Source organism: Paenibacillus sp. ISL-20, from assembly GCF_018613005.1.
Lineage (GTDB): Bacteria > Bacillota > Bacilli > Paenibacillales > Paenibacillaceae > Paenibacillus_AQ.
This window is the reverse complement of sequence record NZ_JAGGRD010000015.1, coordinates 1-57,671: the sequence shown is the minus strand read 5'-3', so window position 1 is coordinate 57,671 and position 57,671 is coordinate 1. Positions and strand designations below refer to the sequence as shown.

Sequence of the window (57,671 nt, the reverse complement as noted above, 5' to 3'; positions counted from 1 at the left end):
ACGATCTGGCAGCCTTGCGCAATCCCGTAAGCCACCGTAGCGGCCGTTCCTTCCAGCACATCATGCGCCGGGGCGCCAAGTGCGGTCTGGATGAACCTTTTGCGGGAGGTAGCCAGCAGCACCGGAAACCCAAGCCCTACCAGCTGATCAAGGGAGGCCATCACTTTCATGTTCTCTTCATAGTCCTTGGCAAACCCGATACCCGGATCGAGCAAAATATGCTGATCCTGCACACCTGCAGCCCTCGCAATTTCGACACTTTCCAGCAAATCGCGCTTTACGTCCTCGATGAGATTGGTGTAATTCCGATCGCGGCGATTGTGCATCAGTATCACGGGGCATCCTAGCTCTGCCGCTGTCTTAGGCATATCCGCGTCATCTTTAAAGCCCCAAATATCATTGATGATATGAGCGCCCGCTCCAATAGCCTGACGCGCAACTTCCGCTTTATACGTGTCAATCGACAACGGAATATGCGGCGCATGCCGATGAATGGCTTCTATAACCGGAATAACGCGGGCGAGCTCCTCTTCAGCTCCAACCGGCTCATGGCCCGGCCGCGTCGATTCTCCGCCGATATCGATGATGTCGGCTCCCTCTTCCACCAGCTGAAGCGCGTGCTCGACCGCCCGCTCCGTGTCGTGATAACGACCTCCGTCGGAGAACGAATCCGGCGTCACATTCAATATGCCCATAATGAGCGTGGATTGACCGAGCTTTAACACAGCATTTTTGCTCAGCCGATATTCACGTTCGTAAATCGTTGTTTTCATGCCTTTTGCCCTGCTTTCCTTCTATATGCGCTCAGTAATGTACGGGTTATCGGACCGGCCAATCCTTGTCCAATGACTAGAGTCTCGCCTTCAGCCCCAATCAACGTCGTAACCGGAACAATCTCCTGCACAGAGCCGGTCGTAAATATTTCATCCGCTCCAGTGAAAAACTCCCAGCTGTAACGGCCTTCTTCGACTTCCATACCAAGATCGGCAGCCAATTCCAGCACCACGGCCCGGGTAATCCCCGGCAAAATGCCCGTGCTTACGTCAGGCGTATATAAACGACCCGCTTTGACAAAAAAGACATTGCTGACAATGCCCTCTGCCACTTCCCCGGCCGCCGTTAGCATCAGCCCCTCTGTCGGACCATCCGAATGGCTGGGATATTCGGCCAATTCCCGCTTTGCGAGTATATTGTTCATATAATGCAGAGATTTCAGCCGAACCGATGATTCCGGTGTGTTCCGCGGAAGGGACAGCTGCCGCATGGCTCTACCTTTCTCGTAGAGCATTTCGTTTGCAGCCGGCAGCTCTTTGGTGAATAAAATCTCGGTAGGCTTCAAATAATCCCCAGCAGGCAGACCGAGCAATCCCTCTCCTGCCGTTACGGTATACCGGATATAAGCATCCTGGAGACCATTGGCCTCCATCAGTTCCGATATCCAGCGGCTGACCCTCTCAGCATCCGCCCTGTGGACGATCCCGAGCTCCCGGCAGCTGTCCATGAGCCTGCTCAAGTGCCGCTCTATTAAAAAAGGCTTCCCCTCATAAGTGCGGAAGGTCTCGAATAACCCCATTCCGTACAGAAGACCGTGATCCATTACAGGTATGACAGCCTCGGCAGCTTCGACGATGCCGCCGTTCATGCCAATATACTTCATGCTTTGGTGCCAGCTGTACGCTTCAAGAAATTGCGCAGCATTTGATGGCCATGGTCCGTAATGATGGATTCCGGATGGAACTGCACCCCTTCTATGGGATATTGTTTATGCCGAAGCCCCATGATTTCGCCCTCTTCGGTCCAGGCGGTAATCTCCAGCTCATCCGGCAAAGTTTCCTTCTCAACGATCAGCGAGTGATAGCGCGTTGCGGTGAACGGAACCGGTAAGCCTTCGAAGACCGAGCCGCCCGTATGCTGGATCGCGGATGTTTTCCCGTGCATCAGGCGCTCCGCACGAATCACGTTGCCGCCAAAGACTTGCCCGATCGCCTGATGGCCGAGGCAGACGCCGAAGATCGGAATCACACCCTTGAAATGCGAAATCACATCCAGACTAATGCCGGCTTCATTCGGCGTACACGGTCCCGGAGATATCAGGATATGGTCCGGGGCCAATGCCTCGATGCCAGCGATGTCGATCTCATCATTCCGGTAAACCTTCACTTCTTCGCCGAGCTCACCCAAATATTGAACCAGGTTATACGTAAACGAATCATAATTGTCGATGACAAGTATCATATTAGTTCCCCCCTATATTCGCGGACAACACTGCCGCTTCTTCTTCACTGCATATCAGTGCAGCAATCAAAGCCTTTGCCTTGTTATGACACTCCCTGTATTCCCGGTACGGATCGGAGTCAATGACAATCCCCGCACCCGTCTGAATATAGCCGACCCCATCCTTCACGGCGAGGGTCCGAATAATAATGTTGAGCTCCATATCACCATTATAATCGATCCAGCCCATGGAGCCGGTATAGGGTCCCCGCGTCACGGGCTCCAGCTCTTCGATGATCTCCATGGTCCGGATTTTGGGTGCGCCTGTAATGGTGCCGCCGGGGAACGCTGCCGCAATGACATCATGTGCATGGTTGCCCTCTGCAATCCGCCCTTCTACTTGCGACACCAGATGCATCACGTGAGAGTACCTCTCGACAGTCATCAGCTCCGGAACATGCACCGTTCCGTATGCGGCAATGCGGCCAATGTCATTACGCTCCAAATCGACCAGCATAATATGCTCCGCCCGTTCTTTCTCGCTGCCAAGCAGTTCCGCTTCCATTGCCGCATCCTCTTCCGGATTGCTTCCCCGGCGCCGAGTTCCCGCAATCGGTCGTGCAGACACGACATCGCCATCCAGCTTCACCAGCAATTCCGGTGAGCCGCTAGCCAAGCTGAAGCCCGGCGAGGATAAATACCCCATATATGGCGACGGATTCAGGATACGCATCCACTCATAAATATCGGCAGGGTCCGCATGCAGCTGTAAATGCCGGCGGAGAGACAAATTGACCTGAAATACGTCACCCTGCCGAATATACTCTTGAATCGAGAGCACCGCCTGCTCGAACGCTTCCTGCGTAAAATCAATCTCCAGCCGATCCCAGATCTCGACATTTGGCCCTGACAGCTCCTGCGCTTTCTTCACTCGTTCCTGCCGCACACGCTCATCTTCGACACTCGAGCCGTTCCCTGAGACTGTTCCGAACATTTGATTCCATTGGGACAGCATCGATTCAGCCCTTACGACAGCCCGATCATATAACTCCTGCAATAGCTTCTCTTGATCGATTGAAAGCACCGAACCTCTGGATGCATCAACAGAAGCACCGGATGCCGTCTTTTCCTCCGAAACTTCCCCGGTCCCGAATGCCCAAGGCAGAGGGACATGCACCGAGCAGTAGATGCTGTCATCTGTATGATCATAGATCCAGATCTCTTCCATGCGCATCCACATATAATCCAGGAACCCCGGCTCATCTTTGGCTACTTTTGGGAGCTGCTCAATCGATCGGATCACATCGTAGCTTAGAAAACCGGCGCAGCCACCGCGAAAGTCCGGCCATCCCGGTACACGGGGAGCCCGCCATTCTTTCATCCACTCCTCTAACAGATGCAGCGGCTTTCCCGTTACCTGCGTCCGCGAATCGCCAGACAGCTCAATGATCTCACCATGGATTCCCTTCCCCTGCAAAATGGACACCGGCCGCAATCCAAGATACGTATAGCGTCCGCCCTTACCGCTCTCCAGCACAAAGGCATACGGCGATGCCGCTTTCCATGCATGTCTCCATGACAGGGGTAACCCTCTTGTTGCTCCTTTATATTGAACCAGATAGGGAACGACGGACCAGCCCTCTTTAGCCCATGCCTGCCACTGGGCCAGCTCCACTCTTCTCTCCATGCCGATCCTCCCTTAGTCATCAAAACCCTTACTGTTGCCTGTCAGTATACTGTATCCCGCTTCTCTTGAAAACCCTAAATAGAAGCTCGTCCAACAATAATTTTTGGAGCGGTCATCCCGTGGATTCCAATAAAGCGTTATCTTAGGGACTAGTATACGCAAAAAGCCCTCAATGCTATAAAAACACATTGAGGGCCCCTTCCTTGTCACGCATTATCTCACCCAGATGAGGTGAGACCATGCGCGCATATTTCAATATCATCTTACTCGTTACTCGAAGTTATAGAGCGGCGTGCTCAGGTAACGTTCTCCGTTACTTGGGATCACGGCTACCACCCGCTTGCCTTTACCAAGCTCTTTGGCAACCTTCAATGCCGCGTATACAGCCGCACCGGAAGAAATGCCGCCAAGAACGCCTTCTTCCTTCGCCACACGGCGGGAGGTTTCAAAGGCATCGTCATTCTCGACATGAACGATTTCATCGTAGACTTCTTGGTTCAAAATTTCAGGAATGAAGTTTGCACCAATGCCCTGGATTTTGTGAGGACCTGGTTTGCCTCCGGCAAGGATTGGCGATGCAGCAGGCTCAACTGCAATGACCTTAATATCAGGGAATTGCTCTTTCAGCACTTCGCCCGCCCCTGTAATCGTTCCGCCTGTTCCGATACCTGCCACGAACGCATCTAAGGAACCGCCGATGGATTGGATCGCTTCAACGATTTCCGGACCTGTTGTTTCACGGTGGATTTTCACGTTGGCTTGGTTATTGAATTGATCGGCCATAAAGAATCCGGCATTTTCCTGCAGAATTTCTTCCGCCTTCTTAACCGCACCGTTCATTCCTTCCGATCCCGGTGTCAGTACCAGTTCCGCGCCATAGGCACGCAGCAGGTTGCGGCGCTCCAAGCTCATGGTTTCAGGCATAACGATAACCGCTTTGTAGCCTTTGGCAGCTGCCACCATAGCTAGACCAATACCGGTATTACCGCTTGTTGCTTCAATAATGGTATCGCCCGGCTTCAAACGCCCGTCCTTCTCCGCTTCTTCCACAATGCTGATCGCGATCCGGTCTTTAACGCTTGCACCCGGGTTCTGGTATTCCAGCTTCAGATAAATCTCTGCGCTATCCTCCGGTACGATCCGGTTCAAACGGACGAGTGGAGTTCCACCGATTAATTCTGTCACATTGTTTACGACTTTTGCCATGAATGAAGCCCTCCTCTAAATATGAATCTGAATAAACTAGTAAATCCATAATGGTGTTATACATTCTAATGTCGAATCATTAAATTTGTGGTGTCTGGATGTTGAAAGAAAAGCAGAGCCAGCATATAGACTCTAATTCTTGATTATTGAGGTTGCTGATATCCGAGTAAAAAGGTAGGTTTTTATACCTTCATCTTATCAACGTTACGTGTCATTGTCAATATCCCACACCTCGAAAATCAACATTTCTAGGTGGATTTTCCTGCGCCTCCCGAACGAGGAAAAGCGATTTCGCCTCTAGGCATGCCACGCTCAGAAAGCCACCATTCCTCAGTGAATGAAACCTTTAGCAAACTTCAACGCAAAAAAAAGCTCCTGCAGCCACATCTTACTCCGCCACAGCGAGCTTTCTCTATGTTCTTCTTCTATTTACAACGTGACCGTACCAGTGCTAATCCGGGCCTCGTATTTCTCGCGAAGCTGACGCTCCAGTTCGGATAAAGACACCGACTGCTCCAGGGCCAACTGCTTACGAACCGCCTCGCGGACACTTTCCTCGCTCGGGGCCTGAGGCTCGATAATCTCCTTCACATAAACAATGACATAGGTGTCTGTGAGCGAGATCGGCCCCGCAATATCCCCGGGCTCAAGCGTTGAAGCTGCATCCAGCAGTGCCGGCGGCAAGAAGGGATCATCCTCCTCGACCAAGCCGATCTGCCCGCCGTCTTCGCGAGTATACTCATCGAGAGATACCTGAGCCGCCAGATCCGCAAAAGCTTCTCCATTCTCCAGCCGATCCATGACCCGTTCTGCCTCATCTTCCGAAGCGACCTCGATCATGGATAAATTCAACTGCTTCTTGGGGCGAAATTGGTCAGGGTACTGTTCCAGATACGAATCGATCTGCTGCTCTTCGATGTGTACGTCGGAAGTCGCAATTTTCTCAAGCAGCAGCCGATACGTCGTTTCTGTCTTTAATTCACTCTCCGTAATGCCAAGCTGTTCTTCCATTTCCGATAAGAAACGTTCCTTAGAACCGTAGCTGCGACTCATGACTTCGATTTCTGCATCGACTTCCTCCGCCACAACATCAATATCCTTCGCTTTGGCCTCCAGAGCCACGGCGTGCCGATTCAGCATGGTTATCAGCATTTCGCGGCCATAACGCTTCTTTAGCTCGTCAACCCACTCGTCTTCGGTAATCGCCCTGTCCTGGATGGATGCAACTGGTTGGGAGCCATCTTTCCAAGGTGGTGAAGCCTCTTGCGATAAATTCCCGGAAAACAGCATCCAGCCACCCATACCCAATACGCATGCTGTCAAGACAATGACGGTCGCCCACAATCCCTTCTCTTGTCTCGTCATCACGGTCGCTCATCCCAACGTTAAGATTTGGCCCGCTCTAGCACGGATTTTAGCTGTTCTCTATCGAACGTATATTTTTCATTGCAAAAATGACAAGAAACTTCGGCCTTACCATCCTCTTCGATCATCTGCTCAAGCTCTTCCTGCCCCAAGCTGATCAAAGCGCGCTCCACCCGCTCATGCGAGCAGTCACAGCTGAAGTACACGTCCATTTCCTCCAAAATGGTCACATCCGGAACTACTCGTTTCAGGATGTCTTCCAGTTCCAGTCCTTCTTCCAGCATCTCGGTGATCGGTGGAATCTTGCTCAGCGCAAGCTCAAGCTCCGTAATCTCATCCTCGGTTACGCCAGGGAGAAGCTGAACGATGAAGCCTCCAGCATTTGCCACGGAATAATCCGGTGAAACCAGCACACCCAGGCTTACCGCCGAGTTGGTCTGTTCGGATACGGCAAAATAGTATGTGAAGTCTTCAGCGAGCTCACCCGAAATAATCGGTACGCTCCCACGGTAAGGCTCCTTCAACCCGAAATCCTTGATCACATCAATATGGCCGGTGGTCCCTACAGCAGCGGCAACATCCATCTTACCCGGACGGATATTCGTCAGCTCCACATGCGGATTTTTGACATATCCGCGGACCTCGCCGTTGGCATTACTCTCCGCCGCAATCAAACCGATCGGTCCGTCGCCGCGCACTTGAATGCTAAGGCGCTCTTCTCCTTTCAGCATAGCTCCCATCATCGCTGCTGCTGACACGGTACGGCCCAAAGCGGCTGTGACGACAGGAAACGTATCATGTCTTTGGCGAAGCTCTTCAACCAAATCGGTTGTCCGAACGGCAAATGTCCGTACTTTCCCGTTTAATGCTGTTCCCCGCAGCAAACGGTCTTTTTGATTACCCATCTTGAGGCCTCCTTGTCTTTCTAGTTGTTTGTAATATCTAACGGTTTTATAGCGGTTCTAGTTACGCTCATAAATAATACGCAAGCCTTCTAATGTCAGAAGAGGAGAAATCTCTTCAATGGACTCCGTTTCGCTGGCAATCAGCTCGGCCATTCCCCCGGTAGCGATAACCTTAACATTGTCCGTACCCATCTCGGCTTTTATACGCTTGACCAGGCCATCAACCTGTCCCGCATAACCAAAAACGATGCCGGCCTGCATGGCATGTACGGTATTGCGTCCAATTACTTTTTTTGGCTTTTCAAGCTCTACGCGAGGAAGCTTGGAAGCACGCTGTACAAGAGCCTCAGTAGCAATGCCAATACCAGGCACAATCACTCCGCCAAGATAATTGCCTGCCTCATCGATGCAATCAAACGTCGTCGCCGTACCGAAATCCACCACAATCAGCGGCCCCCCGTACTGCTCGACGGCTGCTACTGCATTCACGATCCGGTCAGCGCCAACCTCGCGCGGATTCTCATACCGCAGATTCAGTCCTGTTTTGATCCCAGGTCCTACGATCAGAGGCGCCTTGCCAATATATTTATTGCACATCTCCTCGACCACACGTACAAGAGGAGGAACTACGGAAGAAACAATTACGCCTTCTATTTGGCTTACCAATATATTGGACATTTGAAACAAATTGTGAATCAATACACCGTATTCATCCACGGTGGACTGACGCGATGTACTAATTCGAAAATCATGCAGCAGCTTCTTCCCCTGATACACACCCAGTACAATATTGGTATTCCCTACATCCACAACTAGAATCAACCTTCTGTCCCTCCTTTCTTCGCATTCAGATCCAGACTGATATCGAGACTATGGAAAGAATAAGTCAGCCGTCCAACGGATATCACGTCGACCCCGGTCTCGGCAATCCCGCGCACGGTCTCCAGCGTCACGTTCCCTGATGCTTCGACGCGAACATGAGGAGCCTTGGCCTTGATTCTTCGAACAGACTCCGCCATCATGTCATGACTCATATTATCCAGCATAATAATATCTGCGCCTGCAGCCAGTGCTTCCTCCACCTGCGCCAAACTCTCGGTTTCAACTTCTATCGTCATGGTATGTGGAATATGGGCTCTTGCCCGGCTGACCGCTTGTGCGATTCCGCCTGCACCCTTAATGTGATTATCCTTAATCATAACGGCATCGTACAAACCGAAACGATGGTTCGCGCCGCCGCCAACCCGAACGGCATACTTCTCAAGCATTCGGTGGCCGGGTGTCGTTTTGCGGGTATCCACCAATCTTGTCGGCAATCCCTCAAGTACATCAACAAAAGAACGTGTTCTTGTTGCAATACCTGACAGACGCTGAAGCAAATTCAAAGCGAGGCGCTCGCCTGTCAAAATACGGTGAGTGCTTCCTTCCACTTCGGCGAGAACCGTCCCTTTTTCAACCTCGTCCCCATCCCGAACCAATGCCGTAAACGTTAGCGACGGATCAACCGTTTCGAATACCAGCTCTGCTACCGGCATACCTGCCACGATTCCAGCCTCCTTGGCATGGATAACGCCCTTGGATTCATGACCCGGCTCAATGGTGGTGAGAGTCGTAATGTCCCCCGACCCAATATCCTCCTGCAACCAAGTCCGTATACTCTGGAGAAGGCCATCGTTGTATCCGTTAAACATCATCGCTTAATTCCTCCGTCATTTCTTGATCCCGTGTATGGACAATATGTTTCTGCCATACGCTGTCATTCCGCTCCGGGAAATCCTCACGGTAGTGGGCTCCCCGGCTTTCTTCACGACCCAGCGCACCCTGCACCACGAGTAAGGATGCTGTGAGCATGTTAGCAAACTCGTATTCCTCACGCTTGGAGAGCATCGAATGGAACAATGGCAGCTGACGGCCGAGCTCTTCCGCTGCTCTTAATAGAGTATCCCGATTTCTCCGAAGTCCTGCAAAACGTACCATCACCTTCTGAAGCTTCAAGCGCTTTTCCACCATCGCCTGGGACGGAGCGTCCTTGCGACCGAGATGGAATGATACATGAAGTGGATCTCCTGAGGGTTCCGGCAGACTCTTAATGCGCTCGACAATACGACTGCCGTACACAATCGCCTCCGACAGCGAATTGCTGGCCAAACGGTTCGCCCCGTGGACACCGGTAGACGATACCTCCCCGCAAGCAAATAAACGCTTCACGCTGCTCTCGCCGTGCAGATTGGTTTTGATGCCCCCCATCATATAATGCGCAGCCGGGGAGACCGGAATCCAATCTGACGATAAATCGAGTCCATATTGCATGCAGGTTTCATAAATCGTAGGGAATCGATGTTTGACCATCTCCGGCGACTCTTGGGTAATATCCAGATAAACAAAGGTAGACCCCGTTGCTTCCATCTCACTGACAATGGCACGCGCTACAATATCCCGCGGCGCAAGCTCCAGCAAATCATGGTATTTGGGCATGAACCGTTCCCCTCGTATATTCCGAAGAACAGCACCTTCACCGCGAACCGCCTCTGATATAAGGAATCGGGGCGCCCCCGGATAACTAAGCGCTGTCGGGTGGAACTGTATAAACTCCATATCCCGAATTTCTGCGCCTGCCCGATAAGCCATGGCAACGCCATCCGCTGTGGCAACCTCCGGATTGGTCGTATACCGGTACAATTGACCGGCGCCGCCGGAACACATCACCGTCGCCTGTCCACGTACGAATACCCGTTTTCCGTCCGGCATCTGTACCAAAGCGCCATGACACTCTCCCTGCTCGGTAATCAGGTCAATGACAAAATGATCGTCCCACACCTCTACATTGTGAAGCATTTCAACCTGAATGGAAAGGGCACGCACGATTTCATACCCGGTTGCATCCCCGTTGGCATGAAGGATCCGGCGGTGACTGTGCGCGCCTTCTTGGGTCAGTGCGAGCTCGCCATTCTCCACATCAAACATCGTACCGAGCCGAATCAGCTCTTGAACACCGACCGGACCCTCGTTTACAAGCACATCCACTGCGGCAGATGAACATAGGCCCGCCCCTGCCAGGAGGGTGTCCTTCCGGTGGTAGGCCGGAGAGTCATCCTCGGCTGTTACGGCTGCAATCCCTCCCTGTGCATAACGCGTGTTGCTTTCGAGCAGCGATTTCTTCGTAATCAATAGCACATTCTGAGTCGTGCTTGCCATGATCGCCGTATATAAACCCGCAATGCCTGAACCGATCACGATGACATCCGTCTCAATGACCGGAAGATCGTTCAGCTCAAAATCAATTAAATACTGCGGTATCACGATGCCTCACCTGTCTTTTCACGAAAGAGTAGCGCATGCTACTTAACTTGTAACATGCGCTCTAATGAAGTTCTGGCTTTCTCTGCAACGACCGGCGGCACATAAATTTGCGGCTTCATCGTTTCCAACGCTTTAACCAGCTTTTTGAGGTTATTCACTTTCATATTCGGACACACCAGGAACTTCGTAGCGAAGTGGAACGATTTATCCGGGCTATCCAATCGAAGCTGATATCCGGTTCCATCCTCGGTGCCCACGATAAACTCCTTGGCAGATGAATTTTTGCAATACTCCAGGATAGCGGTGGTACTCCCTACAAAATCGCCCATCGCAACAACCTCTGGACGGCATTCCGGATGCACCACAAATTCAGCATGAGGATATTTGGCCCTCATCTCGACGACATCCTTAACCGTCAGCATGTCATGCGTGTTGCAATACCCTTCCCAGATAATGAGCTTCTTGTCGGTATGCTGCTGAACATAATGTCCCAGGTTTTTATCAGGCACCCATATGATTTCATCCGAATCCACCGACTGAATCACTTTCACGGCATTGGATGACGTACAGCAGATATCCGTTTCGGCTTTGATCTCAGCCGATGAATTGATGTATGTGACCACTTTCGCATTCGGATGCTGCGCTTTCAGCTTCCGCAGTCCGTCAACGTTCACCATATCCGCCATAGGGCAGCCGGCCCGCTCATCCGGTATAAGAACCGTCTTGCCCGGTGCCAGAATTTTAGCGCTCTCGCCCATAAAATGCACACCGCAAAATACGATGACCTCAGCATCGGTTTGTGCTGCCTTCTGCGCTAGCAGGAAGGAATCCCCCCGGAAATCAGCGACCTCTTGTATTTCGTCCCGTTGATAATAATGAGCCAAAATGATTGCGTTACGTTCCTTCTTCAATTGCATTAACCGCTCACGCAGTTCACGGTTCTGTTCTGCCTTACGCTCCAGTGCCAAAGCTTCCATGATCGACCCTCTCCCTTTATGTAATCCGGCGGTTCGCCGCTGATGACCATGTGACTTTCAGGATGGTTTCCACCTTTGTGAAAGGATGCGCATCCTTATTTAACAACTAATGTACACGTTCGTTCTGCCCCCTGTCAATGTGATAGAAAGCACAAAAAGAACCGGAAAACGAATTATCGTTCTCCGGTTCTTCAATTTTATTCGGTATTCGATGTTTTATCAGCGAATATTACGTTAAGCTGCTGTTACCGTTGTCCGATCCGCCTGGAGGATCCTTGCGCTCGGAATCTTTGCGCTCCGGCCCAGGATCATTCGAATCCATCGGGTTGTTCGGAATTTCTTCCGTGGAAGTCGGCTGCTCGCCGTCTTCTTTCCCTTGGATACGAACTTTTACGTCGCCAATATTGTCGATGATCGGTTCACCATTCTCGGTAGAACCTTCTCCTTCACCGTCGCCACTGCCGTTGCCTTCAGCTGATCCGGTCTCAATGAGATTCTTGATTTGCTCAAGCTCCAGCGTTTCCATCTCGAGGAGCGTGTTCGCAATCAGGTGAACCTCTTTAGCATGCTTATTCAGGATCTCTTTACATTTCTCATAGCAATCATTAATGAATCGCTGCATTTCCTGATCGATCTCATAAGCGATTCGATCACTATAGTTCTGCTCATGTCCGATATCACGTCCAAGGAACACTTGTCCTTGGGATGTACCGAACTGCATCGGTCCGAGCTTCTCACTCATACCGTATTCCATAACCATGCTGCGGATAATACCCGTCGCTTGCTGAAAGTCACTGTATGCTCCGGTTCCGATTTCACCGATGAACAGCTCCTCAGCAACACGGCCGCCAAGCAAACCGGTTACGCGATCCAGCAATTCCTGCTTCGTCACGAGCATCCGATCTTCCTTCGGCATCATGATGACATATCCACCGGCACGGCCACGAGGAATAATCGTTACCTTGTGCACCGTATCCGCATGCTCCAGGAAGTAACCCACAATGGTGTGACCTGCTTCATGGTAAGCTACGATACGTTTCTCGCGATCACTGATCACGCGGCTGCGTTTCTCCGTACCGACGATAACACGGTCAATCGCCTCATCCACTTCTCGCATGGAGATATCTTTACGATTGCGGCGAGCCGCAATCAAGGCAGCCTCGTTCAGGAGATTCTCCAGATCGGCGCCTGTAAAACCGGTTGTACGTTTGGCAATGATGTCAAGTTTAACATCCTTCGTCAATGGTTTGTTGCGTGCATGAACCTTCAGTACGGCTTCACGGCCCTTCACATCCGGGCGATCTACGGTAATCTGACGGTCAAAACGTCCCGGACGAAGAAGCGCCGGGTCCAAAATGTCCGGGCGGTTGGTCGCAGCAACGATGATAATGCCTTCGTTCGCTCCGAAACCGTCCATTTCAACCAGCAACTGGTTGAGTGTCTGCTCACGCTCGTCATGACCGCCGCCAAGTCCGGCGCCACGCTGACGACCCACAGCATCAATCTCATCAATGAAGATGATACATGGTGCATTCTTCTTCGCGTTCTCGAACAAGTCACGTACACGAGAAGCACCTACACCGACAAACATCTCAACAAAGTCGGAACCGGAAATACTGAAGAATGGCACTCCTGCTTCACCAGCAACGGCACGAGCCAGGAGCGTCTTACCTGTTCCCGGAGGACCGACAAGCAGAACGCCCTTCGGAATGCGAGCGCCAACCGTGTTAAACTTGCGCGGATCTTTCAAGAAGTCAACAACTTCAATAAGTTCCTGCTTCTCTTCATCTGCTCCGGCTACATCTTCAAATGTAATCCGTTTCTTCTCTTCATTATATAAGCGGGCTTTGCTCTTACCAAAGTTCATCACTTTGCCGCCGCCGCCTTGGGCCTGATTAAACAGGAAGAAGAACAGAACAAACATAATGATGAGCGGAATAAAGGATGAAAGCAATGTCAGCCAAATGCTTTGGCCTTCCATTGGCTGCACGGACAGTTTGACATTATTGCTGTCACTGGCTGCAGTCAGCTCTTGCATCGCTGCATCCGTGGCAGGAATATAGGTTGAGAAATTCTCCGATTTTTTCTCTTCGGAAATCTCCCTATACTTACCGGTCACCAGATAAGCGTAACCGTCAAATTGTACCGTCATTTCCTCTATGTTGTTAGCTTTGACTTCCTGCCGCAGTTGATTATAACTAGGGGCATCGGCTTGCTCGCCGCCATTAGTAACGAATTGTACTATGCCCACCACGACTAAAAATAGAATCAAATAAAAACCAGAATTCCGGATGAACCGACTCATCCCCTACCTCCTCTCAAGACACATAAGATATTTTACCACAGCCTGTCTGGCCATCTCAACAAAGGTCCCTGAAATGTGATAGCAGCCCATTGGCGCGGTTTAACTGCTGTAGATTTCCGGCTTCAAAATCCCGATGTAGGGGAGGTTCCGGTAATGCTCGGCATAATCGAGTCCGTATCCGACAACAAAAGCATCCGGCAGCACGAATCCGGTGTAATCGGCCTGCAAATCCACCGTACGGCGTGCCGGCTTGTCAAACAGCGTGACAACGCACACCGAGTTTGCCTTGCGGCTCTTCAGAAGCTCAATCAAATGGCTCAGCGTAAGACCGCTGTCGATAATATCCTCCACAATCAGCACATCCCTGCCTTCAACGGATGCGTCCAGATCTTTAATGATCTTCACCACGCCGGAGGATTTGGTTGATGCCCCATAACTGGATACAGCCATGAAATCCAACTCAAGAGGTACTGTTATGGATTTAACCAAGTCGGCCATAAAAATAAATGCACCTTTAAGAACGCAAATAACGAGTGGATTGCGTCCCACATATTCGGCGCTGAGTTTGGAACCAAGTTCCTTAATCTTTGCGTGAATCTCTTCTTCACTGATGAGTATTTCCTGAATGTCATTCTGCAACTTAAGTGGACCTCCTACGTTTATACTATGAAAGCGTGAAACGGGCCATTCTTCGTTTTACACTTGCCTTAAGCATCCGATAACTCCATCCGGAGAACTCGTGATGTGTGCCGCCCGCAAGCGGCGTGAACGGAACGTCGTACACCTGGAATCCACACGATGCTGCCGGAACCGTCACAAAGAATAGGAATCCGGGCACGGACAGACGGTGGGATTTTCTCATCAATGAGAATATCTTTCACCTTTTTGCTTCCGTTTAATCCCATGATCTTCATCTTGTCCCCCGGCTGTCTGTTACGCAAGGTTAAAGGAAACCTCAGCTCATCCGCATCAAAATCCGCCACAAAGGCTGATGGTCTGGAGCCGCTCCGGCTTTCGCTTCCTGTCATTGACGACAATTTCAGCATTTTTCCGATTTCCTTAACATACTGCTGCGAAACATCAGGAGAATCAAGAATGTATATGTACTGTCCCTGTTCATTCGGAGGCTTGGGCCAAAACTGGATCACTCCATACTCACGAACACAGGTAATGCCGTCACCCAGATCTAGACGCCAGTTGCTTCGCTGATCGTTAAGAATGCCATGGCGCACCGTTTCAATCTTGACAAAATCGGTGTTTTCCTTGTCTGAGGGCAGGTAATTTAATATTAGTTTAATCAAACGCCGTTGTAAAGCGACATGTAAGCCCAAAAAGGAAGGCGCGTCGAAAGCGAGCCTCCCATCGTTCTCCTGTACCATACTCCGAAATTGCTTCGCAGCTTCAAGCTCCACAAAATCATCCTCCTGCTGGACTATCTCGGCCAACTGATTGAGTGAGGAGGAGAACTGCCCATTATATCGTTCTAGAAAAGGCAATACTTCCAGGCGAATCGCATTACGGCGGTACTTCGTCTGTAGATTGCTGTGATCCACCGCATACTGGAAACCGCATTCGTGGCACAACTCTACGATATCCGCCTTGTACATACGAAGGAACGGGCGGATAAGTTCCACTTTTTTTTCCGTGCGCTTAAATTTTATTCCGGCAAGTCCGGACAAGCCGCTTCCGCGCAGAAGCCTCATGAGCACCGTCTCGGCTTGATCGTCAGCATGATGAGCCAGAGCCACGGAGCGCGCATTGTATTTATGGGCCGTTTGCAGCAGAAATTCATAACGCTTCTCTCTGGCAGCCTCCTGCCCACCCTTGCCGCTCTCTTCCATATAAGCGGGAATATCGATGAACGCCGTTTCTAATGGAAGTCCGAGCCGCTCCGCCAGTTCACGTACCATCTCCGCCTCTTCGTCCGATTCTTTCCGAAACCCATGATGCATATGGGCGCAGATCAATCGGAGCGGTGTCCGGTGCAAAGAAACTTCATGCAGCACGTGCAGGAGCGCAACGGAATCAGGCCCGCCGGAAACGGCGACCACGATGCTATCACCTTCTGACCACAGATCAAACTCTGCGGCTGTACGCTCGATATGGTTGACGAATGTCCGTAAATAATCCTGTTTCACTTCCAGGTCCCCTTTAGAGGTTGTTCAAAAAGCCCGCTTTTGATAAGAAAACCTCTATCGAGGCCACTTCAAGGATGAGCGACCGCGATGCATAGGTAGGTTTTCTTGCGATATAGAATTCCATCAGTTCCACTGATAACTCATAAATTCTATATCTAACACGAAGTGAATCAGGAAGCCACTCGGCATCGAATCTTGAATTCAGCCGGGCCTAAGCAGATGCTTTCGAAGTATGTTTCCTGCGGAAACATTTCAGGTGCTCACGTACCAAAAACGTACGCTCCTCTCCTGACGTCCCTAGCTTCATCCAACTGAAGCGTTTTGAAAAAACGCACATCGGGAGCATAAGCTTCGGTGCTGAAAACCGACCTTTTTGAACTCGCACCTTTATGAATTCCCAGTAACAAGGTAACAACTTCATGAGCGGAAGAAAAAATAAACAGCAAGGGCCATGATGACTAACGACAAACCAAACGCGTTCTTCAGCCAACGCGGAGTTCGTCCCGGATTAGGACGCAAGTTCCTGCCCGAACCTTCGTATATTCGTTTTCTCCACTCGTTCAACGCTTCCCGTGAATCCGCGAAATCCCCCGATAAAGCCTTGTTCAGCCAAACAGCGTATGGCTTGAACACGAGGTTTCTTCGCAGCACCAGCTGCAGATCTGCAACACTACGGGTCTGGGGAAGCTGACAAGACGCCTCCCGTAATGATTTCTCATCCAGCAGGCCGATACACATCACGGCAAACGAGAACAAATCATAGGTTACGTCGCCAGTCCGGCTTCCGGCATTCCAGTATCCCCGATCATACCATTCCGTGAACTGCTTTACGCTGCGTCCGAAAGGGCTAACGCCTCCGTAATCGATCAGTTCCACTCTTCCGTATGCCGAAACCATCACATTATCCGGCTTCAAATCGCCGAATGCATAACCGGATGCATGCAGAACGGACAGCTTCTCGAGCAGCTTCAGTCCGATCAATCCGATCCAGTCGGCACCGCGTTTGCGAATAAAATGATGCAGCGGACTCCCCTCAATGTAACGCATAACATAGAAGGACACTTCGCCGCTGCCGTCATGATGATCGTCCGCCTCCACGAGATACGGGTCCGGCATCTGTTCTTTTAACGCATTCAGCACATTAATTTCGGATTGAAGATCCAGAGCGTCATACCCTACTTTTAAAGCATAACGCTCGCGTACTCCTGCCCGGTGAACCAGATACACCTTGCCGTTAGCCCCTTTGCCGAGCATACGTTCCACGATGTACCGGCTGTTCCGCCACTTGCCTTTAATTACGGTTCCTGGCGGATAACCCGGGTTAGACAACGTAGTCACCGAGCATCCCTTCCTCTTGGCTGGAATGACCCTGCCATGATTGATTACCTTCTAGTGTACCATATCGGTAAAATTCAATCACCTTTAACAAGGCAGGTCCAGTCGGCGTCGCCCCTCTCATCTGCAGGCGGCTGAACATTCCCCGGGCGCCGTCAAGATCTGAGGTCCAATTCACGTCCATCACGATATCCTCGCCACTGTGTTTTCCTGGAAAATGGAATACGGACAGTTCGCTTGAGCCTGCGCGCGCTTTCAAACTCAGCATCAAATCACGTATCGCTTCCTCAACGGCAGCCAGCTTGGGTTTCATGCTTGCACTTGCATCGATTAACAGCGCGACCTGCAGGGATGACGTCTCAGCCAGCTCATCCACCACTTCCACGACCTGCGAACGCTTGTCCGGCGGAAGCTCCTCCAGCGACCCGCCCCCCAGAATATGCTGTATCTCCTTATTTACTGCTTGTTGGATCGTCTGAACCACCGTTTTCCGAGTCATCATCTGTATCGTCTGCGCCAGCTGCGGTGTGCCTACGATCCGGTGTATGCCTCCTCCCGCTTTGGCTATCTCCTGAATTTCCAATCCCCCTAGCTCGCCGATCGTCCCGTAATCAAGGACCCCCACCACGTTCACGACAATACCATCCTGGAGCGCATGGGCTGCGGCCAGAACTGGACTGGCCCCAACGTTAGAGCACCCGTCCGTAATCAGTAGAATTTGCTTCATAATAAATGATCGCCTCCGTCTCATCCATTCCTATCGATTTGACTTCTATCTCTATCATTTCCACATTCAAGAGAGTTCAAACGATATATAGGAAGAATAGACGTAAAAAGATTTACCAACTCCGGGTCCTCCATTTCCCGGGTAATCGCTTGATTTATCTAACGCATCAGCTAACGGTTCGCGGCCGCTCCATTCGGGCAAAGCCCGGAACATGCACATTCGACCATTCCGGATGGAAGTGATCCACACGCCCGACCACCACCGTCATATCATCATGAATTTGATTCTGCTGGTAGCGAATCACCTTCTCCAACAAACAATCAGCAATTTCCTGCGGATCCTCACTGTTCACTTCCTGAATCATTCGTTTCATCCATAACTCCTTGTTTACCGCATAACCCGGCGCATCATATATGCCATCCGTCATCATAATGAGAACATCACCGGCCTGCAGCTGTAATGACACCAGGTCCACTTCGATATCCTGAATGATCCCAATCGGAAGATTGCTGGCCGAGACCGGTATGACATCATTACCTCGTTTGATAAAGCTTGGCGTCGAACCGATCTTCATAAAGGTGGTCTGAGCCGTATATTGATCGATTAGGGCCATATCGACCGTGGCATAGATTTCATCCGGCGAGCGCAGCATCAGAATCGAGTTGACCGATTTGATCGCCAGCTTCTCATCCATCCCCGATTGAAGCAGCTGTTCTAATATATTCAGAGCCGAGCTGCTCTCGAGCCGTGCCCTTTCCCCGTTGCCCATACCATCACTAAGCGCTACTGCAAACGTCCCGTTGCCCAGTTCGACCGTACTAAAGCTGTCACCTGATAAAATATCCCCTCCCTTAGCCGCTGCGGCTACGCCCGTCATAATTTCATATGTTTTCGCTGAGCCGAATCGCACGGTGGCCAATCCATCCCTTGGATGGATCAAGGTCTCTTCCATTACGGCGATATGCTCCCCGAGAATGTCGGACAGCAGCGGTCCGATAATCTTCCTGCATTCGTCATAACCCCGGGTGTATGCATGAACGATCTCAATCTCGACCTGCCCGGAGTCCAAACTGATGATATCGATGCCTTGAACCGATAAGCCCAGCTGCTGAAGCGCTTCCCGAATCTGTTCTTCCTGAATGTGCATGGTCTGGCTTTCCCGCTTAATCTCTCGAGCCAAGTCTTCCATGACCTGCGAAACCCCGGATAATTGTTCCGCTACCAGATGACGGCTATCGTATATTTGGCGTTTCCACTGCATATCATGTTGGTAAAGATGATACTGCTGCTTGAGGATGCCAAGCACCTCCTCCTTCTTGGCACAGATCCGGCTCCATTCCGGCGGCAGATCGTCTGCTTCCATCTCAGGATTCTCCTCGATAGAGGTCATCATATCGGTCATATATTTATAAGTCTGGTAAAACTTCATATCCCAGCACTGATTCCGTTTATAACATGTGGCACAGCTTCCTTCCGCCACAGCATTCATGAAATGGTTCATCTCCTCCGTTTGTTTACCTGGAGGCTGTATAACCCCTGACGTTTGTCCGAAGCTTTGCGAGAGCTGTCGGAACACCCGGGAAAATTGGGTCACACGGTCTGCTGTTAGATCCCGAACACGCTTGGCGTATTCATGCTGTGAACGGGTATGATCCTGCGTGCCCGGCACGTATTTGCCTATCGCCTGCATCACGCTCTTCGGCGTAATGAGGAATAACACGATAGCCGCGCAGGTTTCCCAAGTGGAGATCATCACCTCGCCAGGATTGCTGAAATAGATGGAGAGAATGGTTGCCCCCAGCAGCATTCCCAGCGAAACACCGCCTTTCTTCCCTTCCTTCAGCATACCTGCGAGCATCCCGGAAAAGGCGAGCAAACTCATCTGGGAGAATGCCGAAATGTTGGCAAGACTGAGGATGAGGCCCGTTACTACGCCAACCGAGGCGCCTAGCGGAGCTCCCCCGACTAGGGCAAATAGCAGAATTAAGTATCGAGATAAGACATGCTCTACCGACAGGGATTGGATCGTCCAGCCAACGGCACCTGTCATGACCGACGCCAGCAAAATGATAATACATAGAATTTCTTCATTTCGAAGAGCATGCGTTTTTTTACGAAGCGTCAGCACCGGAATCGCTTGAATAAAGACCAATGTCAGGACAAAGCTGAGCACGGCATTCAAGGTGAGCATCATCATGGAATACCAGGTAATGCTCGGTCCGATGAGAACACTGAACAGATTCACGAAGAAGGTAGAGACAAATACCATCAGCGGTGCATACGACAATTCTGCCCGATCATAGGTCTCCAATCCCCGCATCATAAAGTAAAAGATCAAGATTTCTGCCGGTACCATCCATGCCACCGGAAAGGACGCAAATAAACTTCCTGCAACGATAGCGGCGCCTACCGGCAGCAAATAATCGCGGCGCATAAAGGCAATGACTGCAAAATAAGCGATTGCAAATGGAGACAGCTCTCCTAGAATCATAGCTCGTCCGAGCAGAAAACCCATGAAGGTTAGCAGGATCATCCACTTCTTAGCGGCCAGGAAGTGGATGGGACGCTGTAGAAAAGGCAGCTGCCCTAACCGTTCTGTTACACGGGCACGAATGGAACCCGCTCCCCCTTTAACTGTCTCAGTACCCGGAAACATCACCAGATTTCTTTTATCCATTACGCTGGCACCCCATTCTTCACGAATTTGTTGGTCCCATTATAAAACCCCTATTCAGGAAAGTTTGTCAGAACACCGGACAAGCCCCAAAGAAATTTCCGACAAAATCAACGGGCCTTGCGAACGTTCGGGAAAAGAGCGTTCATCCCCCACGCCCAGCGGTGTTTATACGCCTCAAACCTGGAGCATTCTTGCAGATCATTTCCCGAATTGAGGCGGACAGCCCGTGCTCATTCCACACGGAAGCGCCGTAAATTGCGTAGGAACCTGTCGTACCCTTGGATACAACGACAAAAAAACCGCAGAAGGCGGTTTCCCTCTGCGGTCAGTTTATATTTTATCGAATTACATACGTTTGGCTCCGCGTCCGCCGCGTTTGCCTTCGGTATTCTTCTTAAGCGAAGAGATTCGTTCTTCACTGTCTTTCAGGAAGCGTGACATTTTATCCTCAAATGAAGGCTTGTTGGCCGCAGGCTTAAACGGGCGTCCACCGCGTTCACGGTTGAATCCTCCACCACCGCCACCTCCGAATCGTTCTCCGCCGCCGCCACTGCGTTCCGGTCTCGGTGCGCGGGGTGGACGACTTTCGGAAGCCGGCTTGTCGACAGCCTGCTTGATCGAAAGACCGATCTTGCCGTCCTTGTCGACATTAATCACCTTCACGGTAACGACATCGTTGATCTTCAAATGATCGTTGACATCCTTAACATAGTTGTCGGCGATCTCCGAGATGTGAACGAGACCCGTGACACCTCCTGACAGATCCACAAATGCTCCAAAATGCGTTATGCCTGTCACCTTGCCCTCTAACTTGGTGCCCACTTCAATTGCCATAGAATAAAATGATCCTCCCTTAAAAATATACAGTCCGATTTATAAATCGCGCTGCGGTGATTTGATTATACGATAATGACCTAAACAAGGTCAACAGACGTCTGTCATGCCTAATTACGGCTCTTCGCCCGAATTTTGGGGCTGAATGATCGGCGTCTCATTTGGCAGATACAGTCCAAACTTCTTGCGGGCAATCTGCCCGATATATTCAGGGTCCTTCAATCGCTCCACTTCATGAGTAATCTGGATTAGCGACTGTTCAACGGACTTATAATCCTCTTGCTTTTGAGCTAGCGCTTCGTTCTGATTACGGATGCGGTCATTCTGGGACCAGAGCGTTGAACCTGCCCAGATCAAAAACAGCGCCATCATCGCCACAAACATTCTTTTACGCCGGCGTGCGCCTTTGTTCTTTGTCTTGGTTTGTTGGGGAGCCTGCTTCGATGGATCAGCAAATCTTCCCATGACCATACCTCCTAAAACCAGCGCTTCCACGCCTTGATAACCTTGTCCGCGAATTGCTTGCACCATGCCGGCAGCCTAACTCTGGATGTGATCGGTCTCAGCATCCATTTCAAGAGTCGCCAAAAAGGCATGAGGCATTTAAGGACTAAACGCAACAGCGACAGGAGAAACTTCCATAGAAACCTTAACAATCCTAAGATGAGCATCAGGATTCCTTTGATCGGATTCCACAATAAGATACGGAACAGCTTGTACAAAAAGGACAACAAGCCTTTTGTCACTTGAATTAACATTACCACAAAACGCTGGGTTATGACACTCCATAATAAAAAATAGATCCAAACCCCTATAAACAGGCCCACAAACACATAAAAACGCAGTTGACCGTCATTGGTCACATACAACATGCGAAAAATGAAGAAGGCTGCCGCAATCCAGTAAAGGAAGTCCAGGGTATGCTTGGACCATTGCGGGAAACGGAGCTGCCCTGCCAGCACCCGGTAGCTGTCGAAGGCGACTCCCATCGCTGCTCCGGAGAAGAGCATCCAGAGCAGCGTGATCCATTGTACGCTGGGGTTCATTTAAACAGCTTACCCAGCAGACTCTTGTTCTTGGTCTGCGAACCGGGATTCAAATAAATCAGTGAGTGCACCTGACCTTCAATCGACAAAAGCCCCTCTTCCAGGCTGAGATTTTTAATATGTAAATTTTGCCCACGAATGGTGAGATGCCCAAGCTCGGTTTGAAGCAGAAATTCTTCACTGTCAAAGCTCTCCACATTTTGGACACCCGTAATGTCCAGCAGCTTCCGGTTCTGCATCCGCAGGTCATGAAACTTGCCCTTCCCTTGGTCGATCATGGCATGTACCCCTCCTTTTAACAATAGCTTATGGGAAGGCGCCTGTCTTTAGAACCGGAAGAAGAGCAACCGCTTTAGGAAAGATCGTGACGCTGCGAGGAATGCACGGAGAATGAACGAGAGCAAGGAAGTCCAATGTTTATACACCCATGATAAACATAAAAACGTCCCCCACACCATATGGTGAGAGGGACGTTTGATGGAACGGTTCGGGCTGCTTACCAGTCCAATCCGCGATCTTTAATGATCGGTTCTTCCTTGACCAAGGTATAGAGGCTGGTCGCCTCATCTTTACGGGTTGTCTCGGTAAGACGCTCGACCCGGACGGTCACCAGCTTCTGACCAAATTGGACGGTGATCTCATCGCCCAATTTAACCGTGCTGCTCGGCTTGGCCTCACGGCCATTAATCAGTACCCGACCTTGATCCGATACATCTTTCGCTACGGTACGCCGCTTGATTAACCTCGATACTTTCAGGAATTTATCGACGCGCATTATTTTACGGCTTCTTTAAGCTTGTTACCTGCCTTGAACGCAGGAACGTTGGATTCTGGAATTTCGATGGTGTTGCCTGTTTGCGGGTTGCGGCCAGTACGTCCAGCGCGCTTGCGAGTTTCGAATGTACCAAAGCCGATCAATTGAACTTTATCGCCATTAGCCAAAGCGTCAGTAATTTCACCAAGGAAGCCGTTCAAGACGTTCTCTACGTCTTTTTTTGTCAATCCACTTTTACCGGAAATGTTGTTGATCAGATCTGTCTTGTTCATGAATTAAATCCTCCCAATTATCAGAAAAATATAAGATTTTACGGTTATTTGGTTAAACCGCCTTGCAAAGCTGCAAGATTTCACCATTAATGATTATTCTGGATGCCTTGCGGAATTCCTGCCGCAAATCCCTATTTTTTTATTTTTTACGTGAAAAGTTGCCTTTTTCACACATCGATACCGCCGCTTTGTGCCGATCCCGATTTAGCTTCCTGCCATAGGGCTTCCATCTCGTCCAGGGTACTTTCCTGCAAGGTTTTCCCCTGGGCGGCAAGCTGCTCCTCTATGTAGCTGAAGCGACTGACAAACTTCCGGTTCGTTCTCGAAAGCGCCTCTTCCGGGTCCGCCCCGATAAATCTTGCAGCATTGGAGACCGCGAACAGCAGATCGCCGAGCTCAAGCGCCGTATCCTCATCAGACTGGCCCTCGGTCACCGCCTGCCTCAGTTCACCGAGTTCCTCTTCAATCTTCTGGAACACGCCTTCGATGTTATCCCAATCGAAACCAACCTTGGATGCCTTCTTCTGGAGCTTGTACGCCTTCATCAAGGCGGGAAGATCCCGCGGGATGCCATCCAGTGCCGAGGCTTTCTCTGGTGAGAGCCCTTTGCGGCGCTTCTCTTCCGCTTTCATCTGCTCCCAGTTCTGCAGGGCAGATTCCGCATCTTTGGCGCTGCTCTCGCCAAAGACATGCGGATGACGGAAGATCAGCTTGTCATTCAGCGCTTGAATGACATCATACACCGTAAAGGTACCGAGCTCCTCTTCCATCTGGGAATGCAGCATAATCTGCAGCAGCAGATCCCCGAGTTCTTCCTGCATATGCTCAGGTTCATCCTCATCAATCGTCTCTAATACCTCATAGGTTTCTTCGATCAGATTTTTGCGGATGGATTCATGGGTCTGCTCACGGTCCCATGGACAGCCCTCAGGACTGCGCAGAATGCCAACGATCTCATGGAGTCTGGCAAACGTTCGCTGTCGAAGCAGGCTGTCATCGCTTCGGGGTACGTAGACCAGCGACAGATTCCCATATCCGTCGATGCGATCAAGCTCGTAGAGTGGCACGCGCTGGATCACTTCCTCACCCTCAACGCCCAGCGCATGGCCGACAATGACCGGATATTCGTCCGGATACAGTTCCATCAGTGCCAGTTTAACTTCCGAAGCTGTAAACATGTCATACACCTGGCCGATCAGGGTATGGAGCTGCGGCTGGATGACACTTGCACGTAGCTCAGCCGCATCGAGAAGCTGGAAGCCCTCAATGGGATCGAAACCAAGGCGAACGAAGGCCTCGTCCAGAAAGCTCTCACCGCCGAGCACCGTAAGCGTCACATTCTCTCCCGGGCAGCGCTCCCGTAATAACCGAACCGTTGCCTCCGCTACCATCGGATGCCCGGGCACCGCGTAGACAAGCTCACGATCATCCTCAGCAGCCTTAGCCAGGTTGATTAGCGCGGATGCAATGGATTCGTACACCTCGGGGAAGGTGTCATGCGCTTCATACACGTGGTCAAACGATTCCGGGTGAATCTGGAACTCATTCAACGCAGCGATGACGGGATGAGATAATGTACGCACATACACCTTCGATGCCCGCTGCATGGTTTTTATGATACCTATCGTCAATCGATCAGGGTTGCCAGAACCCAAGCCGACCACCGTAATGGATGCACTCATACGCTACTTCCTTTCGTCTTCGTCCGCCTTGTCGACGTCATTATCGTACACTACTATATCACAGAAGATCAAACAACTCACGTCAACCCGGGTCAGCGCAGCACGCGCAGGGCGCGCAAGAAGGCCGCCAGCGGTCTTCCGACCTTTGGCAGCATCCGAAGCTCCTCCTCGGTGAGGAGCTTCGTGAGTGCGGCGCCGATAAGGAAGGCGCCGCAGCCAGCCGCGACGCCGCTCAGGCTCGCAGCCGCGTGGGTGAGGCGGCCCGGGGCGAAGCCGGCCGCAGCCAGGATGCCGCCGGCTGCCTCACCTGCGCCCCAGGCGGCCAGTGCCACCGCCGCGAGGACCGGCAGCGTCCTCGCAAACATGCCGCCGACGTCAAGGTGGGCACCGGCGCTTCGCGAGAGCAGCGCGAGGTTAAGCGCGGCGGCGGTCAGATGCGCAGCCACGCCGGCGATGGCTGCGCCAGTAATGCCGAACTGCGGCACCAACAACAGGTTGAGCAGCAGCTTGAGCCCAGCCGCAGCCAGCAGATGAACCGCCGGTGCTTTAACCATACCAATCCCTTGAAGCAGCGCAGCCGTAATCGTGCTTAGCGTACCCCCAGCAGCCGTAAAGGCAATCACCTGCATCGTCACCGTTCCTGCGGCATCCTCGTACAGCATGACGTTAATCGGTTCAGCCAGCACTGCCAAGCCTATGGAGGCCGTCATTCCGATCAGCCAAAACCAACGGAGGGCCATGCGGGTTTGGCTTGCAACCCGGCTGGACTCTCCTTTGAACTTGGCCTCCGCCAGCGCAGGGATAAACAGAACCGACAACGAAGTAGCCAGCATCGTAACCAACTGGACAAGCGGCAATCCGCGGTTATAGACCCCAAACTCCGCCATGGCCGTTGCTTCACCCAGTCCACCGGATGTCAATAACCGTGGCACCGTGAAGGTATCTACCAGTCCAATCAGCGGAACAGCGAGCAGACTAAGACAGACCGGGATTCCATAAGCAAGCAGGCGTCCAAGTAGAACACCTGCTCCCTCTCTAGTTACATCGGCACGCATCCCCGTTTTGTTCATACCCGCCGCTCCGAATCCGTGACTTACTTCTCCTTGTATTTTACCCCGAGTTGACCGGACATGCTTGCGCCAGTATAGTCCCATCACCAGTAGACCGGCGGCACCACCGGCAGCAGAGCCAAGCAGCGCTCCGGCGGCAATTACGTCGGGATCGGCACCGGCACGGATCATGTAGAGCAGCAGCACAATCATGACCCCAACACGGACAACCTGTTCCGTAATCTGGGAGATTGCCGTCGGCACCATATTGTGCAGCCCTTGAAAATAACCGCGCAGGACCGACATCCAAGGCACGAATGCCAGCGCCAACGCACCTGCGCGGAGGGCGGGCACAACCTGACTGCTTCCGATCCACATCCCGATCCAAGGAGCACAGACATACATCAAGAAGCCGAGAATTAGACCGAACAGCACCAACGAGACGGAAGACAGGCGCAGCAGGCGATGACCGTCCTCAGTGCGCCCTTCGGCCTCATATTCTGCCACATATTTGGAAACCGCCGCGGGGAAGCCAACCGCCGCTATCGTAATGATCATCATATAGAACGGATAAACCGTATTGTAGATGCCAAAGACGACATCCCCACCCATATTTTGCAGCGGTATTTTTTGCAGTGTGCCAATCAGCTTGGACAGAAGCGCGGCCGCACTGAGAATAAACGCTCCCTGTAGAAGCCTTGCCCCTGTTTGATCTGGTTTCATATCCTCTTCCAATCCCCTAGTTTCTTTTTTTCGTATCACAGACCAAACATCTGCGCAGATGCTGCCATGTGTACCTCCATTATAACCAAGGGTGGGAGAGGGGTACAAAAAAGAGAAACCGGACAACAAAAACTCCCAGCTGCCGATTGACCCTGTGATCAACGTTCAGCGGGAGTCTCCATCCAAGGATTCATATCCTCGTCTTATTGTTCCATTTGCTTGCCGAGGAAGCCTGCGGCGGTTTCAGACATCTTCACTTCCATCTCACCCATGTTCACGGATTCGTCCTTGTTCAGCAGCACAACACTGCCAATCGGGTCTCCTCCAGCAATGATAGGCGCAGCGACAAAAGCGGATAAAGTTTCCGGATTGTCTTTGCTGATCTCATACGTACCACTGTTGCTTTCCAGCACTGTCTTGCGATTCTCCATGCAGTTTTCTAGAAGGTTGCCGATCGGCTTGTCCAAATACTCCTTCTTGGAGCCGCCTGCTACGGCGATAAATGTATCACGGTCTGATATGATCGTGATGTGACCTGTGCTCTCATAAAGGGACTCTGCGTATTCCTTCGCAAAATCGCCCAATTCACCGATCGGTGAATATTTCTTCAGAATGACTTCTCCATCCCGGTCAACGAAAATTTCCAGCGGGTCACCTTCGCGAATTCGCAGTGTGCGTCTAATTTCTTTTGGAATGACCACGCGCCCGAGGTCATCAATACGGCGGACGATACCAGTAGCTTTCATGTCACTTGTTGCCCCACTTTCATAAGAAGATTTTTCAACTACTGTTCCATTCGGGAAGAGGATGTCCCCAGGTATATAAGAGTTAATGTCTGACCATAGTATTCATCCATTCCCAATTCCTTATACATCATCTACCCTCTGTTGGTTGCGAAATCCAAAAATAAATATCATTCGAAAGAGACGGATGTCAGGGGAGAAAAAATCCATAACGCGCTATTTCGCACGTTATGGATTCGAAGATCCCACCATTTCATCATGCGCTAGCCGTAACATCCGGGATTACCCGCAGCGCATTACAATATCAATCGCCCGGACCTTGTCCGTGGGCTTATTTACCCGTGTCTTCCTTGCCTGCATCCGGTGTTTGATCACCTTCCGCAGGTTTGTCGGTGGTACCGTCTTTCTTCTGGTCTCCTGTGCCTTCGGCAGGCTTGTCCGCTTTCTCACTCTTCGGAAGATTCATGCTCTCAATCAGGTCGTTGAGCTCATTCTGCATAAAGTTGTCGATCTTCGCCGAGGCAAGTTCATTTCGAATGCCTTCCTTCTGATCGGCAGGCAGCTTGTCGTAAGACACTTCCTCGCGCTTCTCTACTTTCATGACATGGTAACCATAATCGGTTTCTACCGGATCGCTGATCTTATTAAGCTCAAGCGTCAGTGCCTTTTCCTTAAACTGCGGTACCCAAGTGCCTGCCGGTTTGTTCTCATACAGACCTCCGCTGTTCTTGGAGCCCGGATCCTCGGAGTATTTCTTAGCGACCGCAGCAAAGTCCTCGCCTTTATTCAGCTTGGACTGTACTTCCTTGGCAATTTTGAGCGCTTCACCTTCTGCTCTTTCCTTGCCTTCCGCATCCTTAAAACCAATCAGGACATGACGAACGCTAATGTTGGTGTAATCCTTCTTGTTCGCCTCGAATTCCTTCTTGATATTCTCTTCGGTTACCTGATTCTTCTCATATTCCATAACGGTCATGACGCGAAGCATATAATTTTTGAGATCGTCTTCCGTCAATTTCTGCGATTCCAGAGCAGCTTTAAACTGCTCCTCGCCCATTCCGCTCTTCTGCTGCTTTAACAAATCATCCGCTTGCTTCCCGGCAGCTTCCTTCGCTTTATCGTCAGCTTTGGCGTACAGGTATTCATAGGCTACCCCCTGTTTCGCCAAATACTCTTTAAATTCATCCATTTGTAAAAATTGGGCGTATTCCGGGGACATGAACTGAATCATGCGCTGTTCCAGATCAAATTCCTTCTCGGTAATCTCTCCACCCTTATATTTGACAATAACTTTGCTATTATCATTTTCGGTTCCCTTAGTCTTGTCGTTTCCGCACGCAGCGATCATCGACATGGATAGTACTGCTGTGATGGATACCATAAACGTCTTCCATGCCTTGTTATTTCTTGACGGCATTTTGTAGTTCTCCCTTCAGGTTGAATGGCCCATTTGCGGCCTCCAGGAATTGCTCCAGCAATTCTAACAGTTGTTGATCGGAAAGTCCCTTGCCTTTGATTCGAATGGCCATCGTCGGCCCTTGTTCAAATTGTACACGTCTTTCGAACATATTTCCAATTTGCGCAAGTCCTGCTGTATTAACCGCCTTATCCTGCCCTTCATAAAACTGCAGCAGCACATCATCGCCGCGCTGGATAATGGAGTCGATCCCGTACGTACGACCATATACCTTCAAGCGAGATACAGCAAGCAGGTTACTTACCGCAAGCGGCAGCTCGCCAAAGCGGTCAAGCAGTTCATCCTCAAGCTCAGCCGATTCGTCGATAGACGAAACGACAGCCACTTTTTTATAAATTTCGATCTTCTGGATGCTGTCATAAATGTAATCAGACGGCAAGTAAGCATCAATCCCCAGATCGATGGAGGTGTTCCAGTCCTTCGATGGCAATGGCGGCTCGCCCAGCATGCTGACTTTGCGTTTCTGTATCTCCTCCGCCAGCATCTGTGAATACAGGTCGAACCCGACGGAAGCAATAAAGCCATGCTGCTCCGCTCCGAGCAGGTTGCCCGCGCCGCGAATCGACAGATCCCGCATCGCAATCTTGAATCCGGAGCCAAGCTCCGTAAATTCTTTAATGGACTGCAGCCGCTTCTCGGCCACTTCGGTCAGCACCTTATCCCGCTGGTACGTGAAATAAGCATAAGCGATCCGGTTGGAACGTCCGACGCGTCCGCGCAGCTGATACAGCTGGGAGAGGCCCATTTTGTCCGCATCATGCACAATAAGCGTATTTACATTCGGGATATCCACACCCGTCTCAATAATGCTCGTACTAACCAAAACGTCGTATTCGCCGTCCAGGAAGTCGAGAATGGTCTTCTCCAGTTCCGTTTCCGACATTTGCCCGTGTCCCACACCCACTCGGGCCTCCGGTACCAGCATGGATATCTGGGCTGCCATCTCCTGAATGCCCTGAACCCGATTGTAGAGATAGTAAACTTGACCGCCTCGGGCCAGCTCTCGCTCGATGGCTTCCCGCGCCAGGGTCTGGCTATGCTCTACGACATAAGTCTGCACTGGAAAACGGTTCTCCGGTGGTGTCTCGATCACGGACAAATCCCGAACGCCGAGCATCGACATATGCAGCGTGCGCGGAATCGGCGTTGCCGTCAGCGTCAGTACGTCGACATTGGTCTTCAGCTTCTTCAATTTCTCCTTATGGGTAACGCCAAACCGCTGCTCCTCATCCACAATCAGCAGTCCCAGATCTTTGAACACAATATCCTGTGACAGCAATCGGTGCGTCCCGATCAGAATATCGACAGAGCCCTGCTTTACTTTCTTGATCGTCTCATTCTGCTCCTTACGGCTTCGGAAACGGCTCAGCACCTGAATGTTGATCGGATAATTGGCAAAACGCTCCCGGAACGTCTCGTGATGCTGCTGGGCCAGAATTGTCGTCGGTACCAGCACCGCAACCTGCTTCCCTTCGATCGCTGCTTTAAACGCAGCACGAACCGCCACTTCCGTTTTCCCGTAACCGACATCACCGCACAGCAGCCGATCCATCGGCCGGTTCTGCTCCATGTCTTTTTTGATTTCGGTAATCGCTCGAAGCTGATCGGGTGTTTCATCATATGGGAACATGTCCTCGAATTCCTGCTGCTCCGACGTATCTTTCTCAAATCCGTACCCAGGCGCAGTCTGACGCTCGGCATACAGCTTGATCAGATCGTCGGCGATATCCTGAACGGAAGAGCGAACCTTGTTCTTAACCCGCGTCCATTCATTTCCGCCCAGCTTGTAAACCTTCGGCTCCTTGTCTTCGGAACCGACATATTTCTGAATGAGATCGATCTGCTCAATCGGAACGGACAGCTTATCGCCCCCGGCATACAGAATATGCATGTAGTCCTTATGGATTCCGTTGATTTCGAGCGTCCCGATCCCCATATATTTCCCGATACCGTGGTTTTGATGCACCACATAATCGCCGACTTTGAGCTCCGTATAACTCTTGATGCGCTCGGCGTTGTCCATATTCTTTGTGGTTTTGCGTGTTTTGCGCTGCTTCGAGGAGAACATCTCGCTCTCAGTAATAATGGCAGCATGAACCGAAGGCATCTCAAAGCCATTCTGCAGATGCCCCTCAAACATAACCGGTTCTTCGATGCCATAGTCCAGCAGTACCCGCCGCATGCGGTCCATCCGCTCCGCATCGCCTGCCAGCATCATGACCTGAACGCCCGACTTCTTCCAGCGCTCCATCTCAGCCTTGAGCACGTTCATCTGGCCATGGAAATCCTGCATGCCGCGCGTAATCACATTGACGATATTCTGCGGCTGCATTCTTGGTACCTGACGCAGGAAGATCGAGATCAACAGACTCTGATAGGGATGCTGATAGATCAGTTCTTCCGTATCCAGTGAAAGCGGCAGATCCGGCAGCGATTTGCCATTCTGCATCAGATGCAAATTCCATTCCGCTTCATCCCGCTCCAGCTGCTTGGCTGTTTCTAACAGACGAGCGGGCTCATCCATAATCAGAATCGTATCCTTCGGCATGTAATCATATAAATTGGTCTTCTCCGGATACAACAGGGAGATATATTTATAGATTTCAGGGAAATATATCCGCTCGCGCAGCATCTCAACTTCCCGGTGTATTTCATCCCGCAGACGAAGCTTGGCCTGACGATCACTCATGCGCTCGAGCTGCGTCTCCAGCAGACGGACCACCGTATCCGCTGTACGGCTGAGCCGCTCTGAATCTGCAATAATTTCCTTGCATGGTGTAATGGTGACTTCCCGGACCTTGTCAATCGAGCGCTGATCCGCCGGGTCGAAGGTACGAATTGAGTCGATATCTTCATCAAACAGTTCGACGCGGTACGCCATGGTCGTTGTCATCGGATAAAAATCGATGATACCGCCGCGGACACTCATCTCGCCGCGGCTCTCGACGCGCTCCACCCGTTCATATCCCATCTCGATCATCTGGTTCAGGAAGGAATCCAGCACGAGTGTCCCGCCGTCATGAAGCACAATTCGTGCATCAGACAACACTTCGGGAGCGGGAAGCAGGCGACGCACGCCGGAAAATGGAACAACGACAATACCCCGGAAGCCTCTTGCACAACGGACGAGTACATCAATCCGCTGCGCCAGAGTCTCGGGGCTTGAAACGGCCGACTCGGCCGCTACCAGTTCATTCGCCGGGTATAACAATACTTGATCCGGTGAGAGCGCTTCCTGTAAATCATCCGCAATTTTCTGAGCTGAAAACATATTATGAGTGACAACGAGCAGCGGGCGCTGCTGGTCCTGGTGCAATGCGGCCATTAAGATCTGCCTGGACGACCCAGAAAGACCGGAGATCAATTGCTCCCTCATGCCGGCTTGGACGCCAGCGGTTATGGATTTGAAGTCCGAATCCTTCGAAAATACATCAATAAGTGCTTGTAACAAAAGGGGCACCTCTCTTATGCAAAAGAAATGAATTTCCTAGACTCTATTTCTCATGGAATTTTAGACGATTGCCAAAAAATTATAACCGAAAAGAAGCCTTGAGCAAAACTGCCAAGGCTAGAGCAGCGGCAGAGCCTGCCGCTGTATGTCTTCTACCAAAAAAACGTCGTGTACCCCATTATACGCTCATTGCAGGGGATTTGCCAAAAGGCTAAGTTCCGGATGGGCTTCGAGGGCTTCTCTGCAATGATCGCAGGTTACCCGGACCATCACTTCTCCGTTAAAATCATAGGCTATTATATCCTTGCGTTCCTCAGGGGTCAAGGAATCAAATCCGAGACGCGCTTCGGATACGTGATTGGAATCGATGCGGCCCTGAAACGCCCGACAGTGTCTGCAAACATAGGTTATCGCCATCATATGCCTCCTGAAGGTCGTATATACCTTCAGTATGCCCGGATTTTCCTCGTTTAAGACTTCGATCTTGCGGTTGCCCCATGTCTTAGGAATCATCTCTTTAGATACTTCCATACTATGATGCTTTCTAAGACTTGTTAAACTTCGCCATCGTCTGTTCAAAGGTATGATCCAGACTGAATTCCAGCGCGTCACAGGTCTCCTCTACCATGCTCTGCATCTGTTCGCGTTCCTTCTTCGGAAAAGTACCGAGCACATAATCCACAATGGCATAACCCGGCTCAGGCCTCGATATGCCCATACGGACACGGTTGAAGCTCTGAGTCCCGGTATGCTGAATAATGGATTTAATGCCATTATGTCCTCCGGCACTGCCTTGATACCGCAGGCGGATCTTACCGACGACGGTATCCAAATCATCATAGACCACAATCATGTCCTCAAGATTCACTTTATAATAATCCATATAAGCACGCACAGCCTCGCCCGAAAGATTCATGAACGTCATCGGTTTGATCAGGACGGTTTTGGTGCCGCCAATCATCCCTTCGGCGATGACCGATTTGCATTTATTCTGATTGAACTTCATACCGTGTCGCTCTGCCAGTGCATCCAGCGCCATGAACCCAACATTATGGCGTGTCTTCTCATAATTAGAACCGGGGTTGCCCAGTCCGACAATCCATTTCATCACAGGTTGATTCCTTTCACGATTTATACTTTCTTCTTTGCGCATTTCTGAGTACAATATGAACAAAACCTATCGGCGTTATGCCTCATAAGAAGGTGAATCGGCATTGAAAGCTTTCGAACAGAAATTAACGCACCACAGCCATTTTCAATACCATATGAAGCATGGCATCCCTGTTCAAGTCTATGAACTGGGTTGTCACATAGACGTGGGTCTGATCACTGCAGTCGACGCCTATTTTGTCGAGCTTGAGGGAACGCTGTACAACCGGAGTACGTTCACTTTTATCTCTAGGCCCGGATATTAACAAGCTTGCGCTTTATTAACAGGCTGAACTTATGAAAACGTTTTCTTTCCAGCTGTTCATATGCTCTTGCTAACCCAAGCGGCAAAGTCGTTATAGCCGACAAGGGTTACATCTCCTCATGAGGAGATGTAACCCTGCCTTTACACGGTTTATTATTCTATTTCAAACAATTTACTAATCGACAATTCCTCATGAACCCGGATGATGGCTTCACCCATCAACGGAGCAACCGACAACACCGTCAGCTTGCTGCTCGGGTTCGGATTGGTGATCGGAATGGTGTCTGTTACAACAACTTCCTTCAGCGGGGAGTTTTCCAGTCGCTCATGGGCAGGGCCCGAGAGAACCGGATGTGTACAGCACGCGTAGACTTCCTTCACGCCACCTTCCATCAACGCATTGGCACCCAGCACAATCGTACCGGCGGTGTCGATAATGTCATCAATCAGAATAGCGGTCTTGCCTTCGATATTTCCAATAATGTTCATGACTTCACTGACATTCGGCTCCGGTCGGCGTTTATCGATAATCGCCAGTGGCGCATTCAGGAAATCAGCAAGCTTTCTCGCGCGAACCACACCGCCGTGATCCGGAGATACAACGACCGGGTTCTCGATCTGCTTTGAACGGAAATATTGGGCAAGAATCGGTACGCCGAGCAGATGATCCACCGGAATATCGAAAAATCCCTGAATCTGCATCGCATGCAGGTCCATCGTAATGACGCGATGAGCTCCTGCTTTTTCGATCAGGTTCGCAACCAGCTTAGCGGTGATCGGATCCCGCGAACGCGCTTTGCGGTCTTGACGGGCATATCCGTAATACGGAATAACCACGTTGATGCTCTTCGCGGATGCCCGCTTGAGCGCATCCACCATAACCAGCAGCTCCATCAAGTTATCATTCACCGGCAAACAAGTGGACTGCACAATATAAACATGGCAGCCCCGTACGCTTTCGGAGAGCTTTACTTGAATCTCGCCGTCGCTAAAGCTGGTTGTATGCGATTCCCCCATCGGAATGCCGATATAATCGGCGATCTGATGGGCAAGTTTAGGATTGGAATTACACGTGAATATTTTTAATTTAGAATCAAGATAAGTCATAGAATAAAAACCCTCCGTGCTGGTTCGTTGAATTAGGTATCCGATCACCGCTTCATATCTTGGTTAAGGAAGCAGGGATAATTACGATTTCTTGTTCTTCTTGGCGATGGCGCGTGCCCGGATCTTCTCTGCGTACCCTGGCTTGTTCTCCTGACGCTGTCTGGCGATGGCCAGATCATTGTCCGAAACGGAATGCGTAATGGTAGAGCCTGCAACAACGAATGCGCCCTTGCCCACCTTCACCGGTGCAATCAAATTCACATTACTGCCGATAAATGCATCATCTTCAATTTCGGTAATGGACTTATTATAACCATCATAGTTGACTGTAATCGCACCACAGCCGATATTAACGTTTTTGCCGACTTTGGCATCACCAACATAACTGAGATGGGATACTTTAGAGCCGTTGTCAATCGTGGCGTTCTTCACTTCGACGAAGTCGCCCACCTTTACATCATCCCCCAGCTTGGTGCCTGGACGAAGATAAGCAAACGGTCCTACGGAGGTCCGGGAGCCGACTTCAGCGCTGCTGAGCACCGAATGTTTGACGCTGGCACCATCCGCGATAACAGAGTCCTCGATATCGGTATCCGGTCCGATCACGCAATCTTCACCGATCACCGTATTCCCTTTCAGGTCGGTACCGGGATAGAGCACTGTATCTGAACCAATCTTAACATCAGCTCCGATATAGGTTGAAGCCGGGTCAATGATCGTAACACCGTTCAACATGTGCATGCGATTGATGCGCTCTCTCATGAAGCCTTCGGCTTCTGACAGCGCCAGGCGATCGTTAACGCCAATCGATTCCGCGTAATCATCCGTCTGATAAGCAAGCACGGTCTCGCCGGCTTGTTTCAAAATACCGATGCAATCGGTCAGGTAATATTCCTGCTGCGCATTCTGGTTGGTTACATTATCCAGTGCAGCGAATAGCTTTTTATTGTCAAAACAATAGGTACCGGTATTAATTTCAGTGACTGCGTCCTCTTCCGGACTGCAATCCTTCTGCTCAACAATCCGGAGTGCGCTGCCATCCTCGCCTCGAATGACCCGGCCGTAGCCTTTCGGGTTATCCATATGCGCGGTAAGCACCGTAGCGGCCGCATTGTTGCTTTCATGAAGCTTCAAAAGATTCTCCAGTGTCTCGGACGTCACCAGCGGAGTATCCCCGCAAATGACAATCGTGGATCCTTCTTCACCGCCAAGTAATTCCTTGGCTTGCTTCACAGCGTGACCCGTTCCGAGCTGCTGCTCCTGCAGTACATACTCGGCTGCGTCTTGCAGATAAGCGCGAACCGTTTCCGCACCATGGCCTACGACCACAACACTGCGTTCACAGTTTACCTGCTGTACAGTTTGCAATACATGTCCGACCATCGGCTTGCCACAAACAGGATGCAGCACTTTATATAGTTTGGATTTCATACGTTTGCCCTGCCCAGCGGCGAGCACAATAGCAAATCTTTTCAAGGGCCATGCCTCCTCCTCTTGAACTCACTACTGAATATATATCATTCTACAAAAAAAGAAAAGAGAGCCACAGGTATGGCTCTCTTTTCCTTGAACCCCAATTGTAAATCTTAAGCGCCTTCTTCAATCACTTCTTCTTCAGTAGCCGCTCGCTCATACTCGGCCAATACAGCCGATTGAATTTTCTCGCGAGTACCAGAAGAAATGGGATGGGCAATGTCGCGGAATTCTCCATCAGGAGTGCGTTTGCTCGGCATTGCAACAAACATTCCATTGTTTCCGTCGATGACGCGAATGTCGTGAACGACAAATTCATTATCGATGGTAATGGATGCGATTGCCTTCATTCTCCCCTCAGAGTTAACACGGCGGAGTCTGACATCCGTAATTTGCATATGTGTTCACCACCTTTTTCCATCAGAGACTTGGTGTATAATTCCACACAGCAAACCAGAAATCCTTCTTTTTTCTAATACAAAATGTCCTAAAAACAGGAATTTTTTTTAGAATGTGATATTTTCGACAGACTTCGGGCTAATTCGAATGAAAACGCTATTATATCGACAAATATCGCGAGTCTATTTTTCGAAGTAATTACCAGGGTTTACGGTAATTCTCTTCGTTTTGGAGTCCACATCGCTTAAGATGGCTAGTGAAATATAGTCCTCCAGAAGTCTTTCGTCGGTTTCCACCGCTCCTGACTCTACCAGCACACCGACACCTGCGACTTCAGCATTAAATTCACCCAGCAGATCAACCATTCCCTGAATGGTTCCGCCTGCCTTCATAAAATCATCCACGATCAGCACGCGAGAGCGTTCCTTGAGCGCCCGGCGGGATAATGACATGGTATGGATGCTCTTATGTGAGCCCGATACATAATTGATGCTTACGGCCGATCCCTCTGTCACTTGATGGTCCCGGCGAACTAGTACGACCGGCAAGTTCAATTGCGCCGCTGTCGCATAGGCCAGCGGAATCCCTTTGGTTTCAACGGTCATAACCACATCGATATCCCGGTCGGCGAACGCCGTGGCAATGATCTTGCCCGCCTCGTTCATCAGCGAAGGTTGTCCGAGCAGATCAGACATGTACAAATAACCGCCCGGCAGAATCCGATCCGATTGCTGAAGCTGCTGGCACAGCTCCTCCGCAAACCGCAAGGCATGATCTTTGCGCAGCTTCGGAATGTAGCGGACTCCTCCCGCTGCGCCGGCCAGCGTCTGAAGCTCTCCGAGCCCCTCGCTCTCGAACACGTCCTTAATGATCGCCAAATCCTCACTGATGGATGACTTGGCTGCTCCATATCGCTCAGCGAACGTTGTCAGCGGAATCAGCGTATGCGGTTTAGATAGTAAATATTGGGTCATATCGACCAATCGTTCGCTTCGTTTTAATTTTTTCACCTAGGGTTCCTCGCTAAATCCGAATATTATATGTTAAATATAACACCTTTGTACGTATTTATACAACTTTGTTTGAAATTCGACCCCGAATTGTCAAACATAACCGTTTCTAAGTCAGTAGGCGAACGGCATACACTTCCTTACAGAATCCCCGCAGGCCATTGTAAATCCGGGCTACCTTGGATTCCTTAGAGACCAGACCAAAGACCGTTGGACCGCTTCCGGACATGAGCGCACCGTCAGCTCCCAATTTGAGCATTCCTTCCTTCAGCTGCTGAACTTCCGGGTGCATCTTCAAGGTAACCTCCTCCAGCACGTTACCCAGCGATTGGCACATCTGCTGGAAGCTGCCTTGCGTAAGCGCCTCGACCATGCGTTCAGCCGATGGATGGCGCTGAATCTGCTCGCTGCGCAAACGGCCATACACTTCCGCCGTCGACACATTGATCGGCGGCTTCGCCACGATCACCCAGCACTGCGGCGGGTTTGGGATCGGCGTGAGTACCTCGCCGCGCCCTGTGGCCAGTGCGGTGCCGCCAGTTACACAGAACGGCACATCCGAGCCGAGCTCTGCGCCCAGCGTGAGCAGCTCCTTCTGGGGGATCCCAAGTCCCCAGAGGCGGTTCAAGCCGCGTAGTGTTGCCGCTGCATCACTGCTGCCTCCTGCGAGTCCAGCGGCAACGGGAATTTTTTTGTCCAGGTGAATATGCACACCCTTTTTCACGTCGTATCGCTCTTTAATTAGTCTTGCTGCCTGAAAGGCCAAATTCTTCTCGTCCAGCGGTATGTACCCTGCCTGCGAGGTGATGATGATGGTATCCCGCTTCTGTTCGGACATTTCGAGCCGATCGGCGAGGTCGATCATCGTCATGACCATCTCTACCTCATGGAAGCCGTCAGGACGTTTATGAAGTACATCCAGCATCAAATTGATTTTGGCCGGCGCTTTTTCGTATATTTTCAAGAACGTTCACCTATCCTTAGCTTTTCCCATATGCTTGAACTTAACATATTCGAGGAAAAACATCTAATGCCTCTATATTAACAAACTCAGGCTTTGAAGTCATGGGACCGTTTGATGGGGTAAACAAACAGGGGCTTCCACTTAACCGGAAGCCCCTGCCGCATTATGGTCTTTCTCTTACAGGTCGGATTTGCTGGCTGCTCGCTCGGCGAGCTCAATCGCCCGTTTTACCATGTTGCCGGCATCCTTGGCCTTAATGCCTCCCCAGCCTTCTTTTTCCACAGTATCGTAGAACCCCAATTCCTTAGCCAATTCGGTCTTCAATTGATCGGACATAATGCTTCGTCTTCTCCTGCTCATCAGTCCCGCCTCCTTGGAAAATGTATTGAGTATGGCATGAACAGCACCCGGCGCGATGCAGTGGCCTTTTACGAACCCTGCAAGCTTAACCTCCTTCACCGCATAGGAAACGAATGAAGAAGGCCTGGCGCAGCCTTAGTATGTGTTGAACCCCCGCTTGTCATTCCCCGGATCGATGGCAACAAAAAACAGCCTCCCTGTTAGTGGAGACTGCTCTCTCATGACATATCGTTATGACTTGATATAGGTGATTCGCATCTCGTTGTCATCACCGGTTACCATGATTTCCACGGTTTCGGTCAGAATATCGGCATAACTGTAGGACACACGTTTAAAAGTTTGCTGGTCTTGATCCAGCTTCACAATGAAAACAGAAGGGTACGTTTCTTCCAAAACACCAGTACGCTCGACGGTCTTCCGACGGCCACCGTTAGCCCGAAGCGTAATTTTTTGCCCTAAATGGGCATCGAGACTGCGTTTGATTTCCAACAGCGCGTTTTTAGCCATTGTCGACGACCACCTCTTTCCTTGTCCATTATACAAAAGATTCAGTCATTTGTCAATTCAAAAACATTAATTATATCAGCATCAAAAATATATTGTCAACGTATTTTTTTCGACCCTGTATTTCTCGTGTGCATTTGCTTTAATATGAGCTAAATTGACAAGCTTTATGTATTTTTTTTGACAACTTTCTTAAAGAATTGAAACAAAAAATAGAAAAACCCCAACTTGTGGGGTTCTTCTCGGTTCTTTTCTCCAACGGCCGATACGCCTCTTTTAGAACGCAATATGAGCTAACTGACCGAAGGCGTAACCTTCAACGAGGACAAATCCTGCAGCTTGGGCAGACCGATCCGGTAGCTGCCTCTCGTCTCGATTCCGCCCACGCCTTGGCTGCCGCTGATCGTATGATGAACGACATCATGGATGTTGACGGTATCCCTGACTGACGTATAGGCTGCCTTAGCGGCAACGTACACGGGATCCAGCGCATGGATGAGGATTCGCCCTGGCGAGCTGGCAAAATTGGCTCCCGCCTGCAGCAGCGCTTCAAAATGCGACTGGCACGCCCCGGCCACAATGACCAGGGAATCCAGATTCCGCTCATATTGACGCGCTACCTGAATCGCTGTGACGAAGTTGTGTGAATTCTTATAGCTGTCCAGGCTATATAAATCGTATGGCTGTCGTCTCTTCAGAACTCCATCATGACCTGTAATCACCACGATATCAGGTCTTACCCGCGGAAGAAGACGATATAATGAATCGGCCATCCCCGACTCATTGATATAATGGCCTTCCGCTGGGACCCGAAGCTGATTGTACAAGGTCAAACTCTTCTTCAGGTATTGGGGATCTCCATCCAAATGCAGCACCTTGCCCGGCACGTCAAAATATCCTTTATCCGCAAGCTGTCCGCCTTCAATATTGCGCAGGCTGGCCAATTGACGCTCACTCTGCTCCTGTCTGTGCTTCTGCAGACGGTCCAGCGACTCATTGGCTTTGATCTGCGCCTGCTTTGTACGTTCGCTTAAGTTGGGATGCGGGACCGTGACCAAATCATCAATGGGAGCATCGGCTAGTAACCGGAATTCTGTCCCTTTGATGACGATATTATTATTTTGCCGCATGCCTTCAACCCGGAACGTTACATCGCCGCCGTAGGATTTACGAACGACCAAGTCTCCCAAGTTCATCACAACATCACCCCTACCCTATGGTATGGGCCACTGTGACTATTGGTTCTTACGAAACATCAATTTATCGCGTTGAGACCTTCGCGGGCCCTATGGGCTCTCTAATGGCTGTATTAACGAATATCCGCGTTGTACAATATGTTGCTAAGCCGGGCGTACTCTTCAATACTAAGGGTCTCACCGCGCCGTGAGGGCTCGATGCCCGCTTCCTGCAGCAGCTGCTCCAGCCGTTCACGGCCTTCTCCCGGAAAGAACCGGCTCTTCAGATTGTTGGCAATCGTCTTCCTCCGCTGTGCGAAAGAAGCCTGAACCACCTCGAAGAAGAATCCTTCGTCTTCTACGCTAACAGGAGGCTGTTCCCGGACCGCCAGGCGAATCACGGCCGAAGCGACATTTGGCTGCGGAATAAACACTGTATGCGGCACAATACAGACCAGTTTAGGCTCACTGTAATATTGAACGGCAATGCTAAGGCTGCCGTAATCCTTGCTTCCCGGCGCCGCTGCCATTCGCTCTGCCACTTCTTTCTGAATCATCACCACGATATTCTCCAGCGGCAGCTTTTCCTCCAGCAGCTTCATGAGAATCGGCGTCGTCACATAATACGGCAGATTCGCAACCACACTTACCTTCGATACGCCCGCAAAATCCTGACGGAACAGTTCATGAAGATCCACCTTCAGTACATCCCCATGATGCACCTTCACATTCTCATAGGGCTCCAGGACCTCCCTCAGGATGGGAATCAGGCGCTGATCAATTTCGACCGCGGTGACGGTCCCTGCCGTCTGTGCCAGCTTCTCCGTTAATGCACCGATACCAGGGCCGATCTCAAGCGCTCCCTTATCTTCATCCAGTCCTGCAGCTTCCACAATTTTATACAGAATATTCTGATCAATAAGGAAGTTTTGCCCCAGACTCTTCTTGAAGGAGAATCCATGCCGTGAGATGATCTCCTTCGTCCGTCTTGGTGTTGATATATCCTCGATCCGATTCATTGGCTTACGCCCCCTTCTTCCAGCTGTGCAAGTGCGGCCAGAAATTCTTCACGCGATATTTGAAACATGGCCAGTCGTTTATGGAACTGCTTGCTGTTGCAATAACCGATCCCCAGCAGATTCCCCATCGTCATACGCCTTGCCGCCGCCTCCGGGTGAGCCGATAATCCGGCCTCCAGCATGTCCTCCAGACTAATCAGGCTCTCTCCACCCTCGAAGGAGGTATGGACCCGCTCCAGCGCACGCCGTATCGCTTCTGGCGAGGCATTCTCCACGCCGATATCCCCTTTGCGGGTAGCATCCGCTTCCGGGATAAAGGCATGCTTACAGCCGGGTACGCCCTGATCCACGATTTTGCGGATCCGCTCCCCTGCATGGTCAGGATCCGTCAATATAATAACGCCTCTGCGCTCCTGAGCAAGCGCTATGCGTTTCAGGATTTGCTTGTTGATCGCTGATCCGCCCGTTTCGATCGTATCCGCTTCTACGGCCCGTTTAATGGCAACGGTATCGTCTCTGCCTTCCACAACAATCACTTCTTTAATCATGCGTTTGTTCTCTTCCTTCCCAAGCAAAGCAACGCTTGTACAACTTTAGATTCAACCATCTTAGCTCTATATACTCCGTTCTTAACAAAACAAAAGAAGAGGAAATATTCCCTCTTCTTCATCATTATATATTATAAGCTAAATAGTATAGCATTAGAATGGCATTGTAAATTGGAATTCATGCGTCTAGTTCAATTCAGGTTTAACCGGACCGATCACATAAACGGTGCGGCCGCTCTTCCGGCCGAAACTCGTGGCCGATTTGAGTGAATCATAATAAACATCGATTTTGTTGCCTTTGATGGCGCCACCCGTATCTTCAGCACGACGGAAGCCAATGCCTTCAATATAGACCCACCATCCGATCGGGATGATATTAGGGTCAACGGCGATGGTGCGCCCTTCTGTAACGCGTGTGCCGGATGCAGTGCGTGTTCCGATTCCTTGTTGCTCAGAAGAATACGCCGTCATCGACACATTATTCAATACCTTGTTAAATTTAAAATCAACGCCTGCCCGAGAAACCACATTGTTCTCAACAGCCTTGGCGGTCGTTACTTTCTTCGTGCCGGACAATTTGGCCGGTGCGGCTTTCACATCGGTGGCTGCCGCCTGAACAATGACGGGCTTCTCCACCTTTTTCGTGCCTACGGCAATAATTTTATCCTTCGTTCTACGCCCAACCTTTTGGGAGACCTTCGTCTTGGAAACCAGCTTGCCATTGTGGTAGACCTTCTCATAATGGTTCACCATGAGACCAGACTCGCCCCGCTGAATCACGCGGTTATCCCCTCTTTCAAGCGATGGGTCGGCTGTTTTGATCACACGGAATTCCCGGTCTTCCGTCTCCTTAACTTTTTGTTTCGTGACGCGAACGACATGGATATTCATATTGCTGGTCAGCTTCGTGTTCTGTGCCGGTTGTACTATATCTTCACCCTGGATCGTAATACCAGCCTCTTTAAGTACATGATCAACCGTATCCTGGGATGTAAATATGGTTTTAGTTGTGCTGCCTACTGTAACTTTGACTGGAATTGCCCGTTCAATGATGATCCGGTCTCCATCCTGGATCGCGCCGTTTAAAGGCATCGAAATCTGATCCTGAGGACTCAACGTGATCGCTTGCTCATCCAGCAATTCCTGCAGCAATGATCCACGTGTTTCTACTGTGGTGACACGACCATCGACGACAAGCTGAACCTCCTTGCCTGCCTGATCATGTACGACCAACGATATGAGAAGTGATACCGTCACGGCACCCATGGCACCGAGCAACATCAGTTGACGCAAATTGTCATGCTTCCATCTCAATGCGTAAGACATGCTGGATGATTGTGATTCATGGGTTTCTTCAGGTTGAAAAATGCCCACTATTCCATCCTCCTTCATAGTCCCGCCGTCTAGGTAAACGCATGAATGCATTTGACGTGACTATAGCAATTTTTCTCACAAGGCGCCCTGCTATCTATCTACACCCTGCGTCAATTCCCGTCATTTCGTCCATCTACCACCACCCCTTGTTTACCAAGAGTATGATGATCCCTTCTCCATTATTCAAAAATAAAAGAAAGCCAATGAAAGAGTACTAGAGGCTCTAACGTGGCTTCCTGATGATTAGAATCATGGAAGGGTATGCACGAGATTTCCCCTCTTATTTCGCTTACGGAGTTAGCTGTCGGGTTCGGACGTAAGAGAGACGCCCTAGATCCGGATACCCGCTCATGGCGAGATCCTTCAAATTCACCCCAAAGACCCGAGAAAGAAATCAAATACAGCTACGTGCATTCAGACCAGTATGCACGGCGGTATCGGTTCCCCCGTTCTCCAGAATTCCGGAGATTAAGCGAGACGGTTCATGAAATATTCGGCTACGATCTGCACATCGCAGCTTCTTATCACTGAAAAGATGATATCCTGTTTACATGCAGGTTGTAAAGCAACATTCAACCACATTTTCTCATGTAAAAGGTTAAAATATTGTAATATCGACGCCTTTTCTGATTAAAAAACTTTAATTAATCGCGATTGCTCCCTTTTTCATCGGTTTTGCTCTCTTTTTTGTTAAATACCAAATCGTTCCAGTGCATTTTTGGTGGTAATTTGGGCCAATTCCTCATAAGACAACCCTCTAATCTCAGCTGCGGTCTCCGCCACCAATTTTACATATGCGGTCTCATTTCGTTTCCCGCGGAAGGGATGAGGCGTCAGGTAAGGGGAGTCCGTTTCGATCAATAATCGATCCAGCGGAACCTGAGCCAATACCTCTTTGGGCTGCTTTGCATTCTTGAAGGTAATCGGCCCGCCAAATGAAATATGGAATCCCATATCGAGACATATTTTGGCCGTTTCCCAGCTTCCGGAGAAGGAATGCATGACACCGCCCACCTCGGAGGCCTTTTCCTCCCGTAAAATTTTGATAATATCTTCATGCGCATCCCGATTATGAATGACAATCGGCATGTTCAGTTCCCGGGCAAGTCCGATCTGACGCCGAAGCACTCGGTGCTGCACTTCTTTCGGAGACGTATCCCAATGATAGTCCAGGCCGATCTCTCCAATAGCCACCACTTTCTCATGACTGCATAAAGAGGCGATCCAATCCAGGTCCTGATCCTCCATGGTAATCGCATCTACAGGATGCCAGCCCACTGCCGCATATATAAAATCATAAGTCTCTGCCAGCTTCATCGTAGTCGGGATCGTCTCCCGGTTAAATCCGATATTGATCATCCGGGTCACGCCGGCTTCAAGCGCCCGCTGAATTGCTTCCTCCCGGTCTTCGTCGAATTGGGGAGCGTCCATATGAGTGTGCGTGTCGAACAACATAAGATCCACACTCTCCTTCCTGTCGTTTCTATGTCATATATCTTCCATTAGCTGGATAAATTGCAGATCTACCAAGCCTTGTCTATTCCCACTAGGTTAATATTTTTGTTTGAAAACATCAGCTATCTTCTCCGGCATTTGAGTCAGCAGCGGACTCACCTTCTCATCCGGATAATAAAGATGGTACCGTCCTTTGTGAATACCGCTGATCGAGCGTACAATATCGGATACCTCCGAGATTTCCTTCAGCTCATCATGTCGATCCAGAAGCAGAATCTGTTTCTCGTTAAGCGGCATATCGGAATGAACTTTATCATAAGGAAGATCGGTTGGAAAATCAATCTCCAGGTCATATTCCGGATGTAATCCCACGGCACGGAACGCTTGGCGTATCCCGTCGATAGTTTCCAGATCAATATTGTCGATTTCTACATATTTGTAGAGCTTTCGGTGCATGAAACGACCGCATAATTCGCTAAGAAGCTTGTCTTCCTCCTCCGTCCATTGCAGAAAGGCCGTTTGGATCAGGGCTTCATCCAGACGCAGGTATTGATTCACGTCAATATGGCCCGCAAACAACGCAGGAAGCGGTTCGACCATGAACCGAAAAGCATATCCACTGTCATGCAGTTCCTTTGCCCGGCGAAAGATTTGGCGCAGGATGATCTCGGAGCTTCGGGTGACGGGATGAAAATATACCTGCCAGTACATCTGATACCGTGACATCAGGTAATCCTCCACGGCGTGCATGCCCGATTCCTTCACAACGACCCGATCGCGGTATGGCCGCAGCATCCGCAAGATCCGGTCAATATCAATCGTTCCATAATTAACTCCCGTATAATACGCATCCCTTAGCAAATAATCCATCCGGTCTGCATCCAGCGGACTAGTGACCAGGTTTATCACAATCGGCTTATCGTAGGTTTTGTTAATCACGGAAGCCACTTTCTCGGGGAAATCCGCTCCGAGCTCTCGCAGTACTTGATTGACGCAAGTATCCCCTAGCAGGATCCGGCATGTCCAATCCTCGTGATTCATATGAAAAGCTTCTTCTATAGAATGAGAAAAAGGGCCATGCCCCAAATCATGCAGCAGAGCCGCGCAGAGCGCAACTTGCCTTTCCTCGGCAGGCCAATCGGAATACCCCCTCCGTTCGAATTGAGAGATGATTCTTCTCGTAATTTCATAGACTCCCAGTGAATGGGAGAATCGGCTGTGTTCGGCCCCGTGAAAGGTCAGAAAAGAGGTCCCAAGCTGTCTAACCCGGCGGAGCCGCTGGAATTCCGGGGTATCGATTAATCGCCAGATGATGTCGTCTTGCACATGAATATAATTGTGGACGGGATCCTTAAACACTTTTTCTTCCGAAATTGGTGAATGCATTCCATCTCAACTCCTTATCGTTTCGCTTGGGTTTTAGCCGATAAACACTTCTTTTGACATCTAATGTCGAACAGTGTCGAATAAGGGAAAATTGCGCTTTCCAAATCGACAAATCAAAAAACGCAGCAATAATTGGATCTATTATGGTAATTACGTTGCTATATAAGGGTTTCGTTCACTATACTTTCGTAAATAGGTTCCGATTTTTCAAAAATATAGGTTGACTGTTTTGGGAATCGTTGGTACTATAAATAACATAAAAACTAGAACTATGTCGAATTATGACTTTTTTAAATTATGGCGAGAGGGGCATTTATAAGTTATGATGAAATCAACAGGAATTGTAAGGAAAGTCGATGAGCTTGGACGGGTCGTCATTCCGATCGAATTACGCCGTACGCTCGGAATTGGTGAGAAAGATGCATTGGAGATTTATGTAGACGGCGAACGCATCATGCTTAAGAAATATGAGCCTGCCTGCATCTTCTGTGGTAACGCTGAGAATGTCACTTACTTCAAAGGTAAAATTGTTTGCCATGAATGTATCTCGGAAATCCCTGCACCTGTGACAAATTAAGATTTTTAGTATATAATAGCATTATTACATTTTGTTAATTCTAACCTTTTTCATATCTCCTTGGTGCCTTCCTCGGCTATGAACCCGGCCGCAGGAGGGTCTTTTTTTGAAATTAAAGAATTTATAAGATTTCAGCGAAGCGTAAGCCATTCTTTAGTCTCATTTATTGGTTTTGGGGTCCCCGCAAAGTATTTGGAATAAGCATCGAAGCATAGGCTCCACTTTGTGGGGCTATTTTGTTATTCCCCTGCACCAAGTTAAGTAATATCACGACTCCGTCAGGAGCGCATTATAGATATCCCGCTTCGATACACCGCGATCACCCGCGGTTTTTTTCATGGCATCCTTGCGGCTTAGTCCTTCCCGCTCATAATGTTCCACATGCTCCTCCAGCGAAAGCTCCTGCCACCAGGCATTTTTCTCCTTCAACTCCTCTTCTGCACTACCGGCTTCCACCACCAAACAATATTCCCCCAGCGGCGGATGCTCCGTGAGCCAGTCCTGGCATTCGGAAATGCTCCCGCGCAAGAATTCCTCATAGCGTTTAGTCAGCTCACGAGCCAACGTCACCTTCCGATTTCCCAGTACCTCCAGCAAGATCTCCAGCGTCTTTTTCACGCGATGCGGAGATTCATAAAATAATAACGTTCCCTGCGCCGATTGCAAAGCTTGCAGCTGCTGAACGATATCTTTACGCTCCCGCGGCAAAAAGCCGATAAACGTGAATCGTTCGGTCGGCAAACCCGATACGATTAAGGCGGAAAGAGCGGCATTGGCCCCCGGGATCGGAATAACCGAAATTCCCGCTTCAATCGCAAGTGAAACGAGATCACTGCCAGGGTCCGAAATTGCCGGCAGACCGGCGTCGCTGACGAGTGCCACATTTTTTCCTTCTATTATATAACGTATAATTTCAGGTCCGCTGGCCGCCTTATTATGCTCGTGATAACTAAACAACGGTTTAGCCGGAATTTCGAAATGGGTCAGCAGCTTGCGTGACTGCCGTGTATCCTCTGCCGCGATAATATCGCATTCCTGAAGAATGCGCACAGCGCGATAGGTCATATCCTCCAAATTACCAATCGGCGTTGCCACCAAATACAGAGAACCCGGGCTTCCCTCTCCCTGATCGGCATAACTCTGTTGCACAAGATTTCTCATTCTTTCGTCTCATCCTTATGTGTTCCATAGTAAATTTCCATAAAATTCGGTCCGTAGTTTCCTTGCTCATCATATACGATCAGGGGGGGCTTCAGCCGAACCTCGGGCTTCCCGTCCCGAATACCCTCGATAAGCACCATGTTTGCTTCCATATTCACGCGCGGATGGACAAATCGGATGACTTTGGGCTCAATCCGGTATTTGCTCATCAAAGTAATGATCTCCGCCAGCCTTAGGGGCTTGTGGACCATGCTCATCTTCCCTCCTTGGCGAAGCAGCTTCGCACAGGATTCAATCACTTCCTCAAGCGTACAGTGGATTTCATGCCTGGCAATCGCCTGGTGCTCATTCAGCTTCAAGTCGCTGCCATTCATCGGCATATAAGGCGGGTTGACCGTAATCAGGTCATACGCTCCATATCCTTGTTCCTTGTATAGTTCCCGCAGATCGCCCTCATGGATCGTGATCTGGTCCTGGAGATTATTCATCTCGACGCTCCGTCTGGCCATGTCCGCAAGTCTGGGCTGAATCTCAATCCCCTCGATCAGCGCACCTGTACGAGTCGACAGCAGGATTGGAACAACCCCGTTTCCCGTGCACATATCCAAAATACGGCCCCTGCGTGGAATGCTGGCAAACCTGGCGAGCAGGACGGCGTCCATGGAAAAGCTGAATACCTCCTCACTCTGGATGATGCCAAGCTCATGGGTGAGCAGATCATCAATCCGCTCGGATGATTGCAATAACACTTCTTTCAATTTCATAGTTTCAACCCTTTATCTCCAAAATTCCAAACACGCGTTTTTGGTGTATCGGCTCTCTACATAGTACCTGATAAAATGAAACACATAAAAGGCTGCTCTTCACATTGCATGACAAGCAGCCGGTATTTGTTCAATCGCGATCCTTACAGTATAACCTTTCCATTCTAGAAAAAAACCGTAGGCAGTTTCTCCTACGGCTTCTTATTTATTCAAAAAAGACAAGCAGAACAGGCAATCCCCTTCCGTCCGCAGATGTCCATAATAGACATTGCAGATGTGGAAGCCTTCATGATACAGCCGAGCCAGGTTATCATACCCCTCGCCGACCACATCTTCATGTTCCTCATCCTTCACATGAGGCTGAGGTTGTAAAGCCACTGGGTTTTCCAATTCTGCCGGATTGACTTCCCGCTTTAAAATTTTCCGGAGCTGTTCATTTTCAAGACTGAGGCGATGGTTCTCTTCCAGCAGTTCCTTGATGACCAGCTTAAGTCCACCCAGTTCACTGTGTATATGTCCCATCTGTGTTTCCAACTCTTGAATGAGCACAAAAATGTTTTTCTTCTCCAAGTCTACACCCCGAAAATAAACATTCTATTGGACTATTTGATGACAACGTCGTCCATTGGAAGTTCCTTAACCTTTCCAATTTCAAACAGTTGAACATGAACCGTCCGCTTATCCGCATTCAGTCCGACTACTTTGCCTTCTCCAAGCGAAGTAATGACCATTTTCCCAGCGGATGGAAGCTCTTCTTTCACGCTTTCATAATTATCATGCTCAAACTTCAGGCAGCACATCAATCTTCCGCATAGCCCGGAAATTTTAGTCGGATTGAGCGATAGGCTTTGATCCTTTGCCATCTTGATCGATACCGGCTCAAAATCACCAAGCCATGAGGAACAGCACAGTACGCGTCCGCAAGGTCCAAGACCACCGAGCATTTTTGCTTCATCACGAACTCCAATCTGGCGAAGTTCGATTCTTGTACGGAATATACTGGCCAGATCCTTGACCAGTTCACGGAAATCCACACGGCCTTCGGCCGTGAAGTAGAAAATGATTTTGTTGCGGTCAAACGTAAATTCCACATCAACCAGCTTCATTTTCAGTTCGTGATCCCGAATTTTATTTAAACAGGTGGTGAATGCATCCTTGGCCGCTTGTTTGTTCTCTTCAACCACACGGGCATCAGAATCACCAGCGATCCGAATGACCTTCTTGAGTGGAAGGACAACGTCCGATTCACCGACCTCCTTCTTTCCTATCACAACTTGACCATACTCAATGCCTCTCGCGGTTTCCACAATGACGGATTGTTCCTTCTCCACGGGCAGGTCGAGCGGATCAAAGTAATAAATTTTGCCCGCTTTCTTAAAGCGGACACCTACTACACTGTACAAAAATAAACCCCCTTGTGCCTGTACATAATGGCCATTCTGCGGGCCTGGGGGTGTGCTCACGCCGGAGTGTTACCGCCCAAACCCATCAATAACTGCTCTAAACTGAGCTGTCCATTGACATTATAGCGTAACTTCTTCTGACACTCTGCGGCCAAATCCATGTATGACACCCACTGTGCTGTGCTGCGGGCTGATGCATGACCAGAGATATACTCTGCCTGATCTATGAAAACGAGAGACTCTTTCCTTCCATACTGGACATGGATCATGTCCTTAAACCATAAATGAAACATACTGAACAATAGGTCCAGATGATCAGAGAGCTCGGTTTTGAACACTTTTTGACTCGCTGTGATAATTGCTGAGCCACTGCGGTTCAAAGACTCCTTCCCTAATTGTAACACTAGGTTTCTAATTTCTGCAAACCAATTCTCGCTCAATATTTTCCTGCACTCATCAAGTCCTGACGAAAGATGAACTGCGCAGCGTACAAGTGCGGCAGGATAACCTTCCCCTACAAGAACTTTCTCCATCATCTGCGGATCCAAAGCCCGGAACGGAACCTGCTGGGATCTCGATTGAATGGTAGGCAGAAGGGCTTGTCCATTCTCGGCAATCAGAATAGCTACAGCCGGCGCCTGGGGTTCCTCCAGAAATTTCAGCAGGCTGTTGGCTGCCTGCGTGGTCATCTTCTCCGCCCGGTCAATAATATAGACTTTGGGATTTCGATTCTCCGATCGATAGGAGAATATACGCTGAAGATCACGGATCTGATCGATCTTAATGCTGGCTCCATCAGGCTCAACCAACGTCAGATCGGGATGATTTCCATGATCTACCTTGCGGCATTCCAAACACTGCCCGCAGGCATCGTCTTCAAGTTCCGTACAAAACAATGCCTTGGCAAACGTAAGCGCCGTCTGCATCTGTCCGGCACCATGGGGGCCGCTAAACAGATAGGCATGACTGACCGCATTACGGCGCAAGGCATTTTGCAGCAGTTGCTTCGCAGTCTCTTGACCTACGATATCATTAAAAGACATAAGTCCTCACTTTCTATCAATCCTCATGATCCTCCATGACTTAGCAGTCATGAATCACGATACGCTACCTTGCTTCTTGCGACTAGAATACAAGATTGATCAGCATGCCTCGAATTTCTCCAACCTTGTTCAATAGATCAATTCTCCCCTGCTCCGTATCCAGCAGTTCATCCGCCATCGCGAGCAGCGCAGAATCGACTTCATCAATTACATTATAACGCTTGCCGCGTCCCCGGCGATCCCAGCCGCGCGTTTCCTTCATTTTCACACCGCGACGCACCGTTTCCTCCAGGAATCGGCGAACCATCAATTTATACGCTTTTAGCTCCCGAACGGTCATCACTTTTGCCAAACGATCGCCTTGCATTGCAATTTCACGCATTTGACGACTCAACTCTTCATGGGTCGCGCGTTCTCCCTGCTGCTGCATCATATCCGAGAACGATCGCTGCTGAATCGGTCTGGCGTTGCCATCCGGCACCGTGAGTTCACTTTTCATGGGCCGAAAACCCGGATTGATTTTCATCTGATCCACCGCCTCTTGCGTATTCTTTGCATCTAATAAAACGGAGGCACCTGGTACGTTCATATCGAACAAACCTATGCCTCACGTGAACGTACCTTGAAATGGTTTGCTTGTCAAGCGATTCATCGATAATTATCGATGAATTGGGTGGTTTTCCGGAATCCATCGAGATCATCCATCTATTAAAAACATCTCCCGAGTGCAGCGATCTACGGTAACTATTTTTATTATGATACAGAAGTGCTTCAGAAGACTTGGGTTACAGGAGAACACAGCCGTCAAATATCCCAATAAAAACATCCGTTACGTATCTATCGCAGATCCAGAAAATGAATTTAGAAATGCTCGAATCGTTCTACAGGGAGGACAAACACCGTTGCGCCACCAACTTGTACTTCGACCGGAAGCGGCAAGTAGGAATCGGTTGTACCACTCATTGGGGTTACCGGAGTGACCAGCTGTTCACGAACCTTACAGCTTGTGCGAATGACGCTGAGCACACTTTCAACCTGCGAATCGTCTACCCCGATCATAAAGGTGGTGTTCCCCGCCTTCAAGAAGCCGCCTGTACTTGCAAGCTTTGTTGCCCGAAAATTAGCTTTGACCAATGCGGCAGAGAGACGGTTGCTATCTTTATCCTGGACAATCGCAACAATCAATTTCATGGTAAACCCTCCTTGTTTATTTGGACATCATATGTCCTTAACACTACTTATTTGACAAACAACCTCAAAAATCCTTTAATATCGCGTCTTCCAAGTGACGAATCATTTCTCTTTCCACCTGAGGCGGCGTCTTGGAAGCATCCACAATGCGAATTCGATCCGGATTACGCTCTGCTACCAATAGATAGCCTTCCCTAACCTTCTCGTGAAATGCCATGTTCTCCATATCCAGCCGATTTAATTCCCGTTCTGCATTCGCCGTGATCCGTGACATACCAATCTTCGGCTCCACATCGAACAACAGCGTTAGATCCGGCATGCGGGTATCGATCGCAAATTGATTGATGTTCCATACCTCCTCCATACCCAGTCCGCGTGCATATCCCTGGTAAACCAGACTGCTGTCCACGAATCGGTCACACAGCACAGTCAAACCCTGACTCAAAGCCGGCTCCACCTTCTCCACAAGATGCTGGCGGCGGGCCGCCGCATACAACAAGGCTTCAGTACGTGCATCCATCGCGGTATGCTGCGGATCGAGAATAATAGAGCGGATCTTCTCCGCAATCTCAATGCCGCCGGGCTCGCGTGTAATCAGATACGGGATCGAATGATTCTGCATAAAAGCGGCGAGTCTGCCCATCATAGTCGTTTTACCGGATCCGTCTCCTCCTTCGATGGTAATAAATAGTGGTCTGCGATTATTCATAGCGTATCCTGCTTTCATCATTTGTTGATCGTGGAGCTCGATATTATACGCTCCGGTATATTTACCAGCGTATAGTGGAGTCTCTTCCTTCACGTTTCCTTATAAACGACAATGGTTTGCAGCGCTGGATCGGATATCCCCTGGCATTTCGCCCCTGCATTCCTTAATGCCAGGAGCCTCTGTTTCATTCCTGCTGAGATGTCTTCACCTGGGTATAAGATCGGTATACCTGGCGGATAGGGAATAACCATCTCCGCTGCCTTTCGCCCAGCAATCTTCTCTAACGGCACCGATTCTAACCTCTCCCTGTCAATCGGCTTCAGTGAGAAAGGAATTGGGGCCGAATAAGGAATCTCCGGGAGCAAATTGTTCCACGTGGAAACATCGGAGATGGGCTTTACTTCAGTTAACAAGTTAGAATCGACATCGAAATGGATGGAATCCATATTCTTGTGGGCTACTCGCGGCTCATAACTCATGAAATCCCCCTGATCCCGCAATGTCCGGATCAGTAATTCCGTGCTCTCTGCCGTGATGCCTGATTCGGTTCCGATGCCTTCTGTCTTCTCCCCCTGCTCTACAATATGCACAAGAGCCCATAAGACGTGATTCGTTTCTTCCTGAGTGGATCCCAGCGTAAACAATAAGACGACGTGCAACTCGTCGCTCATCTCCGGCACACAGCCGCGCGCCTCTAGCTCGCGCTGGAGTGCATACCCGCTCAGGGACCCGGTGCGGTCATATATGACCGCCTTGAACGGGTCCTGGCGGGTATACGCCGCTGCGGCTGTGCCCGCGGCATGGCGGCCCCCGGGCTGCGGCGGCTGCAGCAGCCCGAAGCGCGGCAGCTTCGCGAGGCCGCGCCGGAAGGCCTCCACGGCGGCCAGGCCGGCCGTGAAGGCGTCAGCGCCCTGCGTGTGCAGCAGGCGCCGCGCCAAATCCAGCGAAGCCATGAGCGGGTACGAGGGGCTGGAGCTCTGTACCATGGCCAGCCGCTGGCGCAGCAGGCTGCGGTCGAGCAGCCCGCCCTGTACATGCAGCATGGCTCCCATCGTCATGGCGGCTAACATCTTGTGTGTGGATTGAACCACACCATCCGCACCGCATGACAAAGCGTTCATCGGCAGCTGGGGGTGCTGTCCATAATGAGCTCCATGCGCTTCATCCACGAGTAGTGGAATGCCGAACTCATGGCAAGCTTCCGCGAGCGGCCTTAAGTCGCTCCCCATCCCGTAGTAGTTCGGCATCGTGATGATCGCCCCCCGGGCCTCTGGATAAGCCTCAAGAGCCGCTGCGAGTGTAGCTGCAGAGGGAGCAACGGCTAAACCGCTCTGCTTGTCCAGCTCCGGTTGAAGAAACACCGCCCTTGCACCTGCCAGCATCAATCCGTTCAACACGGACTTATGTACGTTCCGCTGTACAAGCACGATATCGCCCGGTTCACGGCAAATTGTCAGGATTAGCGCTATATTGCCGGCTGTACTCCCTCCCACCAAGAAGAAGCTTTCCTCTGCACCAAAACAATCTGCAGCCAACTCCTGTGCTTCCTGAATAACGCCTTCAGGATGAAATAAATCATCGGTTTCGGTAATTTCCGTCACATCAATGCGCATGGCCTCTCGCAGCATCTCCGTATCCTTACCTTCTCCCGCATATGCCCTGCCATTTTTATGACCAGGTACATGAAAAGATGAAGCCCCACGTTCTCGATACAACATTAAAGTCTCTGCTAGTGGGGCACGCTCTCTATGTGTAGTCATCGATATATCCCTTCGGATTACATTCTCTAACCTATTTTAACGCAATTTGAAACCTACGCCTACGTCTCCAAGCACGGAAAGTCCCCTCTAAACAAAAAAAGGCCTTTTATTCAGGCCCATTTGACGCGTGTACCCGCGCCTATGCATTTTTCGGCATGGCAATTTGTTTTAATTGACGGATGAAAAAATGATATTTGGCATCTTCCGCGCTGGTATGAACGATTTCGGATTCACATTCCTCGCATACGAATTGCGAAACAATGGTAATCCCGTCTGTCTTCGTCTGATTGCATATGATACACACGTGTTCGGTCAATTCTTCCATAACCATCCCACCTTGATCCTTTTCCTATTAGTATGACACAGTTTCTATTATTTTAAACCTTTTCATAGGATATCGGTCTACGCTTTATGTATATGTACCCCTTGGTGGCCTTGTGTCTGTACCTTTTTTTTCAGCTTAATAAAAATATGATTTTGTCCGATAAAAACATAAAAGACTTAAATTTCCCGTCTATCGTAATTTACTTCTACTTAAAGGGGGACGGCATAGCCCAATGGCAGATCCACATGGTCAAGCCACCTTTTATCACTATCGATTAATTAAGAAAATCCAAATTTCCAAAAGCTTGCTCATCCTCTACTTAACTCTGCCTTGGCTTGCTGCGGCTGCAGGGACATTCTGGGTGTCACCGTATTTCCTGCTCTATCTGCTAATCGCTTTTCCGCTTATGTTATGGATCCAATATGTCGTCGGGCATACCGTGCTCGTCCTATTGGGAACAAGCTATCGGAAACGTTGGCGCTTCCGTCTGAGGTTGCCTTGGCTTGGTTATATACCGGATCAACACGTCAGCCGTCGCATATTTAATTTAGTGCAGTTCTATACCTGTTGGGTAGGGATTGTTTTAAGCGCTATCATGGCCTTCTGGTCACCGCTGCCTTTTGCAATCACGCTTTTGGTCTGGCATCTGTGGTTCCTTCTCCCGCGCGGCTATACCATGCTGCGTCTGAGCGGCCAGCGTAAAGATGGCATGTTGAAAATGAATGAGCAGGACATCTCCTTCTACCTGCAATAATGTTAGAGTTCTGCGTCCATCACTACATAGCGCTGTAAATCCTATTTTTCGTTTCATCAATGAATAAAGACCTCATTCCGAAGTCGGGAAGAGGTCTTTATTCATTGGCTTTATTGCTTTCCAATCCTTGTATGGCTTGTTTTTTAAGCTGAGTCGGAACCGTAATTATAAGAAAATCGTCATGTACCGATAGGTGGACGATACTTTTTCCTTTTTCAAATACTAACGAAGAACCGTTATCTTCAACTTCCTTCTGCTTCCATCCCCAGGACTCAATTTCTTCCAAGTAAGCCTCAGGAATGCTGTCGCTTTCCTTCAAGCCAGGAAGCGCATACCGTACATAATCCAAGTCACTATTGCCTGTTGTTTGCTCCGTTTTATTCGCTTCCTTCGGAACCGGGAATGACTTCACATTCGCCGCGCCGTCAAAGGTTTCCCAACTTGATTCTGCGGATGCCCCACATCCGGATCCGATCAACAATATCGTAACCGCACAGATCATCTCTGCCACATGCAGACCACGTTTACACAACATGTAATTGTCCTCCTTCCCCCACAATAACCGGTCTCCAGATGAGTATTCGTAGTTGGTTGGTTAATGGAGAACCTTCCAATCAGGCCTTATTTCCTACAGCCTGCGCAAATCGGTAATCACTACCCGATTTTGCCTAATTCTATTATACTGACTTTTGGCATGGTATCGGTAACAAAATCTTCATCTGTTTACGTCAATTTTATGATCATGTTATATAACAGAGAAGCTGCTGGCATCACGCTGCAGCATATATCCTTAGTCGGACAATCTCTAAATCTGCATTTTATCTAAATATCCAAAAAAACAATTCTCATAAAAAACAAATAAAAACCACCATCGATTACATCGACAGTGGTTTTTCGCTTGGCGACGT

57 protein-coding genes and 1 riboswitch (1 of these 58 running past the window's edge) are annotated in these 57,671 nt (G+C 50.0%); of the genes, 3 read left to right on the top strand and 54 right to left on the bottom strand.

What is annotated here, in order from left to right; genetic code table 11:
* The 30 genes from folP to pth form a co-directional block, all read right to left on the bottom strand.
* Positions 1–773: the 5' portion of a dihydropteroate synthase gene (gene folP, locus J7E85_RS09670; RefSeq protein WP_215157244.1), read on the bottom strand. The gene continues 88 nt to the left of window position 1, outside the view; the window shows 773 of its 861 coding nt (coding positions 1–773); its start codon is at positions 771–773; the stop codon falls past the left edge of the window.
* A complete protein-coding gene (locus J7E85_RS09665) occupies positions 770–1,657 on the bottom strand; it encodes an aminotransferase class IV (protein ID WP_215157242.1) in 888 nt (295 codons plus the stop codon). Before J7E85_RS09665 ends, folP begins: the two co-directional genes overlap by 4 nt.
* On the bottom strand, positions 1,654–2,235 hold the full coding sequence (gene pabA / locus J7E85_RS09660) for an aminodeoxychorismate/anthranilate synthase component II (protein WP_215157240.1): 582 nt from the start codon (positions 2,233–2,235) through the stop codon (positions 1,654–1,656). Before pabA ends, J7E85_RS09665 begins: the two co-directional genes overlap by 4 nt.
* 1 nt (position 2,236) lies before the next feature.
* Entirely contained in the window at positions 2,237–3,901 is a 1,665-nt protein-coding gene (locus J7E85_RS09655) for an anthranilate synthase component I family protein (RefSeq protein WP_215157238.1), read from the bottom strand.
* Between the two features lie 270 nt (positions 3,902–4,171).
* A complete protein-coding gene (gene cysK / locus J7E85_RS09650) occupies positions 4,172–5,107 on the bottom strand; it encodes a cysteine synthase A (protein WP_215157236.1) in 936 nt (311 codons plus the stop codon).
* A 429-nt stretch (positions 5,108–5,536) separates the two neighbouring features.
* Positions 5,537–6,472, bottom strand: coding sequence for a peptidylprolyl isomerase (locus tag J7E85_RS09645; protein WP_215157262.1), 936 nt, complete (start codon positions 6,470–6,472; stop codon positions 5,537–5,539).
* Between the two features lie 20 nt (positions 6,473–6,492).
* Positions 6,493–7,377, bottom strand: a complete 885-nt coding sequence (gene hslO / locus J7E85_RS09640) for an Hsp33 family molecular chaperone HslO (protein WP_215157234.1) — start codon at positions 7,375–7,377, stop codon at positions 6,493–6,495.
* Positions 7,378–7,434: 57 nt separating this feature from the next.
* Positions 7,435–8,199 carry a type III pantothenate kinase gene (locus J7E85_RS09635; RefSeq protein WP_098741235.1) on the bottom strand — a complete coding sequence of 255 codons (765 nt, stop codon included), beginning with the start codon at positions 8,197–8,199 and terminating at the stop codon, positions 7,435–7,437.
* Complete coding sequence (gene nadC, locus J7E85_RS09630; protein ID WP_098741234.1) at positions 8,196–9,071, bottom strand: carboxylating nicotinate-nucleotide diphosphorylase; 876 nt, start codon at positions 9,069–9,071, stop codon at positions 8,196–8,198. Before nadC ends, J7E85_RS09635 begins: the two co-directional genes overlap by 4 nt.
* Positions 9,061–10,677 carry an L-aspartate oxidase gene (gene nadB, locus J7E85_RS09625; protein WP_215157232.1) on the bottom strand — a complete coding sequence of 539 codons (1,617 nt, stop codon included), beginning with the start codon at positions 10,675–10,677 and terminating at the stop codon, positions 9,061–9,063. Before nadB ends, nadC begins: the two co-directional genes overlap by 11 nt.
* Before the next feature lie 38 nt (positions 10,678–10,715).
* Positions 10,716–11,654, bottom strand: coding sequence for a quinolinate synthase NadA (gene nadA, locus J7E85_RS09620; protein ID WP_215157230.1), 939 nt, complete (start codon positions 11,652–11,654; stop codon positions 10,716–10,718).
* Positions 11,655–11,883: 229 nt separating this feature from the next.
* Positions 11,884–13,959 carry an ATP-dependent zinc metalloprotease FtsH gene (gene ftsH, locus J7E85_RS09615; RefSeq protein WP_215157228.1) on the bottom strand — a complete coding sequence of 692 codons (2,076 nt, stop codon included), beginning with the start codon at positions 13,957–13,959 and terminating at the stop codon, positions 11,884–11,886.
* Between the two features lie 99 nt (positions 13,960–14,058).
* On the bottom strand, positions 14,059–14,598 hold the full coding sequence (gene hpt / locus J7E85_RS09610; RefSeq protein ID WP_071221070.1) for a hypoxanthine phosphoribosyltransferase: 540 nt from the start codon (positions 14,596–14,598) through the stop codon (positions 14,059–14,061).
* A 68-nt stretch (positions 14,599–14,666) separates the two neighbouring features.
* Entirely contained in the window at positions 14,667–16,097 is a 1,431-nt protein-coding gene (tilS, locus tag J7E85_RS09605; protein WP_215157226.1) for a tRNA lysidine(34) synthetase TilS, read from the bottom strand.
* Positions 16,098–16,514: 417 nt separating this feature from the next.
* The gene (locus J7E85_RS09600; protein WP_215157224.1) at positions 16,515–17,435 is read right to left on the bottom strand and encodes a serine/threonine protein kinase; all 921 of its coding nucleotides are present in this window, start codon (positions 17,433–17,435) and stop codon (positions 16,515–16,517) included.
* Complete coding sequence (locus J7E85_RS09595; protein ID WP_076326532.1) at positions 17,419–18,159, bottom strand: vWA domain-containing protein; 741 nt, start codon at positions 18,157–18,159, stop codon at positions 17,419–17,421. Before J7E85_RS09595 ends, J7E85_RS09600 begins: the two co-directional genes overlap by 17 nt.
* Positions 18,160–18,325: 166 nt before the next feature.
* Positions 18,326–20,836 carry a stage II sporulation protein E gene (gene spoIIE, locus J7E85_RS09590; RefSeq protein ID WP_215157222.1) on the bottom strand — a complete coding sequence of 837 codons (2,511 nt, stop codon included), beginning with the start codon at positions 20,834–20,836 and terminating at the stop codon, positions 18,326–18,328.
* Positions 20,837–21,181: 345 nt separating this feature from the next.
* Positions 21,182–21,670 (bottom strand): S1 domain-containing RNA-binding protein, encoded by a 489-nt coding sequence (locus tag J7E85_RS09585; protein WP_009591896.1) that lies wholly within the window; start codon positions 21,668–21,670, stop codon positions 21,182–21,184.
* A 114-nt stretch (positions 21,671–21,784) separates the two neighbouring features.
* Positions 21,785–22,135, bottom strand: a complete 351-nt coding sequence (locus J7E85_RS09580) for an FtsB family cell division protein (RefSeq protein WP_098741227.1) — start codon at positions 22,133–22,135, stop codon at positions 21,785–21,787.
* Between the two features lie 11 nt (positions 22,136–22,146).
* Positions 22,147–22,716 carry a spore cortex biosynthesis protein YabQ gene (yabQ, locus tag J7E85_RS09575; protein WP_098741226.1) on the bottom strand — a complete coding sequence of 190 codons (570 nt, stop codon included), beginning with the start codon at positions 22,714–22,716 and terminating at the stop codon, positions 22,147–22,149.
* Positions 22,713–22,994: a sporulation protein YabP gene (gene yabP / locus J7E85_RS09570; RefSeq protein ID WP_009591926.1), complete on the bottom strand. Its 282-nt coding sequence runs from the start codon at positions 22,992–22,994 to the stop codon at positions 22,713–22,715. The genes yabQ and yabP overlap by 4 nt, the downstream gene beginning before the upstream one ends.
* Before the next feature lie 218 nt (positions 22,995–23,212).
* A complete protein-coding gene (locus J7E85_RS09565) occupies positions 23,213–23,491 on the bottom strand; it encodes an RNA-binding S4 domain-containing protein (protein ID WP_215157220.1) in 279 nt (92 codons plus the stop codon).
* Positions 23,491–23,763: an HU family DNA-binding protein gene (locus tag J7E85_RS09560; RefSeq protein ID WP_036640966.1), complete on the bottom strand. Its 273-nt coding sequence runs from the start codon at positions 23,761–23,763 to the stop codon at positions 23,491–23,493. The genes J7E85_RS09565 and J7E85_RS09560 overlap by 1 nt, the downstream gene beginning before the upstream one ends.
* A gap of 167 nt (positions 23,764–23,930) precedes the next feature.
* The gene (yabN, locus tag J7E85_RS09555; protein ID WP_215157214.1) at positions 23,931–25,445 is read right to left on the bottom strand and encodes a bifunctional methyltransferase/pyrophosphohydrolase YabN; all 1,515 of its coding nucleotides are present in this window, start codon (positions 25,443–25,445) and stop codon (positions 23,931–23,933) included.
* A gap of 92 nt (positions 25,446–25,537) precedes the next feature.
* The gene (locus tag J7E85_RS09550; RefSeq protein WP_215157212.1) at positions 25,538–27,217 is read right to left on the bottom strand and encodes a putative polysaccharide biosynthesis protein; all 1,680 of its coding nucleotides are present in this window, start codon (positions 27,215–27,217) and stop codon (positions 25,538–25,540) included.
* 203 nt (positions 27,218–27,420) lie between these two features.
* Positions 27,421–27,963, bottom strand: coding sequence for a stage V sporulation protein T (gene spoVT / locus J7E85_RS09545; RefSeq protein ID WP_071221080.1), 543 nt, complete (start codon positions 27,961–27,963; stop codon positions 27,421–27,423).
* A 328-nt stretch (positions 27,964–28,291) separates the two neighbouring features.
* Positions 28,292–29,377, bottom strand: a complete 1,086-nt coding sequence (locus tag J7E85_RS09540; protein WP_215157211.1) for a peptidylprolyl isomerase — start codon at positions 29,375–29,377, stop codon at positions 28,292–28,294.
* Entirely contained in the window at positions 29,361–32,888 is a 3,528-nt protein-coding gene (gene mfd / locus J7E85_RS09535) for a transcription-repair coupling factor (protein ID WP_215157209.1), read from the bottom strand. The genes J7E85_RS09540 and mfd overlap by 17 nt, the downstream gene beginning before the upstream one ends.
* A 186-nt stretch (positions 32,889–33,074) precedes the next feature.
* Positions 33,075–33,305 (bottom strand): anti-sigma-F factor Fin family protein, encoded by a 231-nt coding sequence (locus J7E85_RS09530; RefSeq protein WP_006207424.1) that lies wholly within the window; start codon positions 33,303–33,305, stop codon positions 33,075–33,077.
* Positions 33,306–33,432: 127 nt separating this feature from the next.
* A complete protein-coding gene (gene pth / locus J7E85_RS09525) occupies positions 33,433–33,996 on the bottom strand; it encodes an aminoacyl-tRNA hydrolase (protein WP_215157260.1) in 564 nt (187 codons plus the stop codon).
* 106 nt (positions 33,997–34,102) lie between these two features.
* Here pth and J7E85_RS09520 point away from each other — a divergent pair, with 106 nt between their 5' ends.
* Complete coding sequence (locus J7E85_RS09520; protein WP_006207422.1) at positions 34,103–34,303, top strand: hypothetical protein; 201 nt, start codon at positions 34,103–34,105, stop codon at positions 34,301–34,303.
* A gap of 152 nt (positions 34,304–34,455) precedes the next feature.
* On the opposite strand, the gene J7E85_RS09515 is transcribed toward J7E85_RS09520, so the two are convergent.
* From J7E85_RS09515 to J7E85_RS09455, 13 genes are all read right to left on the bottom strand, one after another.
* The gene (locus J7E85_RS09515) at positions 34,456–35,409 is read right to left on the bottom strand and encodes a ribose-phosphate diphosphokinase (RefSeq protein ID WP_006207421.1); all 954 of its coding nucleotides are present in this window, start codon (positions 35,407–35,409) and stop codon (positions 34,456–34,458) included.
* Between the two features lie 81 nt (positions 35,410–35,490).
* Positions 35,491–36,885, bottom strand: coding sequence for a bifunctional UDP-N-acetylglucosamine diphosphorylase/glucosamine-1-phosphate N-acetyltransferase GlmU (glmU, locus tag J7E85_RS09510; protein WP_215157207.1), 1,395 nt, complete (start codon positions 36,883–36,885; stop codon positions 35,491–35,493).
* 110 nt (positions 36,886–36,995) lie between these two features.
* A complete protein-coding gene (spoVG, locus tag J7E85_RS09505; protein ID WP_006207419.1) occupies positions 36,996–37,280 on the bottom strand; it encodes a septation regulator SpoVG in 285 nt (94 codons plus the stop codon).
* A 183-nt stretch (positions 37,281–37,463) separates the two neighbouring features.
* Positions 37,464–38,291: a pur operon repressor gene (gene purR / locus J7E85_RS09500; RefSeq protein WP_215157205.1), complete on the bottom strand. Its 828-nt coding sequence runs from the start codon at positions 38,289–38,291 to the stop codon at positions 37,464–37,466.
* 109 nt (positions 38,292–38,400) lie between these two features.
* Positions 38,401–39,255 carry a 4-(cytidine 5'-diphospho)-2-C-methyl-D-erythritol kinase gene (gene ispE / locus J7E85_RS09495; RefSeq protein WP_215157203.1) on the bottom strand — a complete coding sequence of 285 codons (855 nt, stop codon included), beginning with the start codon at positions 39,253–39,255 and terminating at the stop codon, positions 38,401–38,403.
* A 177-nt stretch (positions 39,256–39,432) separates the two neighbouring features.
* Positions 39,433–39,615 carry a small, acid-soluble spore protein, alpha/beta type gene (locus J7E85_RS09490; RefSeq protein ID WP_076326546.1) on the bottom strand — a complete coding sequence of 61 codons (183 nt, stop codon included), beginning with the start codon at positions 39,613–39,615 and terminating at the stop codon, positions 39,433–39,435.
* Positions 39,616–39,846: 231 nt separating this feature from the next.
* Entirely contained in the window at positions 39,847–40,122 is a 276-nt protein-coding gene (gene veg / locus J7E85_RS09485; RefSeq protein WP_006207415.1) for a biofilm formation stimulator Veg, read from the bottom strand.
* Positions 40,123–40,412: 290 nt separating this feature from the next.
* Positions 40,413–41,315 (bottom strand): sporulation peptidase YabG, encoded by a 903-nt coding sequence (yabG, locus tag J7E85_RS09480; protein WP_215157258.1) that lies wholly within the window; start codon positions 41,313–41,315, stop codon positions 40,413–40,415.
* A 113-nt stretch (positions 41,316–41,428) separates the two neighbouring features.
* Positions 41,429–42,313 (bottom strand): 16S rRNA (adenine(1518)-N(6)/adenine(1519)-N(6))-dimethyltransferase RsmA, encoded by an 885-nt coding sequence (gene rsmA, locus J7E85_RS09475; protein ID WP_098741215.1) that lies wholly within the window; start codon positions 42,311–42,313, stop codon positions 41,429–41,431.
* Positions 42,310–42,861 carry a ribonuclease M5 gene (rnmV, locus tag J7E85_RS09470; protein ID WP_098741214.1) on the bottom strand — a complete coding sequence of 184 codons (552 nt, stop codon included), beginning with the start codon at positions 42,859–42,861 and terminating at the stop codon, positions 42,310–42,312. The genes rsmA and rnmV overlap by 4 nt, the downstream gene beginning before the upstream one ends.
* A gap of 186 nt (positions 42,862–43,047) precedes the next feature.
* Entirely contained in the window at positions 43,048–44,235 is a 1,188-nt protein-coding gene (locus J7E85_RS09465; RefSeq protein WP_215157201.1) for a resuscitation-promoting factor, read from the bottom strand.
* 270 nt (positions 44,236–44,505) lie between these two features.
* A riboswitch (cyclic di-AMP (ydaO/yuaA leader) is annotated at positions 44,506–44,720 on the bottom strand.
* Positions 44,721–44,925: 205 nt separating this feature from the next.
* On the bottom strand, positions 44,926–45,690 hold the full coding sequence (locus tag J7E85_RS09460) for a TatD family hydrolase (RefSeq protein WP_098741212.1): 765 nt from the start codon (positions 45,688–45,690) through the stop codon (positions 44,926–44,928).
* A 96-nt stretch (positions 45,691–45,786) separates the two neighbouring features.
* The gene (locus tag J7E85_RS09455) at positions 45,787–47,076 is read right to left on the bottom strand and encodes an HD domain-containing protein (RefSeq protein WP_215157199.1); all 1,290 of its coding nucleotides are present in this window, start codon (positions 47,074–47,076) and stop codon (positions 45,787–45,789) included.
* A gap of 322 nt (positions 47,077–47,398) precedes the next feature.
* Here J7E85_RS09455 and J7E85_RS09450 point away from each other — a divergent pair, with 322 nt between their 5' ends.
* The gene (locus J7E85_RS09450) at positions 47,399–47,653 is read left to right on the top strand and encodes an AbrB/MazE/SpoVT family DNA-binding domain-containing protein (RefSeq protein WP_047914173.1); all 255 of its coding nucleotides are present in this window, start codon (positions 47,399–47,401) and stop codon (positions 47,651–47,653) included.
* Between the two features lie 267 nt (positions 47,654–47,920).
* On the opposite strand, the gene rsmI is transcribed toward J7E85_RS09450, so the two are convergent.
* The 10 genes from rsmI to J7E85_RS09400 form a co-directional block, all read right to left on the bottom strand.
* The gene (gene rsmI, locus J7E85_RS09445; RefSeq protein WP_215157197.1) at positions 47,921–48,814 is read right to left on the bottom strand and encodes a 16S rRNA (cytidine(1402)-2'-O)-methyltransferase; all 894 of its coding nucleotides are present in this window, start codon (positions 48,812–48,814) and stop codon (positions 47,921–47,923) included.
* Positions 48,811–49,578: a tRNA1(Val) (adenine(37)-N6)-methyltransferase gene (locus tag J7E85_RS09440; RefSeq protein WP_215157195.1), complete on the bottom strand. Its 768-nt coding sequence runs from the start codon at positions 49,576–49,578 to the stop codon at positions 48,811–48,813. The genes rsmI and J7E85_RS09440 overlap by 4 nt, the downstream gene beginning before the upstream one ends.
* A gap of 201 nt (positions 49,579–49,779) precedes the next feature.
* Positions 49,780–50,148 (bottom strand): DNA replication initiation control protein YabA, encoded by a 369-nt coding sequence (gene yabA / locus J7E85_RS09435; protein WP_009591928.1) that lies wholly within the window; start codon positions 50,146–50,148, stop codon positions 49,780–49,782.
* Positions 50,149–50,180: 32 nt separating this feature from the next.
* A complete protein-coding gene (locus tag J7E85_RS09430) occupies positions 50,181–50,981 on the bottom strand; it encodes a PSP1 domain-containing protein (protein ID WP_215157193.1) in 801 nt (266 codons plus the stop codon).
* A gap of 56 nt (positions 50,982–51,037) precedes the next feature.
* The gene (gene holB, locus J7E85_RS09425; protein ID WP_076326557.1) at positions 51,038–52,024 is read right to left on the bottom strand and encodes a DNA polymerase III subunit delta'; all 987 of its coding nucleotides are present in this window, start codon (positions 52,022–52,024) and stop codon (positions 51,038–51,040) included.
* A gap of 82 nt (positions 52,025–52,106) precedes the next feature.
* Positions 52,107–52,550: a YaaR family protein gene (locus J7E85_RS09420; RefSeq protein ID WP_076326561.1), complete on the bottom strand. Its 444-nt coding sequence runs from the start codon at positions 52,548–52,550 to the stop codon at positions 52,107–52,109.
* Positions 52,551–52,885: 335 nt separating this feature from the next.
* Positions 52,886–53,215 carry a cyclic-di-AMP receptor gene (locus J7E85_RS09415; protein WP_006207400.1) on the bottom strand — a complete coding sequence of 110 codons (330 nt, stop codon included), beginning with the start codon at positions 53,213–53,215 and terminating at the stop codon, positions 52,886–52,888.
* Positions 53,216–53,279: 64 nt separating this feature from the next.
* Positions 53,280–53,924 carry a dTMP kinase gene (tmk, locus tag J7E85_RS09410; RefSeq protein WP_215157191.1) on the bottom strand — a complete coding sequence of 215 codons (645 nt, stop codon included), beginning with the start codon at positions 53,922–53,924 and terminating at the stop codon, positions 53,280–53,282.
* A gap of 89 nt (positions 53,925–54,013) precedes the next feature.
* Positions 54,014–55,684: an aminotransferase class I/II-fold pyridoxal phosphate-dependent enzyme gene (locus tag J7E85_RS09405; RefSeq protein WP_215157189.1), complete on the bottom strand. Its 1,671-nt coding sequence runs from the start codon at positions 55,682–55,684 to the stop codon at positions 54,014–54,016.
* Positions 55,685–55,823: 139 nt separating this feature from the next.
* Positions 55,824–56,009 carry a sigma factor G inhibitor Gin gene (locus J7E85_RS09400; RefSeq protein WP_215157180.1) on the bottom strand — a complete coding sequence of 62 codons (186 nt, stop codon included), beginning with the start codon at positions 56,007–56,009 and terminating at the stop codon, positions 55,824–55,826.
* Between the two features lie 232 nt (positions 56,010–56,241).
* Between J7E85_RS09400 and J7E85_RS09395 the strand changes: the two genes are divergently transcribed.
* Positions 56,242–56,763: a hypothetical protein gene (locus J7E85_RS09395; protein ID WP_215157178.1), complete on the top strand. Its 522-nt coding sequence runs from the start codon at positions 56,242–56,244 to the stop codon at positions 56,761–56,763.
* A 97-nt stretch (positions 56,764–56,860) separates the two neighbouring features.
* Here the strand turns inward: J7E85_RS09395 and J7E85_RS09390 are convergent, their stop codons facing one another.
* The gene (locus J7E85_RS09390) at positions 56,861–57,298 is read right to left on the bottom strand and encodes a hypothetical protein (protein ID WP_215157176.1); all 438 of its coding nucleotides are present in this window, start codon (positions 57,296–57,298) and stop codon (positions 56,861–56,863) included.
* Positions 57,299–57,671: the final 373 nt, after the last annotated feature.

What these genes read in the sequence shown, in the direction of transcription:
- J7E85_RS09665 (WP_215157242.1), bottom strand. Translation starts at nt 1,657, where the DNA reads ATGAAGTATATTGGCATGAACGGCGGCATCGTCGAAGCTGCCGAGGCT.
- pabA (WP_215157240.1), bottom strand. Translation starts at nt 2,235, where the DNA reads ATGATACTTGTCATCGACAATTATGATTCGTTTACGTATAACCTGGTT.
- J7E85_RS09655 (WP_215157238.1), bottom strand. Translation starts at nt 3,901, where the DNA reads ATGGAGAGAAGAGTGGAGCTGGCCCAGTGGCAGGCATGGGCTAAAGAG.
- cysK (WP_215157236.1), bottom strand. Translation starts at nt 5,107, where the DNA reads ATGGCAAAAGTCGTAAACAATGTGACAGAATTAATCGGTGGAACTCCA.
- J7E85_RS09645 (WP_215157262.1), bottom strand. Translation starts at nt 6,472, where the DNA reads ATGACGAGACAAGAGAAGGGATTGTGGGCGACCGTCATTGTCTTGACA.
- hslO (WP_215157234.1), bottom strand. Translation starts at nt 7,377, where the DNA reads ATGGGTAATCAAAAAGACCGTTTGCTGCGGGGAACAGCATTAAACGGG.
- nadC (WP_098741234.1), bottom strand. Translation starts at nt 9,071, where the DNA reads ATGATGTTTAACGGATACAACGATGGCCTTCTCCAGAGTATACGGACT.
- nadA (WP_215157230.1), bottom strand. Translation starts at nt 11,654, where the DNA reads ATGGAAGCTTTGGCACTGGAGCGTAAGGCAGAACAGAACCGTGAACTG.
- ftsH (WP_215157228.1), bottom strand. Translation starts at nt 13,959, where the DNA reads ATGAGTCGGTTCATCCGGAATTCTGGTTTTTATTTGATTCTATTTTTA.
- J7E85_RS09595 (WP_076326532.1), bottom strand. Translation starts at nt 18,159, where the DNA reads ATGAAGCAAATTCTACTGATTACGGACGGGTGCTCTAACGTTGGGGCC.
- spoIIE (WP_215157222.1), bottom strand. Translation starts at nt 20,836, where the DNA reads ATGGATAAAAGAAATCTGGTGATGTTTCCGGGTACTGAGACAGTTAAA.
- J7E85_RS09585 (WP_009591896.1), bottom strand. Translation starts at nt 21,670, where the DNA reads ATGGCAATTGAAGTGGGCACCAAGTTAGAGGGCAAGGTGACAGGCATA.
- J7E85_RS09580 (WP_098741227.1), bottom strand. Translation starts at nt 22,135, where the DNA reads ATGGGAAGATTTGCTGATCCATCGAAGCAGGCTCCCCAACAAACCAAG.
- yabQ (WP_098741226.1), bottom strand. Translation starts at nt 22,716, where the DNA reads ATGAACCCCAGCGTACAATGGATCACGCTGCTCTGGATGCTCTTCTCC.
- yabP (WP_009591926.1), bottom strand. Translation starts at nt 22,994, where the DNA reads ATGATCGACCAAGGGAAGGGCAAGTTTCATGACCTGCGGATGCAGAAC.
- J7E85_RS09565 (WP_215157220.1), bottom strand. Translation starts at nt 23,491, where the DNA reads ATGCGCGTCGATAAATTCCTGAAAGTATCGAGGTTAATCAAGCGGCGT.
- J7E85_RS09560 (WP_036640966.1), bottom strand. Translation starts at nt 23,763, where the DNA reads ATGAACAAGACAGATCTGATCAACAACATTTCCGGTAAAAGTGGATTG.
- yabN (WP_215157214.1), bottom strand. Translation starts at nt 25,445, where the DNA reads ATGAGTGCATCCATTACGGTGGTCGGCTTGGGTTCTGGCAACCCTGAT.
- J7E85_RS09550 (WP_215157212.1), bottom strand. Translation starts at nt 27,217, where the DNA reads ATGAAACCAGATCAAACAGGGGCAAGGCTTCTACAGGGAGCGTTTATT.
- spoVT (WP_071221080.1), bottom strand. Translation starts at nt 27,963, where the DNA reads ATGAAAGCTACTGGTATCGTCCGCCGTATTGATGACCTCGGGCGCGTG.
- J7E85_RS09540 (WP_215157211.1), bottom strand. Translation starts at nt 29,377, where the DNA reads ATGCCGTCAAGAAATAACAAGGCATGGAAGACGTTTATGGTATCCATC.
- J7E85_RS09530 (WP_006207424.1), bottom strand. Translation starts at nt 33,305, where the DNA reads ATGGCGATAACCTATGTTTGCAGACACTGTCGGGCGTTTCAGGGCCGC.
- pth (WP_215157260.1), bottom strand. Translation starts at nt 33,996, where the DNA reads ATGAAATGGATTGTCGGACTGGGCAACCCCGGTTCTAATTATGAGAAG.
- J7E85_RS09515 (WP_006207421.1), bottom strand. Translation starts at nt 35,409, where the DNA reads ATGACTTATCTTGATTCTAAATTAAAAATATTCACGTGTAATTCCAAT.
- spoVG (WP_006207419.1), bottom strand. Translation starts at nt 37,280, where the DNA reads ATGCAAATTACGGATGTCAGACTCCGCCGTGTTAACTCTGAGGGGAGA.
- J7E85_RS09490 (WP_076326546.1), bottom strand. Translation starts at nt 39,615, where the DNA reads ATGAGCAGGAGAAGACGAAGCATTATGTCCGATCAATTGAAGACCGAA.
- veg (WP_006207415.1), bottom strand. Translation starts at nt 40,122, where the DNA reads ATGGCTAAAAACGCGCTGTTGGAAATCAAACGCAGTCTCGATGCCCAT.
- yabG (WP_215157258.1), bottom strand. Translation starts at nt 41,315, where the DNA reads ATGAACTTGGGAGACTTGGTCGTTCGTAAATCCTACGGCGGCGATGTA.
- rsmA (WP_098741215.1), bottom strand. Translation starts at nt 42,313, where the DNA reads ATGAATCGGATCGAGGATATATCAACACCAAGACGGACGAAGGAGATC.
- rnmV (WP_098741214.1), bottom strand. Translation starts at nt 42,861, where the DNA reads ATGATTAAAGAAGTGATTGTTGTGGAAGGCAGAGACGATACCGTTGCC.
- J7E85_RS09460 (WP_098741212.1), bottom strand. Translation starts at nt 45,690, where the DNA reads ATGTTGTTCGACACGCACACTCATATGGACGCTCCCCAATTCGACGAA.
- J7E85_RS09455 (WP_215157199.1), bottom strand. Translation starts at nt 47,076, where the DNA reads ATGCATTCACCAATTTCGGAAGAAAAAGTGTTTAAGGATCCCGTCCAC.
- J7E85_RS09450 (WP_047914173.1), top strand. Translation starts at nt 47,399, where the DNA reads ATGATGAAATCAACAGGAATTGTAAGGAAAGTCGATGAGCTTGGACGG.
- rsmI (WP_215157197.1), bottom strand. Translation starts at nt 48,814, where the DNA reads ATGAGAAATCTTGTGCAACAGAGTTATGCCGATCAGGGAGAGGGAAGC.
- J7E85_RS09440 (WP_215157195.1), bottom strand. Translation starts at nt 49,578, where the DNA reads ATGAAATTGAAAGAAGTGTTATTGCAATCATCCGAGCGGATTGATGAT.
- holB (WP_076326557.1), bottom strand. Translation starts at nt 52,024, where the DNA reads ATGTCTTTTAATGATATCGTAGGTCAAGAGACTGCGAAGCAACTGCTG.
- J7E85_RS09420 (WP_076326561.1), bottom strand. Translation starts at nt 52,550, where the DNA reads ATGAAAATCAATCCGGGTTTTCGGCCCATGAAAAGTGAACTCACGGTG.
- J7E85_RS09415 (WP_006207400.1), bottom strand. Translation starts at nt 53,215, where the DNA reads ATGAAATTGATTGTTGCGATTGTCCAGGATAAAGATAGCAACCGTCTC.
- tmk (WP_215157191.1), bottom strand. Translation starts at nt 53,924, where the DNA reads ATGAATAATCGCAGACCACTATTTATTACCATCGAAGGAGGAGACGGA.
- J7E85_RS09405 (WP_215157189.1), bottom strand. Translation starts at nt 55,684, where the DNA reads ATGACTACACATAGAGAGCGTGCCCCACTAGCAGAGACTTTAATGTTG.
- J7E85_RS09400 (WP_215157180.1), bottom strand. Translation starts at nt 56,009, where the DNA reads ATGGAAGAATTGACCGAACACGTGTGTATCATATGCAATCAGACGAAG.
- J7E85_RS09395 (WP_215157178.1), top strand. Translation starts at nt 56,242, where the DNA reads ATGGCAGATCCACATGGTCAAGCCACCTTTTATCACTATCGATTAATT.
- J7E85_RS09390 (WP_215157176.1), bottom strand. Translation starts at nt 57,298, where the DNA reads ATGTTGTGTAAACGTGGTCTGCATGTGGCAGAGATGATCTGTGCGGTT.